This is a genomic window from Bacillus sp. XT-4 (assembly GCF_050864245.1).
GTDB lineage: Bacteria > Bacillota > Bacilli > Bacillales > Bacillaceae > Bacillus > Bacillus altitudinis.
In genome coordinates this window covers 341,334-398,122 of record NZ_JBPAFI010000001.1, presented here as the reverse complement: position 1 = coordinate 398,122, position 56,789 = coordinate 341,334, and the positions used below count along the sequence as shown (strand labels likewise).

The 56,789-nt window shown below is 41.7% G+C and carries 63 protein-coding genes and 1 other annotated feature (1 of these 64 only partly in view); of the genes, 47 read left to right on the top strand and 16 right to left on the bottom strand.

What is annotated here, in order from left to right; all coding sequences use genetic code 11:
- The 3 genes in view from ACRRMM_RS02080 to ACRRMM_RS02070 are tightly spaced (at most 16 nt apart) and all read left to right on the top strand, a layout consistent with a single transcriptional unit that may run on beyond the window.
- Positions 1 to 1,010: the 3' portion of an acyl-CoA carboxylase subunit beta gene (locus tag ACRRMM_RS02080; protein ID WP_113747203.1), read on the top strand. It extends 454 nt beyond the left edge of the window; the window shows 1,010 of its 1,464 coding nt (coding positions 455-1,464); its start codon lies off the left edge, out of view; it ends in the stop codon at positions 1,008 to 1,010.
- Positions 1,011 to 1,026: 16 nt separating this feature from the next.
- Positions 1,027 to 2,148, top strand: coding sequence for a tripeptidase T (locus ACRRMM_RS02075; RefSeq protein WP_035390776.1), 1,122 nt, complete (start codon positions 1,027 to 1,029; stop codon positions 2,146 to 2,148).
- A 14-nt stretch (positions 2,149 to 2,162) separates the two neighbouring features.
- Positions 2,163 to 2,627 (top strand): chemotaxis protein CheW, encoded by a 465-nt coding sequence (locus ACRRMM_RS02070; protein WP_008342245.1) that lies wholly within the window; start codon positions 2,163 to 2,165, stop codon positions 2,625 to 2,627.
- Between the two features lie 126 nt (positions 2,628 to 2,753).
- Here ACRRMM_RS02070 and ACRRMM_RS02065 read toward each other — a convergent pair whose 3' ends face one another.
- Positions 2,754 to 3,572, bottom strand: a complete 819-nt coding sequence (locus ACRRMM_RS02065) for a membrane protein insertase YidC (RefSeq protein WP_053069922.1) — start codon at positions 3,570 to 3,572, stop codon at positions 2,754 to 2,756.
- Between the two features lie 25 nt (positions 3,573 to 3,597).
- Entirely contained in the window at positions 3,598 to 3,879 is a 282-nt protein-coding gene (locus tag ACRRMM_RS02060) for a hypothetical protein (protein ID WP_008342247.1), read from the bottom strand.
- A 120-nt stretch (positions 3,880 to 3,999) separates the two neighbouring features.
- On the opposite strand from ACRRMM_RS02060, the gene ACRRMM_RS02055 reads away from it, so the two are divergent.
- From ACRRMM_RS02055 to ACRRMM_RS02040, 4 genes are all read left to right on the top strand, one after another.
- Positions 4,000 to 5,256 (top strand): DNA polymerase IV, encoded by a 1,257-nt coding sequence (locus ACRRMM_RS02055; protein WP_024718903.1) that lies wholly within the window; start codon positions 4,000 to 4,002, stop codon positions 5,254 to 5,256.
- Positions 5,257 to 5,354: 98 nt separating this feature from the next.
- The gene (gene gndA / locus ACRRMM_RS02050) at positions 5,355 to 6,764 is read left to right on the top strand and encodes an NADP-dependent phosphogluconate dehydrogenase (RefSeq protein WP_017357947.1); all 1,410 of its coding nucleotides are present in this window, start codon (positions 5,355 to 5,357) and stop codon (positions 6,762 to 6,764) included.
- Between the two features lie 256 nt (positions 6,765 to 7,020).
- Positions 7,021 to 7,866 carry a GRP family sugar transporter gene (locus tag ACRRMM_RS02045; protein ID WP_428828977.1) on the top strand — a complete coding sequence of 282 codons (846 nt, stop codon included), beginning with the start codon at positions 7,021 to 7,023 and terminating at the stop codon, positions 7,864 to 7,866.
- Between the two features lie 14 nt (positions 7,867 to 7,880).
- Positions 7,881 to 8,666 carry an SDR family oxidoreductase gene (locus ACRRMM_RS02040; RefSeq protein ID WP_428828437.1) on the top strand — a complete coding sequence of 262 codons (786 nt, stop codon included), beginning with the start codon at positions 7,881 to 7,883 and terminating at the stop codon, positions 8,664 to 8,666.
- A gap of 128 nt (positions 8,667 to 8,794) precedes the next feature.
- Here ACRRMM_RS02040 and ACRRMM_RS02035 read toward each other — a convergent pair whose 3' ends face one another.
- Positions 8,795 to 9,784: a hypothetical protein gene (locus tag ACRRMM_RS02035; RefSeq protein WP_428828436.1), complete on the bottom strand. Its 990-nt coding sequence runs from the start codon at positions 9,782 to 9,784 to the stop codon at positions 8,795 to 8,797.
- Between the two features lie 437 nt (positions 9,785 to 10,221).
- On the opposite strand from ACRRMM_RS02035, the gene ACRRMM_RS02030 reads away from it, so the two are divergent.
- The 5 genes from ACRRMM_RS02030 to ACRRMM_RS02010 all read left to right on the top strand — a co-directional run bounded on the left by ACRRMM_RS02030 (position 10,222) and on the right by ACRRMM_RS02010 (position 14,529).
- Positions 10,222 to 10,533, top strand: a complete 312-nt coding sequence (locus ACRRMM_RS02030; RefSeq protein ID WP_008342261.1) for a PTS sugar transporter subunit IIB — start codon at positions 10,222 to 10,224, stop codon at positions 10,531 to 10,533.
- 3 nt (positions 10,534 to 10,536) lie between these two features.
- Positions 10,537 to 10,869 carry a PTS lactose/cellobiose transporter subunit IIA gene (locus ACRRMM_RS02025; RefSeq protein ID WP_017357943.1) on the top strand — a complete coding sequence of 111 codons (333 nt, stop codon included), beginning with the start codon at positions 10,537 to 10,539 and terminating at the stop codon, positions 10,867 to 10,869.
- Positions 10,870 to 10,894: 25 nt separating this feature from the next.
- Positions 10,895 to 12,241, top strand: coding sequence for a PTS cellobiose transporter subunit IIC (gene celB, locus ACRRMM_RS02020; RefSeq protein ID WP_007501108.1), 1,347 nt, complete (start codon positions 10,895 to 10,897; stop codon positions 12,239 to 12,241).
- Complete coding sequence (locus ACRRMM_RS02015) at positions 12,225 to 13,631, top strand: glycoside hydrolase family 1 protein (protein WP_048001405.1); 1,407 nt, start codon at positions 12,225 to 12,227, stop codon at positions 13,629 to 13,631. The genes celB and ACRRMM_RS02015 overlap by 17 nt, the downstream gene beginning before the upstream one ends.
- 175 nt (positions 13,632 to 13,806) lie before the next feature.
- Complete coding sequence (locus ACRRMM_RS02010; RefSeq protein WP_017357941.1) at positions 13,807 to 14,529, top strand: GntR family transcriptional regulator; 723 nt, start codon at positions 13,807 to 13,809, stop codon at positions 14,527 to 14,529.
- A gap of 50 nt (positions 14,530 to 14,579) precedes the next feature.
- Here the strand turns inward: ACRRMM_RS02010 and zwf are convergent, their stop codons facing one another.
- A complete protein-coding gene (zwf, locus tag ACRRMM_RS02005) occupies positions 14,580 to 16,055 on the bottom strand; it encodes a glucose-6-phosphate dehydrogenase (protein WP_048001406.1) in 1,476 nt (491 codons plus the stop codon).
- 222 nt (positions 16,056 to 16,277) lie between these two features.
- Here zwf and rnz point away from each other — a divergent pair, with 222 nt between their 5' ends.
- Entirely contained in the window at positions 16,278 to 17,207 is a 930-nt protein-coding gene (gene rnz / locus ACRRMM_RS02000; protein ID WP_048001407.1) for a ribonuclease Z, read from the top strand.
- A 139-nt stretch (positions 17,208 to 17,346) separates the two neighbouring features.
- Entirely contained in the window at positions 17,347 to 18,654 is a 1,308-nt protein-coding gene (locus ACRRMM_RS01995) for an aminotransferase class I/II-fold pyridoxal phosphate-dependent enzyme (protein WP_079919572.1), read from the top strand.
- A 44-nt stretch (positions 18,655 to 18,698) separates the two neighbouring features.
- Here the strand turns inward: ACRRMM_RS01995 and ACRRMM_RS01990 are convergent, their stop codons facing one another.
- Both ACRRMM_RS01990 and namA read right to left on the bottom strand, forming a co-directional pair.
- Positions 18,699 to 19,463, bottom strand: coding sequence for an alpha/beta fold hydrolase (locus ACRRMM_RS01990; RefSeq protein ID WP_008342277.1), 765 nt, complete (start codon positions 19,461 to 19,463; stop codon positions 18,699 to 18,701).
- A gap of 119 nt (positions 19,464 to 19,582) precedes the next feature.
- Positions 19,583 to 20,599: an NADPH dehydrogenase NamA gene (gene namA, locus ACRRMM_RS01985; protein WP_024718910.1), complete on the bottom strand. Its 1,017-nt coding sequence runs from the start codon at positions 20,597 to 20,599 to the stop codon at positions 19,583 to 19,585.
- A 140-nt stretch (positions 20,600 to 20,739) separates the two neighbouring features.
- On the opposite strand from namA, the gene ACRRMM_RS01980 reads away from it, so the two are divergent.
- Positions 20,740 to 22,353: a M20/M25/M40 family metallo-hydrolase gene (locus tag ACRRMM_RS01980; RefSeq protein ID WP_428828435.1), complete on the top strand. Its 1,614-nt coding sequence runs from the start codon at positions 20,740 to 20,742 to the stop codon at positions 22,351 to 22,353.
- Positions 22,354 to 22,470: 117 nt separating this feature from the next.
- Complete coding sequence (locus ACRRMM_RS01975) at positions 22,471 to 22,962, top strand: DinB family protein (protein WP_008342284.1); 492 nt, start codon at positions 22,471 to 22,473, stop codon at positions 22,960 to 22,962.
- A gap of 35 nt (positions 22,963 to 22,997) precedes the next feature.
- Here ACRRMM_RS01975 and proC read toward each other — a convergent pair whose 3' ends face one another.
- Positions 22,998 to 23,825 (bottom strand): pyrroline-5-carboxylate reductase, encoded by an 828-nt coding sequence (gene proC / locus ACRRMM_RS01970; protein ID WP_048001410.1) that lies wholly within the window; start codon positions 23,823 to 23,825, stop codon positions 22,998 to 23,000.
- A gap of 41 nt (positions 23,826 to 23,866) precedes the next feature.
- Positions 23,867 to 24,078: a binding site (T-box leader), on the bottom strand.
- Positions 24,079 to 24,247: 169 nt separating this feature from the next.
- On the opposite strand from proC, the gene ACRRMM_RS01965 reads away from it, so the two are divergent.
- Positions 24,248 to 25,210, top strand: a complete 963-nt coding sequence (locus ACRRMM_RS01965; RefSeq protein ID WP_394157716.1) for an MBL fold metallo-hydrolase — start codon at positions 24,248 to 24,250, stop codon at positions 25,208 to 25,210.
- Positions 25,211 to 25,987 carry an SDR family NAD(P)-dependent oxidoreductase gene (locus ACRRMM_RS01960; protein ID WP_144665762.1) on the top strand — a complete coding sequence of 259 codons (777 nt, stop codon included), beginning with the start codon at positions 25,211 to 25,213 and terminating at the stop codon, positions 25,985 to 25,987.
- A gap of 16 nt (positions 25,988 to 26,003) precedes the next feature.
- On the opposite strand, the gene ACRRMM_RS01955 is transcribed toward ACRRMM_RS01960, so the two are convergent.
- Both ACRRMM_RS01955 and ACRRMM_RS01950 read right to left on the bottom strand, forming a co-directional pair.
- Complete coding sequence (locus ACRRMM_RS01955) at positions 26,004 to 26,417, bottom strand: VOC family protein (RefSeq protein ID WP_428828434.1); 414 nt, start codon at positions 26,415 to 26,417, stop codon at positions 26,004 to 26,006.
- Between the two features lie 17 nt (positions 26,418 to 26,434).
- Positions 26,435 to 27,763, bottom strand: a complete 1,329-nt coding sequence (locus ACRRMM_RS01950) for a CoA-disulfide reductase (protein WP_428828433.1) — start codon at positions 27,761 to 27,763, stop codon at positions 26,435 to 26,437.
- A gap of 188 nt (positions 27,764 to 27,951) precedes the next feature.
- On the opposite strand from ACRRMM_RS01950, the gene coaA reads away from it, so the two are divergent.
- On the top strand, positions 27,952 to 28,911 hold the full coding sequence (gene coaA, locus ACRRMM_RS01945) for a type I pantothenate kinase (RefSeq protein ID WP_008342294.1): 960 nt from the start codon (positions 27,952 to 27,954) through the stop codon (positions 28,909 to 28,911).
- A 30-nt stretch (positions 28,912 to 28,941) separates the two neighbouring features.
- On the opposite strand, the gene ACRRMM_RS01940 is transcribed toward coaA, so the two are convergent.
- The 4 genes from ACRRMM_RS01940 to ACRRMM_RS01925 form a co-directional block, all read right to left on the bottom strand.
- On the bottom strand, positions 28,942 to 30,177 hold the full coding sequence (locus ACRRMM_RS01940; RefSeq protein WP_008343828.1) for an MDR family MFS transporter: 1,236 nt from the start codon (positions 30,175 to 30,177) through the stop codon (positions 28,942 to 28,944).
- Between the two features lie 231 nt (positions 30,178 to 30,408).
- The gene (locus ACRRMM_RS01935; protein WP_017367544.1) at positions 30,409 to 30,753 is read right to left on the bottom strand and encodes a YolD-like family protein; all 345 of its coding nucleotides are present in this window, start codon (positions 30,751 to 30,753) and stop codon (positions 30,409 to 30,411) included.
- 15 nt (positions 30,754 to 30,768) lie between these two features.
- Positions 30,769 to 32,001 carry a DNA polymerase IV gene (locus ACRRMM_RS01930; protein WP_048001414.1) on the bottom strand — a complete coding sequence of 411 codons (1,233 nt, stop codon included), beginning with the start codon at positions 31,999 to 32,001 and terminating at the stop codon, positions 30,769 to 30,771.
- Between the two features lie 141 nt (positions 32,002 to 32,142).
- Complete coding sequence (locus ACRRMM_RS01925; RefSeq protein WP_024718948.1) at positions 32,143 to 32,592, bottom strand: YfmQ family protein; 450 nt, start codon at positions 32,590 to 32,592, stop codon at positions 32,143 to 32,145.
- Positions 32,593 to 32,874: 282 nt separating this feature from the next.
- Between ACRRMM_RS01925 and ACRRMM_RS01920 the strand changes: the two genes are divergently transcribed.
- Together ACRRMM_RS01920 and ACRRMM_RS01915 are read left to right on the top strand one after the other, a co-directional pair.
- Positions 32,875 to 33,354, top strand: coding sequence for a GNAT family N-acetyltransferase (locus ACRRMM_RS01920; RefSeq protein ID WP_007501073.1), 480 nt, complete (start codon positions 32,875 to 32,877; stop codon positions 33,352 to 33,354).
- Positions 33,351 to 34,325 carry a bifunctional GNAT family N-acetyltransferase/GrpB family protein gene (locus ACRRMM_RS01915; protein WP_046343913.1) on the top strand — a complete coding sequence of 325 codons (975 nt, stop codon included), beginning with the start codon at positions 33,351 to 33,353 and terminating at the stop codon, positions 34,323 to 34,325. Before ACRRMM_RS01920 ends, ACRRMM_RS01915 begins: the two co-directional genes overlap by 4 nt.
- A 17-nt stretch (positions 34,326 to 34,342) precedes the next feature.
- Here the strand turns inward: ACRRMM_RS01915 and ACRRMM_RS01910 are convergent, their stop codons facing one another.
- On the bottom strand, positions 34,343 to 35,050 hold the full coding sequence (locus ACRRMM_RS01910; RefSeq protein WP_048001415.1) for an expansin EXLX1 family cellulose-binding protein: 708 nt from the start codon (positions 35,048 to 35,050) through the stop codon (positions 34,343 to 34,345).
- Between the two features lie 212 nt (positions 35,051 to 35,262).
- Here ACRRMM_RS01910 and ACRRMM_RS01905 point away from each other — a divergent pair, with 212 nt between their 5' ends.
- The 3 genes from ACRRMM_RS01905 (at position 35,263) to ACRRMM_RS01895 (ending at position 37,404) form a co-directional block, all read left to right on the top strand.
- Positions 35,263 to 35,589 (top strand): iron-sulfur cluster biosynthesis family protein, encoded by a 327-nt coding sequence (locus ACRRMM_RS01905; protein WP_024718944.1) that lies wholly within the window; start codon positions 35,263 to 35,265, stop codon positions 35,587 to 35,589.
- A gap of 12 nt (positions 35,590 to 35,601) precedes the next feature.
- The gene (locus tag ACRRMM_RS01900; RefSeq protein WP_008343836.1) at positions 35,602 to 35,841 is read left to right on the top strand and encodes a YqkC family protein; all 240 of its coding nucleotides are present in this window, start codon (positions 35,602 to 35,604) and stop codon (positions 35,839 to 35,841) included.
- A gap of 300 nt (positions 35,842 to 36,141) precedes the next feature.
- Entirely contained in the window at positions 36,142 to 37,404 is a 1,263-nt protein-coding gene (locus ACRRMM_RS01895; RefSeq protein ID WP_024718943.1) for a tetratricopeptide repeat protein, read from the top strand.
- Between the two features lie 24 nt (positions 37,405 to 37,428).
- Here ACRRMM_RS01895 and ACRRMM_RS01890 read toward each other — a convergent pair whose 3' ends face one another.
- Positions 37,429 to 38,358 carry an alpha/beta hydrolase gene (locus tag ACRRMM_RS01890; protein WP_428828432.1) on the bottom strand — a complete coding sequence of 310 codons (930 nt, stop codon included), beginning with the start codon at positions 38,356 to 38,358 and terminating at the stop codon, positions 37,429 to 37,431.
- A gap of 119 nt (positions 38,359 to 38,477) precedes the next feature.
- On the opposite strand from ACRRMM_RS01890, the gene ACRRMM_RS01885 reads away from it, so the two are divergent.
- Complete coding sequence (locus ACRRMM_RS01885) at positions 38,478 to 38,702, top strand: YqkE family protein (RefSeq protein ID WP_008343840.1); 225 nt, start codon at positions 38,478 to 38,480, stop codon at positions 38,700 to 38,702.
- 178 nt (positions 38,703 to 38,880) lie between these two features.
- Here ACRRMM_RS01885 and ACRRMM_RS01880 read toward each other — a convergent pair whose 3' ends face one another.
- Positions 38,881 to 39,807, bottom strand: a complete 927-nt coding sequence (locus tag ACRRMM_RS01880) for an aldo/keto reductase (RefSeq protein ID WP_428828431.1) — start codon at positions 39,805 to 39,807, stop codon at positions 38,881 to 38,883.
- 168 nt (positions 39,808 to 39,975) lie between these two features.
- Here ACRRMM_RS01880 and ACRRMM_RS01875 point away from each other — a divergent pair, with 168 nt between their 5' ends.
- The 22 genes from ACRRMM_RS01875 to ACRRMM_RS01770 all read left to right on the top strand — a co-directional run bounded on the left by ACRRMM_RS01875 (position 39,976) and on the right by ACRRMM_RS01770 (position 56,695).
- On the top strand, positions 39,976 to 40,533 hold the full coding sequence (locus ACRRMM_RS01875) for an NUDIX hydrolase (protein WP_375830080.1): 558 nt from the start codon (positions 39,976 to 39,978) through the stop codon (positions 40,531 to 40,533).
- Complete coding sequence (locus ACRRMM_RS01870) at positions 40,530 to 41,711, top strand: TIGR00375 family protein (protein WP_056705193.1); 1,182 nt, start codon at positions 40,530 to 40,532, stop codon at positions 41,709 to 41,711. The genes ACRRMM_RS01875 and ACRRMM_RS01870 overlap by 4 nt, the downstream gene beginning before the upstream one ends.
- Entirely contained in the window at positions 41,698 to 42,150 is a 453-nt protein-coding gene (locus tag ACRRMM_RS01865) for a GNAT family N-acetyltransferase (RefSeq protein ID WP_008343848.1), read from the top strand. Before ACRRMM_RS01870 ends, ACRRMM_RS01865 begins: the two co-directional genes overlap by 14 nt.
- 267 nt (positions 42,151 to 42,417) lie before the next feature.
- On the top strand, positions 42,418 to 42,639 hold the full coding sequence (locus ACRRMM_RS01860; protein ID WP_008344413.1) for a hypothetical protein: 222 nt from the start codon (positions 42,418 to 42,420) through the stop codon (positions 42,637 to 42,639).
- Between the two features lie 111 nt (positions 42,640 to 42,750).
- Positions 42,751 to 43,881: a S8 family peptidase gene (locus ACRRMM_RS01855; protein ID WP_008344415.1), complete on the top strand. Its 1,131-nt coding sequence runs from the start codon at positions 42,751 to 42,753 to the stop codon at positions 43,879 to 43,881.
- A 115-nt stretch (positions 43,882 to 43,996) separates the two neighbouring features.
- Positions 43,997 to 44,641 carry a stage II sporulation protein M gene (gene spoIIM / locus ACRRMM_RS01850; RefSeq protein ID WP_217815909.1) on the top strand — a complete coding sequence of 215 codons (645 nt, stop codon included), beginning with the start codon at positions 43,997 to 43,999 and terminating at the stop codon, positions 44,639 to 44,641.
- Positions 44,642 to 44,762: 121 nt separating this feature from the next.
- A complete protein-coding gene (fur, locus tag ACRRMM_RS01845; RefSeq protein ID WP_003215577.1) occupies positions 44,763 to 45,215 on the top strand; it encodes a ferric iron uptake transcriptional regulator in 453 nt (150 codons plus the stop codon).
- Positions 45,216 to 45,332: 117 nt separating this feature from the next.
- Positions 45,333 to 45,560 carry a YqzK family protein gene (locus tag ACRRMM_RS01840; RefSeq protein WP_008344420.1) on the top strand — a complete coding sequence of 76 codons (228 nt, stop codon included), beginning with the start codon at positions 45,333 to 45,335 and terminating at the stop codon, positions 45,558 to 45,560.
- 6 nt (positions 45,561 to 45,566) lie between these two features.
- A complete protein-coding gene (xerD, locus tag ACRRMM_RS01835) occupies positions 45,567 to 46,457 on the top strand; it encodes a site-specific tyrosine recombinase XerD (protein ID WP_035702861.1) in 891 nt (296 codons plus the stop codon).
- A 153-nt stretch (positions 46,458 to 46,610) separates the two neighbouring features.
- Positions 46,611 to 47,795 (top strand): phosphopentomutase, encoded by a 1,185-nt coding sequence (deoB, locus tag ACRRMM_RS01830; RefSeq protein WP_366968204.1) that lies wholly within the window; start codon positions 46,611 to 46,613, stop codon positions 47,793 to 47,795.
- A gap of 11 nt (positions 47,796 to 47,806) precedes the next feature.
- Complete coding sequence (locus ACRRMM_RS01825; RefSeq protein WP_428828430.1) at positions 47,807 to 48,619, top strand: purine-nucleoside phosphorylase; 813 nt, start codon at positions 47,807 to 47,809, stop codon at positions 48,617 to 48,619.
- Between the two features lie 159 nt (positions 48,620 to 48,778).
- Positions 48,779 to 49,933, top strand: coding sequence for a D-alanyl-D-alanine carboxypeptidase family protein (locus ACRRMM_RS01820; protein ID WP_205625806.1), 1,155 nt, complete (start codon positions 48,779 to 48,781; stop codon positions 49,931 to 49,933).
- A gap of 157 nt (positions 49,934 to 50,090) precedes the next feature.
- A complete protein-coding gene (spoIIAA, locus tag ACRRMM_RS01815; protein ID WP_008344431.1) occupies positions 50,091 to 50,444 on the top strand; it encodes an anti-sigma F factor antagonist in 354 nt (117 codons plus the stop codon).
- Complete coding sequence (gene spoIIAB, locus ACRRMM_RS01810) at positions 50,441 to 50,881, top strand: anti-sigma F factor (protein ID WP_007501052.1); 441 nt, start codon at positions 50,441 to 50,443, stop codon at positions 50,879 to 50,881. Before spoIIAA ends, spoIIAB begins: the two co-directional genes overlap by 4 nt.
- Positions 50,882 to 50,893: 12 nt before the next feature.
- Positions 50,894 to 51,661, top strand: a complete 768-nt coding sequence (sigF, locus tag ACRRMM_RS01805; RefSeq protein ID WP_007501051.1) for an RNA polymerase sporulation sigma factor SigF — start codon at positions 50,894 to 50,896, stop codon at positions 51,659 to 51,661.
- A gap of 114 nt (positions 51,662 to 51,775) precedes the next feature.
- Positions 51,776 to 52,396, top strand: a complete 621-nt coding sequence (locus tag ACRRMM_RS01800; protein ID WP_008344433.1) for a stage V sporulation protein AA — start codon at positions 51,776 to 51,778, stop codon at positions 52,394 to 52,396.
- Positions 52,386 to 52,802 (top strand): stage V sporulation protein AB, encoded by a 417-nt coding sequence (locus ACRRMM_RS01795; RefSeq protein ID WP_007501049.1) that lies wholly within the window; start codon positions 52,386 to 52,388, stop codon positions 52,800 to 52,802. Before ACRRMM_RS01800 ends, ACRRMM_RS01795 begins: the two co-directional genes overlap by 11 nt.
- A gap of 20 nt (positions 52,803 to 52,822) precedes the next feature.
- Complete coding sequence (gene spoVAC / locus ACRRMM_RS01790) at positions 52,823 to 53,275, top strand: stage V sporulation protein AC (RefSeq protein ID WP_008344436.1); 453 nt, start codon at positions 52,823 to 52,825, stop codon at positions 53,273 to 53,275.
- 12 nt (positions 53,276 to 53,287) lie between these two features.
- A complete protein-coding gene (gene spoVAD / locus ACRRMM_RS01785) occupies positions 53,288 to 54,304 on the top strand; it encodes a stage V sporulation protein AD (protein ID WP_008344437.1) in 1,017 nt (338 codons plus the stop codon).
- Positions 54,304 to 54,654 (top strand): stage V sporulation protein AE, encoded by a 351-nt coding sequence (spoVAE, locus tag ACRRMM_RS01780; protein WP_007501045.1) that lies wholly within the window; start codon positions 54,304 to 54,306, stop codon positions 54,652 to 54,654. The genes spoVAD and spoVAE overlap by 1 nt, the downstream gene beginning before the upstream one ends.
- A gap of 6 nt (positions 54,655 to 54,660) precedes the next feature.
- Positions 54,661 to 55,269, top strand: a complete 609-nt coding sequence (locus tag ACRRMM_RS01775) for a stage V sporulation protein AE (RefSeq protein WP_007501044.1) — start codon at positions 54,661 to 54,663, stop codon at positions 55,267 to 55,269.
- A complete protein-coding gene (locus ACRRMM_RS01770) occupies positions 55,223 to 56,695 on the top strand; it encodes a spore germination protein (protein ID WP_007501043.1) in 1,473 nt (490 codons plus the stop codon). The genes ACRRMM_RS01775 and ACRRMM_RS01770 overlap by 47 nt, the downstream gene beginning before the upstream one ends.
- The last annotated feature ends 94 nt before the right edge of the window (positions 56,696 to 56,789 follow it).

Sequence of the window (56,789 nt, the reverse complement as noted above, 5' to 3'; positions counted from 1 at the left end):
AAATATCCGTTATTTTAGGCTCCTGTGCGGGAGGTGCAGTATATTCACCTGCATTGACGGATTTTGTATTCATGACGGAGCAAACAGCTCATATGTTTTTAACTGGTCCGAAAGTGATAGAAAAAGCAACAGGAGAGACGGTCTGTCCTGACCGGCTTGGAGGTGCAGCAGTTCAGCATCAAACAAGCGGGAATGTGCACTATACAGGGAAAGATGAGAGAGACGTGTTAAAAGCAGTTCGAACGCTTTTAACGTACATACCAACGAAACGACGGCCTGTCATTCATCGTAAGGTGCAAAAGCATGATGCAAGCGATCTTGGGAACATCTTGCCAAAGGAGCCATCACGCACTTATGATGTCAAACAAGTGGTGACAGCGATCACCGACCACGGCTCTTTTTTTGAAACGCAGCGTTGTTTCTCCAAAAATATCGTCACAGGTTTTGCCAGATTACAAGGGTCTTCCATTGGTCTTGTAGCCAATCAGCCTAAGGTGCTGGCAGGAAGCCTTGACCTCGATGCTGCTGATAAAGCGGCTCGGTTTATTCGATTTTGCGATGCATTTCATATTCCCATTTTAACCCTTGTGGACGTTCCTGGATTTTTGCCAGGGGAGAAAGCTGAGCATGCAGGCATTATCCGCCACGGCGCAAAGCTTCTGTATGCGTACGCTGAGGCGACCGTTCCAAAGATCACTCTGATTTTGAGAAAGGCATTTGGCGGTGCATACGTTGCGATGAATAGTAAGGGCTTAGGTGCTGACTTTGTATATGCATGGCCAGAGGCAGAAATTGATGTCATGGGAAAATCGTTTGCAGACGAAATTGTTCATCCTGCTTTGCGTGAGGTGGACAATGAACCTAGTGTCATGAAGGCAGCACAATTAGGATTAATCGACGATATTTTAATGCCAGATGAAACGAGAGAGCGACTCATTCGCTCATTTGACCTGCTTCGCAGTAAGGAAGAAGATAGACCGTTAAAAAAGCATGGAAACATGCCGCTATAAGAGGAGGAACATCATCATGATCAATGAGAAACGCTTATTAGACGAATTTTTAGAACTTGTTCAAATCGATTCAGAAACGAAACATGAAGAAAAAATTGTTGAAGTCCTAAAAGAGAAATTTACTGGTTTAGGGCTTAATGTAGTTGAAGATGATTCAAAAGAGACAACCGGCCACGGAGCAGGCAATCTTATTTGCACACTTGAAGGGAATCAAGAGGCAGATACGATTTATTTTACTTCTCATATGGATACAGTTGTACCAGGTAATGGTGTTAAGCCAGTCATTGAAGACGGCTATGTCAAGACAGATGGCACAACCATTCTTGGTGCTGACGATAAAACAGGGCTTGCCGCGATGTTTGAAGCGATCCGTGTCCTAAAAGAGAAAAATGTACCGCATGGCAAGATTGAATTTGTCATTACAGCTGGTGAAGAATCAGGACTTGTAGGAGCAAAAGCGTTAGATCCAAAACTGATGACAGCAAAATATGGTTATGCGCTTGATTCAGATGGCAAGGTCGGTACCATCATCGTGGCTGCGCCAACACAGGCGAAAGTACGTGCAACCATTTACGGAAAAACAGCTCACGCAGGTGTGGCACCTGAAAAAGGCGTCTCTGCGATTACGATTGCATCAAAAGCGATCGCCAGCATGCCGCTTGGCCGTATTGATGAAGAAACAACGGCGAATATCGGCCGCTTTGAAGGCGGAACACAAACGAATATTGTCTGTGATCAAGTGGATATTTTGGCAGAGGCACGTTCTTTAGAACCGGCAAAAATGGAAGCGCAAGTAGCGAAAATGAAAGAAGCCTTTGAAAAAACCGCTAAAGAAATGGGCGGAAGTGCCGATGTACAAATTGACATCATGTATCCAGGCTTTAAATTCTCACACGGCGATCAAGTCGTTGAAGTGGCGAAAAAAGCGGCTGCGAAAATTGGCCGTCCTTCAGAACTACAGACAAGCGGGGGAGGCAGTGATGCAAACGTCATTGCTGGAAACGGCATCCCGACCGTCAACCTAGCTGTTGGATATGAAGATATTCATACGAAAAATGAGAAAATGCCGATTGAAGAATTAGTCAAGACAGCTGAAATGGTTCTCGCCATTATCGAAGAAACGACAAATCCATCGTAAAGGCAGGAGACTCTGTGAGCACGCAAAAGATCATTATTTTCCAAGTGGGACAAGAGGATTTTGGTATCAGCGTAGAACATATACGCTCAATTGAGAAGGTCCCTTATTTACAAGAAGTATCGAACCTTCCAAAAGAGATTAAAGGACTCATGTCGTTAAGAGGAGAGGTCATTCCAGTCAGTGACACAGGTGTCATGCTGCACGGAAAACCTCTGGATGTAACCGAACAGTCTAAGGTTCTACTATTTGAATTAAACGATCAAATGATTGGCTGCCTTGTTTCTGATGCAAAAGATATCATTGATATCGAGTTAAGTGAGATCAAGCCATTTCATATGAACACAAAAGCATCTGAATATTTCTTCGGCGTCGTTGAGAGAGAGAACAAGATGATTTTACAAGTGGACCCTAATAAGTTTCTAGGGAAAATTGAGGATCTTGATCAATTGCCTGAGCGATTGAAAGAGGAATTGGCATAAACAAAGGCCCCTTATCCATGGATAAGGGGTCATTTTGCGTGCCGGAGCTCACGCATCTTTTATTTGTTGCGCTCTACAGAAGACAAATAAAGCCCCCTTATCATGTTCCGGTAAGGGGGCTATAATTTATTCAGCTGCTGGGTTAATTGAATCGTTTGCCGCAGCTTTTGTTTTTGATTTTTGGTACATCACATTTAAAATAATCGTTTGAATGGTGAGTAAAAGTCCACTTGTCATCCAATATAAAGGAAGAGCAGCGGGAGCATTAATTGATAGAAACAGCATCATGACTGGGAAAATCATGCCCATGATTTTTGCTTGTTTCAGTGCAGCTTCTGTTTGGGTGCCTGATTGTTTTGCGAATTTTTGTGTGACATAAAATTGCAAGAAATACATGGCCCCTGCAAAGATCGCCACCAAAAGATCAGTTTGTCCTAAGTTAAACCATAAGAACGAATGTGTTGCGATCTCAGGTGTTGAGCGGATTGCTGAGTAAAAGCCAAGAACAATTGGGATTTGAATCAGCATCGGCAGACAGCCCATTGCCAGCGGGTTCACATTGTTGTCTTTATATACTTTCATCATTTCCATTTGCAGTTCTTTTTGTTTTTCAGGTTCTTTCGTTTTTTTCAATTTGCTTTGTATTTGGTCAATCTGAGGTTTAACGAGTGCCATTTTCTCTTGCATCACTCTTTGCTTTTTAAATTGGTTTGCAAAAAGCGGGAAAATAAGCAGCCGGACAATCAATGTCACGAACATAATAGATAAACCGTAGTCATCATGGAAAAAGTTCGCAAGCCAGATAATCAACTCAGAAAAAGGCTGAACAAAATAATGATGGAAAAACCCATCAGAGCTTGTATTTGTTTGCGCACTGGCAGCAAATGCCGGTGACGCTACCATCATAAAAAATAAAGTCGCACAAATAGTCAATAAACGTTTCAATTCGTTTCCTCCTCAATAATAAAGTCTAATAAGAGAGAGGAAGCGAATGGTCTTCATCATCATTTGATGATCTTTTCATTCGAATGACTTTACTAATCCAAGTTGTAATGCGATCATATATGATAAACAGAAAGTCTGTTCGATTCAAACAAGATGCATCCAACTCTTCTAAACGATGTCCTCCGAGGTGCTCGTTCATTCGGCAGTCTTTTAATAAGAAAGCAATACCGATGGCGGTCAGCGCTGGAAGAATAATCGTAAAGAATTCAACAAGGAAAAAGACTTCATTGAATGTATCAATAATCATGATTATCACATCCATTTCATTACTCACAGTGTACTATACACCATATGAAATGTCTAATGGAACAAACAGGTGAAATCACGGTGAAGTGAAGGAAAGTAGATCACCTAAGGAGGCAAGCAAATGGCTGATTCTCAAAAGAAGGGGCGAATCATTTTTCATATTGATATGAATAGTTTTTATGCATCGGTAGAAATGGCGTATGATCCTTCTTTGAGAGGGAAACCTTTAGCCATTAGCGGAAATGCAAAAGAGCGCAAAGGGATAGTTGTGACCTGCAGCTACGAGGCAAGAGCACTCGGGGTGAAGCCGCCGATGCCACTCTGGGAAGCGAAGCGGCTATGTCCGGGACTAATTGTGCGTACACCCAACTTCGACCGGTACCGCAGCTCCTCACAAGAAATGTTTACCATACTAAGAGAATATAGTGACTTAGTTGAACCCGTTTCAATTGATGAAGGCTATATTGATTTAACCGATACACCTTATGCTGAGCATGCCGTGAAAACCGCTCATGATATTCAAACGAGGCTTGTAGAAGAGCTCATGCTGCCATCGAGTATTGGCATTGCACCGAATAAATTTCTAGCGAAGATGGCGTCTAATTGGAAAAAGCCAATGGGCATTACCATTTTGCGTAAACGAGATGTCCCGACAATGCTCTGGCCGCTCCCTGCAGGTGACATGCATGGGGTTGGACAGAAAACGGCAGATAAGCTGAAAACCATCGGAATTCATACAATTGAAGATTTAGCAAAAGCGAATGAATATGCGCTAAAAGAGTTATTAGGCATCAATGGACCGAGGTTAAAGCAAAAGGCAAACGGAGAGCATGACGGCATTGTCGATCCAGAAAGAATATACGAATTTAAATCTGTCGGCAATTCTTCCACTCTTCCTCACGATTCTGATGATACAGATGAACTCGTCTCATTAATAGAGAAACTGTCGCAATCGGTGAGTGCCAGATTACGAAGAAAAGAAGTGATGGCGAACCGGCTGCTCATTATGATTCGGTATGCAAGCTGGAAAAATATCACACGGAGCGTCACACTCACGAATCCAACTGATGGAAAGGAAGATCTATTTGAGGCGGCAAAGCAGCTATTCCTAAAGCATTGGAATGACCAGCCAGTAAGACTTTTAGGTGTGACGGGGACCGATCTTGTGGAACGAAAATCAGCCGTCAAGCAGCTTGATTTATTCTCTTATACAGAAGATGCAAAAGACGAACCGCTCCAATCTCTTTTAGACGGACTGAAAGAAAAATACGGTAAACCACTCATTCAAAGGGGAGTGACCATTAAGGAAAAAGAGAGCAAAACAAGTGGTACAAGTTTTAATAAAGACTTTTTTCAGGACGAAAGAGGAAATGACTAGCCTGAAAACTTGATAAAAGAGGTGATGTTGTGGTAATTTCAAAGGGTACATCATTTCAGCAGTAATCAATATAGTGTGTTAGAAGGGACGTCAGAATTATGTCAAAACAACAAATCGGTGTCGTTGGACTAGCCGTTATGGGGAAAAATCTTGCCCTAAATATTGAAAGCCGCGGTTTCTCCGTGTCCGTTTATAACAGATCTAGCAGCAAAACAGAAGAGTTTCTTCAAGAATCACAAGGGAAAAACGTTGTAGGCACATACAGCATTGAAGAATTTGTTCAATCGCTTGAAACGCCGCGTAAAATTCTTTTAATGGTAAAAGCGGGTGCAGCAACAGATGCAACCATTCAATCATTACTGCCTCACCTAGAGAAAGGTGACATTTTAATTGATGGTGGAAATACATATTACAAGGATACACAAAGACGTAACCAAGAGCTTGCGGAAAGTGGTATTCACTTCATTGGTACAGGTGTTTCTGGCGGTGAAGAAGGCGCACTTAAAGGTCCTTCTATCATGCCTGGCGGTCAAAAAGAAGCGCACGAGCTAGTGAAACCAATTTTAGAAGCCATCTCTGCGAAAGTAGATGGTGAGCCTTGTACAACGTATATCGGTCCAGATGGAGCAGGACATTATGTCAAAATGGTTCATAACGGTATCGAGTACGGAGACATGCAATTGATCTCTGAATCATACTTTATCTTGAAGCATGTGGCAGGATTGTCAGCAGAGGAGCTTCATGAAGTATTCTCAGAGTGGAATAAAGGCGAGCTTGACAGCTATTTAATTGAAATTACAGCTGACATTTTCACAAAAGTGGATGAAGAAACAAATCAGCCGCTTGTGGATGTGATCTTAGATAAAGCTGGACAAAAAGGAACTGGGAAATGGACGAGCCAAAGCTCTCTTGATCTAGGTGTTCCGCTTCCAATCATTACTGAATCTGTTTTCGCGCGTTACATTTCAGCAATGAAAGATGAGCGTGTTGAAGCAAGTCAATTAATTGAAGGTCCTAAGCCAGCGCAATCAGCAGAGAATAAACAAGAGCTGATCGAAGCGGTTAGAAAAGCCCTATTCATGAGTAAAATCTGCTCATATGCACAAGGTTTTGCGCAAATGAAAGCAGCGTCTGATGAGTATAACTGGGATTTGAAATACGGTGAAATTGCCATGATCTTCCGTGGTGGATGTATCATTCGTGCAGCCTTCCTGCAGCAAATCAAAGAAGCATATGACCGTAACCCTGAATTGAAAAACCTATTGCTTGATCCTTACTTCAAGGATATCGTAGAAAGCTATCAATCATCACTTCGTAAAGTGATTTCACTTGCAGTAGAACAAGGTGTTCCTGTTCCTTCATTCTCAAGTGCACTAGCTTACTTTGATAGCTATCGTACAGCTGTCCTTCCAGCTAACTTAATTCAAGCACAGCGTGACTACTTCGGCGCACATACGTATGAGCGCACAGATAAAGAAGGCGTCTTCCATACTGAATGGATGAAATAAGTATAAAACTTCAAAAGACCTTACCTTTGGTAAGGTCTTAGATTGTTGACAAAGGGCTAAAATGAACTTGATTTTAGCCCTTTGTCTTCTTTTTAGCGTGATAGAAAACCTTTGCAGGACTGACACCGAATGCGAGGGTTTGTCTACACGCTGTGACCTTACCTTTGGTAAGGTCTTTTTTGTGTTTACATCTATTCGGCTAAAAATCCGAAAAAGAGGGATGCTAAGTAAAAAAGAACAGAAAGTAGGGATAGAAGTGGGCATTTTATATGCACTTCTCCCAGCGATATTTTGGGGAAGTATTGTTCTCATCAGTGTCAAACTTGGCGGGAATGCCTATCAGCAAACACTCGGCATTACCCTCGGCGCTTTTTTGTTTTCAATCGGCGCCTATTTGATCAAAATGCCGGAACTGACACCGCTTATTTTTGCGGTTTCCGTTATCTCGGGGATCTTTTGGAGTATTGGGCAAATGAATCAGCTTTCAAGTGTCGCCTTTCTAGGGGTGTCAAAGGCTGTTCCTTTATCAACGGGTATGCAGCTTGTGAGCACGACATTATTTGGTGTCATCGTCTTCAAAGAATGGCAAACCATGACGGTCATACTTATTGGTTCTTTTGCCATTTTATTTATTATTGCTGGCGTTGTCATGACATCCCTCGGTCAAAAAAAGAGTGGCGGAAACGAGGGCGGCAATTTTAAAAAGGGAATCATCATTTTGCTCATCTCAACCGTAGGCTACGTCGGATATGTCGTCATTTTAAGATGGTTTCATATAGATGGTTGGTCTGCGCTCGTTCCGCAATCTGTCGGCATGCTGCTTTCATCGTTAGCGATTAGTCTAAAGCAAGACCCGTTTAGCAAATATACGTTCAGAAATATCATTGCTGGTCTTGTGTGGTCGACAGGAAATCTAGGGCTTCTTTTGGCGATTCCACTCATTGGCGTAGCAGTAAGTTTTTCCATGTCTCAAACAGGAATTGTCATTTCGACTTTAGGCGGTATTTATTTATTAAAAGAGAAAGCATCTAAAACAAGCTTTGTCATTGCAGGCTGCTTGATGATTATCGCAGGTGGTGTGCTACTAGGTTTTACAAAATAGGAGGTTTTAAGCGAATGTATCCAGATTTGGAAGGAAAAACAGTTCTCATCACAGGAGCAGGTACAGGGATAGGTCAGGCGATGGCGCGCCGGTTTGGACAAGAAAAAGCCAATGTAGTGATCAATTATTTCTCAGATAAAGAAAACCCGGACGACACGATTGCTGAGATTCAAAAAAGTGGCGGACAGGCTGTCAAAATTCAAGGGGATGTATCAAAAGAAGAGGATATGAAGGCGATGATTGATCAAGCTGTAAATACATATGGCAGTCTTGATGTCATGATTAATAATGCAGGAATTGAAAATGAAGTTCCTTCAACAGAAATGACGCTAGATAATTGGAACAAAGTGATGTCTACCAATTTAACAGGTATGTTTTTAGGCTGCCGTGATGCATTAAAGTATATGACAGAACATGGGATCGAGGGGTCGATTATTAATATGTCGTCGGTCCACCAGCAAATTCCGTGGCCTCATTTTGTCCATTATGCAGCAAGTAAAGGAGGCGCCAAGCTTTTGACAGAAACGCTGGCACTAGAATATGCCACTAAAAAAATTCGCGTAAACAGTATTGCACCAGGTGCAATTGATACCCCGATCAATGCCGAAAAATTTGATGATCCAGCATTGAAAAAGGGCGTCATTGAGCTGATACCGATTGGTTATATCGGAAAACCGGAAGAAGTGGCAGCATGTGCTGTCTGGCTTGCATCAAAAGAGGCGAGCTATGTGACAGGGTTGACGTTATATGTAGACGGCGGTATGACCAAGTACCCTGGATTCCAAGCAGGAAAAGGATAATCGTGCATATGTTGATCACGGGCTGGGCTCAGAGGATAACACAACATCAAATTATGATCTAGTATGTTGTCATGCTAGTGAAAAGCGTGAGCATAAACATTGCACACGCTTTTATCCATTTAATCGGCTTATTCAAATATGGCTTCTTTGTTCTTCACGATGATGCCTACTTTCGTTTTGACACGAGGAACGCCATCTTTTTGAAGATAATCATATAAAATGGGTTCTATTTCATTGATATCTGTATGAAGTATTTTAGGTGATAACTCCTCGATAAATGGATCGTTTTTAACTGCTAGACAGTTCGCCATTGTATCGAGTGCAATTAAACTGAAAGGTCTTCCTTTGTTTAGCCAAGATTTCATTCTGAGCCATGTTGGAAAGCATGCTGATGCCAACCTGCCCCAACTGTCGTTAAAAGAGGAGCAATGAGACTCCATCCAATCAAGTATGTGATGTGAACGGAAACGATATAGGCTGGAGAGAGCCGTCATTGGCAATTCCTTTTCACTTACACATTTCAATTGATCAAAAATACGTCTCATTCCTTCCTCGGCTGGTAAACTACTGGCTGCTGCCCAAGAAAGCGGATGAAAAAATTTATCGGCATCATTCTCCCAAAGCTCTCTTACCCAATCCGAAGCTGCAGTACCTAAAACATCAGCTGCGATCTCCAGCATTCTTGATTTGACTTCATGATTTTCCGTTCCATAAAATCTAGATCTTACAGACATCAACATTTTTTGTGTATCGTGTTTTTTCAGGGCATTGATGACATCGTTGTGAAGAAACCACCTTGTGATTGAGAAATCTAATAAAGACTCCAAATCGTGTTGAACCGCTTGTAATGTGGGTATTTTCACTTCTGCTGTGACCAATACATCTTCGTCTGGCTGACAAGCCTCTCCGTCTTCTTCATAAAAATCATCGTGCAATAAAAATTTCTTTGGAGAGTGGATGATCGCTAAGTGATACCATTCAATTGGACGTAAAGAATAGGTTAAGAGCCGCCTGTGACAATCATTGCATAATCGATAAGGCTGAGCTGATTCATCAGAAATTTTTACAACATCAATCTCGTTTCTTTTACAGGCTTCACACAAATGAGTGACTGCCATGATATCCACTCCTTTTGATTGCAAAGATATGAATAGATTCGAAAAGTAGCAGCAAAAGACGTTTACCTATCCATCAAATTGAGTGGGAATAGAATCTGTTTCCATCTCTGGGCAGTTACTTCTCATGATTTATGGGATGAAAAATTGAGTTTTTGAATGAGCTAAGTCATTCGCACTTATTTTAACAAAGTTCTCAAAGACTGTCTTCTGAAGAAGAAGCTACTTTATGGTTCATTCGGAGAGTATTTTTTAAAAGAAAAGGGGTCTCGTTCATATCTGGATGAGATCTTTTTTGTTCTGAAAGCTTGTTGTGAGTATTGGTACGGTCATTTTTAAAATAAAATACAGACATATATAATTAAATGTCTAGACATTTAAAAATAAAAATATATAATATTAACTGGAAGCGCTTTTATTACAACAATGGGGTGAGAGAAATGAAACGTATTTTATTAGCATGCAGTTCAGGTATGTCTACGAGTTTACTAGTCACAAAGATGAAGGCACATGCTGAGTCTATAGGGGAAGAAGCAGAGATTTGGGCAGTCGGACAAGACCAAGCGAGAAAAGAAATGGCACATGCCGATGTTGTATTAATTGGACCGCAAATGAGCTTTTTAAAAGGGGATCTTCAAAAAGAAGCTCAAAAATATGGGATTGAAGTAGAGGTCATTGATATGCAGGCGTATGGGCTAGCAGATGGACAAAAAGCGTATGAACAAGCGGTTTCATTGATGGGGGAATCTTAAAGGATGGAAAAGAAAACACTCGAAGGACTCACGGAAGAACAAATCAGTTTTCAATTGATCTTACACAGCGGAAATGCACGAAGCAAATTGCTTCAATCTCTTAAACAATTTAGAGAAGGTCATGAAACAGTAGCATCTGACCTTCTCAAAGAAGCGGAAGATGATTTGCGGAATGCACATGATATCCATTTTCAAATGGTACAGCAAGAGGCAAGCGGAGAAACGATTTCATTCTCCTTGCTGCTCATGCATGCCGAAGATCATTTCATGTCAACGATGACGATAAAAGAGCTTGTGGGAGAGCTCTTACCGATATTGCAATCACTGAAACAATAAAGGGTGTAAACAAGGGGGGAAACCAATGTTTGATAAAATAAGTGCGATTTTGGTTCCGATTGCTGGGAGATTGAACAACAATCGCTATCTAGGGGTATTAAGGGATGCCTTTATGCTTGCGTTCCCATTAACGATTTTTGGTTCCATCATGGTCGTATTAATGAATCTGCCATTTTTAGATAAGATCATGAGTCAAACAGCACTGGAAGGTGTTCAGTCTGCACTGAATATTGCACCTAGTGCGACCATCAGCATTATGAGTGTGTTTGTTGTATTTGGGATTGGCTACTATTTATCGAAAAGCTATGATGTGGAAGCTGTCTTTGGCGGTGTGATCGCTTTAGCCTCTTTTCTGCTCCTTACGCCATTTTTACTAGAACAAGAGGGCGGTGCATCCATTGCAGGCGTCATCCCAGTCGATCGTTTGGGCGCAAAGGGAATGTTCCTTGGAATGATCACAGGCTTTTTGTCTGCTGAAATTTATCGCTATTTTGTCCAAAAGAAATTTGTCATCAATATGCCGCAAGGGGTTCCGCCAGCTGTTTCTAAGTCTTTTGCTGCACTCATCCCGGCTACTTTGACACTCACAACCTTTTTACTGATCAATATCATCATTACACAAGGGTTCAAAACCAACATGCATGACTTGATTTACAATGCGATTCAGGCGCCGCTTGTCGGACTTGGAAGCGGTATCATTCCGACCTTGATCGCTATTTTCTTTATACAAATTCTTTGGTTCTTTGGGCTCCACGGCCAAATTATTATCAACTCTGTCATGGACCCGATTTGGAATACATTGTCCATTCAAAATCTAGAAAGCTACACAAAAACAGGTGAGGTTCCGAACATCATCAGCAAGCAGTTTATCGAAATCTATACAGTGGGTATGGGTGGAACCGGTATGACGCTAGCTGTTGTGTTTACGATTTTAATTTTTCTTAAAAGTAAGCAATTGAAACAAGTAGCAAAGCTCGGCTTAGGACCAGGTTTATTTAACGTCAATGAACCCATTATCTTCGGTTTACCGATTGTGATGAACCCGCTTATTCTCATTCCATGGATTTTGGCACCAATGGTGATTACTTGTATTTCTTATTTTGCGATGGCCGCAGGTATTGTGCCGCCTCCGACAGGCGTGAATATTCCATGGACAGTACCGATCTTTATTAGCGGAGTCATGGCAACAAATTCATTAGCGGGCGGTCTGCTTCAGCTGTTTAATTTAATGATTGTGTTTGTCATTTGGTTCCCGTTCCTAAAATTTATTGATCGTATGAATGTGAAAAATGAAAAAATAGTCACGACAGAAAAAACGAAACAAACAAACATCAAAGGTGAAGGAGACTCAATACATGTCGATGGAAACTAACAGTCAATCATATACATTTCCAGAAGGTTTCTGGTGGGGATCTTCTGCCTCTGCTACGCAAACAGAAGGCAGTTATCCAGGAGATGGAAAGGGACCGAACATTTGGGATCACTGGTTTGAAAAAGAGCCGAATCGTTTTTTTCAGGGCGTCGGTCCAGGTGTGACCTCGCAATTTTATCGTAAATACAAAGAGGATATCCGACTCATGAAGGAGATTGGGCACAACTCGTTTCGTCTATCTATTTCATGGTCACGCCTTTTACCTGAGGGAAAAGGGGCTGTTAATGAAGACGCTGTGGCTTTTTACAATGATGTGATCAATGAACTGATAGCGAGTGACATTGAACCGTTTGTGAACTTGTATCATTTTGATATGCCAATGGCGCTTCAGGAGACGGGAGGATGGGTAAACAGGCAGGTCGTAGACGATTATGTCAGCTATGCGACATTGTGTTTTCAGCTTTTTGGCGACCGGGTGAAAAAATGGTTTACCCATAACGAGCCGATTGTTCCTGTAGAGGGTGGATATATGTATAGCTTCCATTATCCAAACGAAGTTGATTTCCAAAAGGCAGTGCAAGTTGGATTTCATGAGATTTTATCAAATGCTAAGGCCATTGCGGCTTATAAAGAGATGAAGCAGGATGGGAAAATAGGCATTATCCTCAACCTTACTCCTTCGTATCCGCGAAGCCAGAATCCGCGGGATGTCGAAGCAGCTGAGATGGCTGACGCCTTCTTTAACCGGTCCTTCCTAGATCCAGCTGTGAAAGGACATTTCCCTGAAAAGCTAGTGGACGTGTTAAAGAAAGAAGGATTGATGCCGGCTATGGAGGAAGGAGACCTTGAACTCATTCAAGAGAACACGATCGACCTTCTCGGCATCAACTATTATCAGCCAAGAAGAGTGAAAGCAAAGGAACATATGCCTCACCCTGATGCACCATTTATGCCAGACCATTATTTCGATTCTTTTGAAATGCCGGGCAGAAAAATGAATGTGTACCGCGGCTGGGAAATCTATGAAAAGGGTATTTACGATATATTGAAAAAAGTCCAGACAGACTATGGGAATATTGAATGCTTTATTTCTGAAAATGGAATGGGTGTCGAAGGAGAAGAGCGGTTTCAGGATGAAGAAGGAATGATTCACGACGATTATCGCATTGATTTTATTTCTGAGCATCTTAAATGGGTGCATCAAGCCATTCAAGAAGGAAGTCATGTAAAAGGCTATCACCTGTGGACGTTTATGGATAATTGGTCATGGTCGAATGCCTATAAAAATCGCTATGGATTTGTCTCAGTGGACCTTGAGAAAGACGGGAAACGTACCATCAAAAAAAGTGGCTACTGGTTTCAATCGGTTTCAGAGAATAATGGTTTCTAATCAAGATACTTGCTCTTTCCTTGAAAAGGGCAAGTATTTTTCTTATGTAAAGATGAAAGGGTTGAAATGAAAGTGGCTCGAACCTTTTAAGCGCACTAGGCTTAGTGTAGAATGAGAGGAAGGCTAGAAAGCGCTATAATAGGATATGAAAAAACAAGTCAGTTGGTGGTGTGAGATGACAAAGTACGAACTCATTTCAGAAGAAATTAGAAAAAGAATAGGAACAGCATATTATCCAGAAGATCAACCCATTCCAGATGAAAACTCGCTTGCCGCTGAATTTAAATGCAGCAGAATGACGATGAAGCGTGCGCTCGATCTTTTAGTGGCGGAAGGTCTGCTCTTTAGAAAAAGAGGTCATGGCACATTTATTGTGAAGGCAGCACTAAATCAAGGTGCGATCAACGTATCAGGTCATGAAAATAAAGGGTTCACGAAAGTGATGGCAGATAAAAACGTGACGAGCCAAATCATTCGCTTTGATGTGCATTTTCCAAGTGAAGAGGTGGCAGCACATTTATCCATTGACTCAAGCACACCCGTCTATGACATTATTCGGCTCCGTTTGGTGGAAGAAGAGCCATATGTATTAGAAAAAACCTTTATGCCTGTCAATGTCATTAAGGGAATAGATGAAGAGGTTTTATTGGGGTCTATCTATAGCTACATTACAAACACACTTCATTTAAAAGTGGCAGGAGCGCACAAAAAAATTAGAGCGGCTAAATCAGATCAGCTTGATCAGCAATATTTAGGCTGTGACCCTACGGATCCGGTGCTAGAAGTGGAGCAGGTGGCTTATTTAAACACAGGCCGGCCGTTTGAATATTCCTTTAGCCATCATCGCTATGATAAATTTGATTTTTCAACGGTTGAAATTACGAAAACACGACTTTAAAAAAAGAGCAGAACCCCCTCAATCGGGAGACTGCTCTTTTTTTGTTGATTTTATATATTCCACCAGTGATATCCATCTTTTTCAAGAAGCTGATCTGCTTCTTTTGGTCCCATAGAACCAGCAGGATAATTTGGTTTTAACGTTTTGGTTTCATCCCATTTTTCTGAAATTGGATCAACAAAGTTCCAAGACAGTGCCACTTCATCCCAGTGGGCAAAGTTTGTTGCGTCACCTAGCAAACAGTCATGAATCAGCTTTTCATACGCTTCTGGTGTATTCATGATGTCGTTGTAATTTGTTTGATAGTCCAGCTTAATTGGTTTAGCATACGTTCCGCCATCAAGCTTGCGAGCATTCAGGTGAAGGGTAATGCCTTCGTCTGGCTGAATGTGAATCACAAGTAAGTTTGGATGCATGGAATTCCCATTTCCATAGTACAGGTTCATCGGAATGTCTTTAAATTGCACCACGATTTGAGTGGATTTCTTTTCTAGACGTTTTCCTGTACGAATGTAAAATGGTACCCCGGCCCACCTGAAGTTATCGATGAGAAGTTTCCCTGCAACGAATGTTTCTGTGTTGGAGTTTGGGTCCACATTTTGCTCTTCAAGATAGGAAGGAACCATATTGCCATCAATCGTTCCTGCATCATACTGTCCGCGGACAAAGAATTGATCCACTTCATCTTTCGAGAAAGGACGAAGCGCACGCAATGCTTTCCGTTTTTCGCTACGGATTTCCTCTGTATTGAGCTTAATCGGTGGCTCCATGGCTAAAAGTGCAACCATTTGAAGCATATGGTTTTGTACCATATCTCTCAGTGCACCAGAACTCTCGTAATATCTCGCCCGGTCTTCGACACCTAATGATTCACTCGATGTGATTTGAATGTTTGAAATATAGCGGTTTGTCCAAAGCGGTTCAAAGATCGCATTCGCAAAACGAATCACCTCAATGTTTTGCACCATCTGTTTACCGAGGTAGTGGTCAATACGATAAATTTGATCCTCTGTAAATGCATCTCTGATCTCTTCATTTAATGTTTTGGCACTAGGCAGGTCATGACCAAACGGCTTTTCAATGACAAGTCGAGACCATCCAGTCGTTTCTGATACGCCTTCGCTTTTTAAAAACTTCGCAATGGTTCCGAAGAATTCCGGTGCCATCGCTAAATAGAACATCCGGTTATTCGGGATACTGTATGTATCTTCAAGACCAGAAAGAAGTGTGTTCAGTGCTTGATAGGAAGCAGGGCTTGAGACATCAAAATCATGGTAATAGAAATGAGAAATAAATTCCTCTGCTTTTGCTTCTGCATCATCAGAAGAGACCGATTCTTTTACCACAGCTCTTAGGTCTTCATGAGACCAAGGACGACGTCCAACACCTACAACGGCGAATTGATCTCCAAGCTTTCCGCTATGATAAAGTCTATGTATAGAAGGGTAGAGCTTGCGTTTTGCAAGGTCTCCTGTTGCGCCAAAGATGACAATGACTGCTTTTGGATAGTTAGTTTCTGTATTCACGAAAAGTACCTCACTTTATTCGTAGCATTGTTGTAAAAACCGAGAATGTATGTACATTTTCTTTATTTTAAAGGTTCATTGTTCGTAAAGCAAACATTTGATTCGACTTTTTCTGCCCAAGTTTGACTTTTTTCAAAAATTCCGCTGAATTCACATTTATCCTGTCTTCATGTATTCTATATGAATGAAGAGATTGTATACCGGCTGTAGGAGGAAATCGTAATGGAACTGCTCTTTTTAGGAACAGGTGCAGGCATTCCTGCAAAAACAAGAAACGTCACTTGCACTGCGCTGAAGCTTTTAGAAGAGAGAAAAGCCGTGTGGCTTTTTGATTGCGGAGAAGCGACGCAGCATCAAATATTACATACAACGATTAAACCAAGAAAAATTGAGAAGATCTTTATCACGCATATGCACGGTGATCATGTATATGGTCTCCCGGGTCTGCTTGGCAGCAGGTCCTTTCAAGGCGGAGAGGATGAATTGACGATATATGGTCCAAGCGGCATTAAAGCTTTTGTAAACGCGACACTTTCAGCGACACAAACGCATTTGACTTATCCGCTGCATATCATAGAAATAGAGGAAGGGATCGTTTTTGAAGATGAGACCTTTCAAGTAGAAGCAAGACGAGTGTCTCATGGGATCCCAGCTTACGGTTATCGGGTCGTGGAAAAAGATGTACCCGGCTCACTAAAAGCCGAAGACCTAAAAAAAATCGGTGTAAAACCTGGACCTTTGTATCAAAAGTTGAAAAATGGGGAAACCGTTACACTCGAAGATGGAAGAATGATTGATGGAACCGATTATTTGGAACCCCCTAAAAAAGGGAGAATCGTTGCATTTTCAGGAGATACCCGTTTGTGCGAGAATATAACAAGGCTTGCCAAGAATGCGGATGTGTTAGTCCATGAAGCAACATTTGGGAAAGAAGATGCAGAACTAGCCTATAATTATTATCACAGTACGACAGAACAGGCAGCAAAAACAGCGCAGGAAGCAGGCGCAAAAAGACTGATTTTGACCCATATTAGTGCACGATACCAAGGGGAAGAGTCACTGAAACAATTACTCAAAGAAGCCCGCGATATATTCCCGCTGACTGAAGCTGCACATGATTTCTCTTCTTTTCCTATTGACCGTACCCTGTAAAAATTGGATGAATCGTCAAAAATAGTTGTGTGATTTTTTTGATATTTATGATGACGCTCTTTTTCAGGTAGTGGTAAAATGGTGAAGAAAAAACAAATGACGAATTACATTATGAAGAATACGGGAGGCACAATCAAAGATGAGCGGTTTTACAGCGTTAAGTGAAGCAGAATTAAATGACCTATATGCAGCACGACAAAAAGAGTATGAAACGTACAAAAGTAAAAACTTACACTTAGACATGTCTAGAGGGAAACCTTCACCAAAACAGCTCGATTTATCTATGGGCATGCTCGATGTCGTGACATCAAAGGATGCAATGACAGCTGAGGATGGTACAGATGTGCGAAACTATGGCGGCTTGACAGGCCTTCCTGAAACAAAGAAATTTTTTGCAAGTGTGCTCAACCTGAAGCCAGAACAAATCATCATTGGCGGTAATTCTAGTCTGAATATGATGCACGACGCGATTGCACGTGCCATGACTCACGGCGTATATGGCAGCAAAACACCTTGGGGAGAGCTTCCAAAGGTAAAATTCCTTGCACCAAGCCCAGGATATGATCGTCATTTTGCCATTTGTGAGCATTTTAACATAGAGATGATTACGGTAGATATGAAGTCGGATGGACCTGACATGGATCAGGTAGAAAAATTGGTTGCAGAAGATGAAGCCATCAAAGGGATTTGGTGTGTACCGAAATATAGTAACCCTGACGGCATTACGTATTCAGATGAGGTTGTTGACCGTCTTGCTTCCATGCAGACAAAAGCAGACGACTTCCGTATTTTTTGGGATGATGCCTATGCAGTCCACCATCTAACAGATACGCCTGATACGTTAAAAGATATTTTTCAAGCAGTAGACAAAGCAGGACATGCAAACCGTGTGTTTATGTTCGCCTCTACTTCTAAAATTACGTTCCCAGGCTCGGGTGTTGCACTGATGGCATCTAGTCAGGACAACATCAGCTTTATTCAAAAACAGCTATCAGTTCAAACCATTGGGCCAGATAAAATCAATCAATTAAGACACCTTCGTTTCTTCAAGAATCCAGAAGGATTGAAGGAACATATGAAAAAGCATGCAGCGATTATTAAGCCGAAATTTGACCTCGTTCTTTCGATCCTTGATGAAAAGCTTGGTGGAACAGGCATCGCTGAGTGGCACAAACCAAATGGCGGATATTTTATTAGCTTAAATACACTCGATCATTGTGCAAAAGCTGTTGTGCAAAAAGCGAAAGAAGCCGGTGTGACACTAACAGGTGCAGGGGCGACATATCCTTATGGTAACGACCCGCTTGATCGCAATATCCGTATTGCGCCAACGTTCCCAACGCTTGAAGAACTAGAGCAGGCGATTGACATCTTTACGTTATGCGTTCAGCTTGTCAGCATTGAAAAGCTGCTGTCTGAGAAAAGTCAATCAGCACCAACGGTATAACGAAAAAACTCCTTGACTGATGTCCGGTCAAGGAGTTTTTGTTTTTAGTTGGCTGTTTGATAATAAGTGGCAGGCTGTTTTGCTGCACACCATACATCATAAATGGCAAGCTGCACAATATGTGGTTCATCGTGATGAATATAGTGCGAGCTGTTCTGCGCCTGAATCCATCCGCTTTGGGATGACAATGTGAGCATTCGTTTATGAAGCCTGAGCCAAGCTTCATGTGCTGGATGAAACAAGCGGCTTTTGCCTGATGAAATGACAAGAAGGGGCATCATCCCATAATGCGTTTGCTCCTCTTTGATCGTACGCAGCATTTGCTCAAAGTCCTCATGTGTACATTCTGCTGTGAACTGCGCCATATATGAAGTGCGTTCTTCCTTTGATAAGAGCGGCAGAATGACCTGCTCTTGCTCCTCACTTGCTGGGTCTAGAAGGACCATACCGATAACATCTTCTTTTCTGCGGCTTGCCCATAAGCGGCTGACAAGAGAGCCAAATGAGTGCGCCACAATGAGAAATGGCGGCTGAATATTGGCTTGATGTAAGAGTGTATCTAAATCATCCGCAAGATCATGCAAAGTTCTTCCTTCTTTGCTTTCGCTGCTTTTTCCATTACCTAAACGGTCATATAAGAAAACACCAAGCTCTGGGTCAATATCACGAGCGATATTCGCCCACGTATCGCCTGAAATTCCATATCCTGCTTCAAAAATAATGGTGGCTTGCTTTTTTCCTTGACGATGCCTTGTATAAAAGTGATGTCCATCTATATGATACGTTCTTTCAATCAATGCCGAGTTCATTCTTCCATCTCCTCTAAGTGGTTCTTTAGCTAAAAGACGGCACAAAAGGCAAAGATGTTTCTCTTAAAAACAAAAAAGATGCCTATTTCAAAAAATAGACACCTTTTTGCTTAAAGATGTTACCAAGCGCGATCGTATTGGCGCGGGCTTTCGATGGATGTACGAAGCTCTTTAGCGGCTGTTTTTGGGAAATACGGATCCCGTAAAAATTCTCTGCCGATAAAGATCAAGTCAGCACGCTGATTTTGTAAAATTTCTTCGGCCTGTACACCAGATGTGATCATACCAACAGCGGCTGTTTGGATGCCGGCACCTTCTCTTATTTTCTCAGCAAAGGTGACTTGGTAGCCGGGGAATGTTTTAATACTGGCTTGCACCACAGCGCCTGAGCTCACATCAATTAGATCGACTCCTTGCTCTTTCAGCCATGCGGCAATGCCAATATAATCTGCAATATCTAGTCCTTTTGTTGTGTAATCAGAAGCGGATACACGGACAAATAATGGTCCATCCCACACTTCATTGACTGCATCAACAACTTCTCTCAAGAAGCGATAACGATTTTCTGGTGAACCGCCATATTCATCTGTCCGGTGATTGGCAAGCGGTGAGAGAAATTCGTTAATCAAATAGCCATGCGCACCATGAATCTCAATGATGTCAAATCCAGCTTTCTTGGCGCGGACAGCGGCATCTTGAAACGCCTGAACTGTGTCTTTTATTTGATCGATAGACATCTCAAGAGGTGTTTTAGATTGCTCGTCAAATGGAATGCTGGATGGAGCAAGAATGTCACCATCTAGCTCAGCCTTGCGTCCTGCATGGGCTAGCTGGATGGCCGTTTTTGTTCCGTACGCTTTGATTTGTTCGTTTAATGAGGCAAATCCTTCAATGTGCTCATCACTCCAAATTCCGAGGTCCTGATCACTAATTCTTCCCTCAGGTGAAACAGCACTTGCCTCGACCATAATTAATCCGGCCTGACCTTGCGCACGGGAAATATAATGTGCAAAGTGGAAAGGCTGTAATTTTCCATCACGGTCATAGGATGAATACATACACATCGGGGACATGACGATGCGGTTTTTGAGTGTGACACCTTTTAATGTCCAAGGTGAAAAAAGCTTTGTTTCCAATTACCTTCGCCTCCTCATAGAATGGTATAGCCGATTATAACAGCCATTCAAACATTCGTCATAAAAGGTGCTCAAACCATATAGCTTTTGTACATGATTTTGTATAATGAAAGATATGGACATCAAAGGGGGATAAACGGATGAAATGGCAAACGGAAAGTGAACTAAAGGAGCTACTCACAGCTCTTATGCAGTATGAAAGCATATCTGGTACAACGGGAGAAGTCGCATTAGCGGAATATTTATATTACTTGCTGAGGGAGCGGCCGTATTTTGAACAGCATCCTGATCACTTGGCTTTGCATCCAATGAAAGATGGCCGGTATTTTTTAACGGCACTTGTCAAACGAAGTACGTTGCCACGTACTGTTTTACTCCTCAGCCATTTTGATGTCGTGGATACAGAGGATTACGGAGAATTTCAAAATATGGCGTGTAAGCCCGAAGAGTTAATGGCGTCCTTTTCTCAAAAAAGTGCACTTCTTCCAAAAAGGGCAAGAGAGGATTTAGCTTCAGGTGACTGGCTGTTTGGACGAGGGTCCATGGATATGAAAGCAGGCCTGACTGTCCAGCTTTCCATGCTAGAAAGAGCCATGGCGGGGAGGTTTGAAGGAAATATTCTGCTCGTCACAGTGCCAGATGAAGAAGTGAATTCACAGGGGATGCTGGAGGCTGTTCCGAAACTAAAGGAGCTCAAGCAGAAGTATGACCTTGATTATACCGCGTGTTTAAACAGTGAGCCGATGTTTGAAAAGTATCCCGGGGATGCGCACCAATACATCTATACAGGTAGTATAGGGAAGGTACTTGCGGGATTTTTCTGCAAAGGAATTGAAACACATGTAGGTGAGCCCTTCTCAGGATTAAATGCAAATTTTATGGTATCTGAATTAAACAGGCTGTTAGAACTGAATAGTGATTATTGTGAGGAAGTAGATGGTGAAGTGACACCACCTCCGACCAATTTGATGCAAAAGGATTTGAAAGAAGCTTACTCTGTTCAAACGCCTCACACGGCTGTTTCTTTATTTAATGTGCTGATGATGAACCGCTCTAGTGAAGAGCTTCACGGGCTCCTCTATGAAACTGCGAAACAAGCAGCAGCCCAAATCGAAGCCAATCTCAAACAGAAAACCGCTGCATTTCAACGCTTTAAACATTTTACACCCATCGATACAAACATCACGGTGTTAACGTATCATGAGCTGTACGAAAAAGCTGCTGAACGATCCGGCAAGCAGGAGGTCGAGCGAATTGTCAACTACGCCTTTGCCAACCGGGGTGAGCTAGGGGATCGTGATTTTTCAACCAAAATTGTATCAGAACTGACGACCCTTTGTAAGGAAGATGGAGCACTGATTGTGTTGTTTTATAGTCCGCCATTTTACCCATCTGTTTCTTCAACAGATGATCTGCATATTCAAACGACCTTAAAGAAGATTCAAAGAGAAGCAAAAGAGATCTATGGAATCGAAGTAGAAGAAGTCAAATATTTTCCTGGTTTATCTGATTTAAGCTACTTACAGCTTGAAAATCAAGATATAGAGGATTATACAGCCAACATGCCGCTATACCAAAAAGGTTACTCGTTACCACAAGGAGAAAAAGAAGCTCTTAACGTTCCTGTCATCAACGTTGGTCCATTAGGAAAGGATGCGCACAAATGGACAGAACGGCTGCATGTCCCATTCTCTTTTGGCGTTTTGCCGTCGCTCTTAGAATCAACAATTCATGCTTTATTAGAAAAGAATTAAGTGAAAGCTCTATCGTCATGATAGGGCTTTTCTTTTTGATATCAATCACCTTCTGTCTAAAGAAATAGAGTATGATATAGAATGATACTTACATATATTTGAAGGGGGATTGTGAGAGTGAAAACAGGAGTACTAACAAAAACAGAGATCATGACATCACTTCATGAGAGTTTGCGTAAGCTTGAGGAGTTAGTATGGACATGTGATGAGGCTACATTAGATGAATCTTTTGGGGAAGGCAAGTGGTCGATTAAACAAATTGTTGGACATTTGTATGATACAGAAGAAGTCTGGTCAGAGCGGATAGAGCAGGCAATATCAAATGAGCACACGCTTTTCGCATCATATGATCCAGAGATATATGTGAAGGGAAGAGCTTATGAAACGTATACCGCACAAGAGGTCAGTGCATTGATTGAGCGCTTAAAAGAGAGCAGAAACAAAACACTACAACGATTAGAAAAGGATACATGGGATTTTTCAGGTCTCCATCCTGAAGAAGGGATGATGACAGTCCAAATATTAGCTGAAACCATTGCTTTACATGAAATTCATCACCTCGATCAAATCAAAGCCATTATGTCCATGAGAGCATCGAGTGATAGATGAAAAGCACCTGTCATCAAGGCAGGTGCTTTGCTTTCTTACTTATACATACTCGCTGAAAACATATCGTTTAATTCTGCTGCGCGTTTTGTCGCTGTTTTCACACAATCGACAATTGCTTCTTCAAATTGATAGGAAGCAAGGGTATTAAGTCCTGCTTCTGTCGTTCCACCTTCGCTCGTAATTTCTTTGCGCAATTCAGCAGGTTCCTTACCGCTATCCTGAAGCATATTTGCAGCGCCTGCAATCATTTGACAAATGAGCAATTTCGCTGTCTCTTGGTCCATCCCAAGTTCCGATGCACCTCGCTCCATTCCTTCAATCAAATGATAAATAAAGGCAGGACCGCTGCCTGCAATCGCTGTGACCGCATTCAGCTGTGATTCATCTAAAACCGTCACATGACCGATCGTTTCAAACAGTTGAACTGCTTTTTCCTTTTGCGCCTCTGTGACTTCATCACTGACAGCAATGCCGGTAGCTGATTGTTGTATGGCTGCTGATGTATTTGGCATCGCACGAACCACCGCCGTTTTTGCGCCAGCATAATGCTGAATGGTTTCAATAGAAATGCCGGCTAAAATAGAAATAATCAGCTGTCCATTTAAATGGGGCCTTACTTCAGAAATGCCACTTTCCGCATCTTTTGGTTTTAAAGCAAACACCAGCATATCGGCTTCTTCATAAATAAAGGAACGCGCGAAATCTGTTTTGACTCCATAACGTGCATGTAATTCTTCTAATCGTTTTTCATTTGTTTTATTTGTGACAATGATATCTTCATTTGACATAATGCCGCTCTTTAAAAGACCTTTAATCATAGACTCGGCCATTGAGCCTGCACCAATAAATCCAATTTTACTCATAAGCTGCTCCTCCTTGTAGAAAATAAAAAAACCTCTCGTCTGCAAAGGACGAAAGGTTTTTCGCGGTACCACCCTCAATTAGTATGCAATCATACATACTCAGCTCTAGTCCCTTAACGCGGGAAACGTTTAGGTTTGCCTAACAGCTCAAAGGGCAGGTTCAGCAAATAAGAGGATGGTGAAGTCTTACAGCCGGCGGACCTCACTCTCTTGCATCATTATTTTGCTTACTAATCCTTGTCATCGCGCATCTTATATTTGTTGTTCATTATGCAACGATGGACAAGTTTGTGTCAATAGGGAGAGATAAAAAAATTGACCATCTAAACCGCATGACAGTCTGCCCTTTGCAAGATACAATGAATAAAGAAGAGTGAGTTCAGATGATCTATGAGACAAAAATCAGGAGATGACGTATAAAAGTGAAAGAAGAAATGATTCAATTATCCATCCCTACACCGTTTGCGGTGGGGGATGTCCATGCATATGTATTAAAAGGCGATGCCGTGACCTTAGTCGATTGCGGACCGATGACACAAGAGGCGCAGCATGCCTTTGTCACGCAATTAAAGGAACATCATTTATCAATAGATGATATTGATCAAGTGGTTTTGACACATCATCATGCAGATCATGTCGGTCTTTTAGATCTGATGAAACCTCATGTCCGTGTCATCGGACACGAGTTGAATGAGCACTATATTAGTCAGGATGCAGCGTTTAAACAGCGTCAAATCCATTTTATGAATGATTTTTTTCAGCAGTTAGGTGTCCCGCTTCGTCAAGGTGAGTGTGAAAGAATGGTGAGGCAGTCCTATACATATTCTTGTACGGCACATGTCGATGACGTCATAAAAGAAGGCGATCGTTTGAAGGGACATGAGCATTTCCAAGTGCTGGAGACCCCGGGACATGCACAATCTCATCTCTCTTTTTTAGATGAAACAACAGGGAATTTCATCGGCGGTGATCTGCTGCTTACAACCATTTCTTCCAATCCGTTAATGGAAGCGCCAATGAAAGGAACAGAACGTCAAAAATCGCTGCTTCAATATAAAGCATCACTCGAGCGTTTATTGCATTTGCCCATTCAGGCGATTTATCCAGGGCATGGCCAGCTCATTACCTCTCATCACGAATTGATCGAAGAAAGATTTAAAAAACAGGAAAAACGGGCAAATACGATGTATCAGCTGCTTCAACGAAAGGAAATGACCGCCTTTCATCTTTGCCGCACCTTATTTCCGGGCCTGTATGAAGAAGCATTATTTCTGACAATGTCTGAGACAGTCGGCCAGCTTGATGTGCTTTTAGCGGCTGGACAAATTGAAGAAGTGCAAAAAGACGGAACCCTCTACTATCGAGCAACTGAAGGAGTGAAATAAATGGGGCGACTAACAGGAAAGAGAATATGGATTACAGGTGCTTCAGGCGGTATTGGTGAAAAGATGGCGTACTTGGCAGCAGCCGAAGGAGCAGAAATCATTGTGTCGGCAAGACGAATTGAAAAGCTCGCAGGTGTACAAGAAAAGATTATAAGTGCTGGCGGCGTATGTCACATCGTTCAGCTTGATGTCAGTCAGCTTGAGGACATTGATCAAGCCTATCAACAAGTGGGTGCTGTTGATATTTTGGTGAACAATGCCGGCTTTGGTGTGTTCGATCTCGTCGAAGACGCATCCATTGAGGAAATGGTGTCGATGTTTGAGGTCAATGTCTTTGGTTTAATTGCCTGCACAAAAAAGGTCCTTCCTGAGATGAAACAAAGAGGGAAGGGGCATATTATCAATATTGCGTCACAGGCAGGCAAAATTGCCACCCCTAAATCCGCCATCTATTCCGCATCAAAACATGCGGTTCTCGGATTTTCAAACAGCCTCAGAATGGAGCTGGCAGACAGCGGAATTCATGTCACAACCGTCAATCCAGGACCGATTGCCACAGACTTCTTTACCATTGCAGACCGCAGTGGTGAATATGTGAAAAATGTTGATTTTATGATGCTCAGTGCTGACAAGGTAGCAGGGAAGGTCGTATCCGCCATGATGACGAAAAAAAGAGAGATTAATTTACCAGGATGGATGAATGCTGGCAGTAAATTGTATCAATTATTCCCGTTTTTATTTGAAAAAGCAGCACGTAAAGCGATGATGAAAAAATAACAAAAAAAGAAACCGGTCACAGGCTGGTTTCTTTTTTTGTTTGATGGGGCTTAATATTGGTGACGCCAAAGACATTGCCATCAACATCTTCGAAGCTAAAACCGCCTAAGTCTGGGTCAGCTAATATTTGAATATCCGATACAGTCACTTCATGCTCGCTTAAATACTGGTGAAAGTTTTTTAAATCCTTCACAAAATAATTGATCATACTATGCCGAACTCCTGTAAAAGAGTTCATAAAGTAGATTCGTTTCTCGTGTTTTGTTTTGACGAGATAAAAAGAAGGTCCCTCGCCATGAGTAAAAGTGAGCATGGCGGCTTCTTCTGATTGATGTAGAACGATCATTTCTAAAATCTGTTCATACCAAGAGACAGCCCGGGGGATATCAGTCACAGGAATTTCAATAGTAGCAATTTGTTGAATGGTCAATGGCTTAACTCCTTTTTCTATATCCGCCTTGCCGCTTGCTGAAGTGGGTCCCATACACTGTTAAAAGGGGGGGCATAGCTAATATCTAAATCTTCAAGGTCTGTCACAGTCAGCCCTTGATAAAGAGCAGTTGCCATGACATCGATTCGTTTATCAACACCTTCTTTACCGATGATTTGTGCACCAAGCAAGGTGTGATCATCGCTTCTGTAAATCAATTTCACTTTCATTTTCTCTGCATCTGGGTAATATCCAGCGTGGTCAGTGCTGTCGATGGTGATGGTAGAGAAAGAAAGGCCCGCGTCTTGTGCTTCTTTCTCTGATAAACCCGTTCGCCCTGCTGTCACGTCCATAAATTTCATCACCGCTGTGCCGGTGACGCCTTGAAACGCGCGGTTTGTTCCTGTCATATGAAAGCCTGCGATTCTTCCTTGTTTATTTGCTGTCGTACCGAGCGGAATATAGTCCAGTTCCTTTTTGATACGGTGGTAGGTTGCTGCGCAGTCACCCGCCGCATAGATATCTTGTACATTGGTCTGCATGTATTCATTCACAACAATTGCACCATTTTGAAGTCGCTGAATTCCTGTGCTGTCTAAAAAGGATGTTTGCGGAGTGACGCCAACGGCAATGATGACCATATCTGTTTCAATGGTCTGCTTGTCTGTTTGAACAGCTGTTACATGTGTCTTGCCCTTTAACTTTTGCACTGTTTCACCAAGTACCACGTGAATGCTTTGATTGTCCGCTTCTTCTTTCAGATATTTTGCCATATCGGGATCAAAGCCTGGGCCAAGTGTTGCACCCCGCTGAATGATATGAACGTCTTTGCCTAGCCCTTTTAAATTTTCTGCCATTTCTAAACCGATATATCCTCCGCCGATAATCGTGATATGTGTGACGTCTTTTTTTAGATTGTCTAAAATAGACAGCGCATGCGGGATTGTTTTTAATACGTGGACACCTTCTAATGAATGGCTGTCTAGATCAAGTGTGACGGGGCTTGCTCCTGTCGCAATTAACAGGCGGTCATACGTTTCTGTAAAGGGTTCTTTTGTTTTAGAATGAATACCCGATACTGTTTTTTGCTCCGGGTCAATTGAGATCACTTCGTGTAAGCATCTGGCATCAATTCCGTATTTGTCACGAAAAGTTTCAGCGCTGCGTGCGATGAGTTTTCTGTGATGATCAATGAGACCGCCGATCAAGTAGGGGAGTCCGCACTGTCCATATGAGAAAATCTCTCCTTTTTCAAAAGCTACAATTTGCGCGTCTGGATCCTCTCTATATATTTGCATAGCGCAGCTCATTCCTGCTGCATCTCCGCCAATCATCACATATTTCATTTGGTGTGCTCCCTTCTATCTATCAAACTGAATACTCTTATTTACCCTCATTTTCCTTTATTTAATGCTTTTTTTTCGCAAAAGAAGCAAACTTTCGTTGAAAAATAAAGACAGCGCCTTCATTTTAAGCTACAATCGGATTATCGTCTTTTTGGTTATGAGTTTAGTTTAGATTGGTGGGAAAGACTTTGGGTGACGAACGACTAGATTTTAATACATTATATACACGCCATACGAGAGAGGCATGGGCCGCTCTTGGAGAATATATGCCGGTATCTGTTTCAGAAGAAGAAGTGAGAGCACTTCAAGGATTAAACGACTACTTATCGCTAGAAGAAGTTCGAGATATTTACATACCGCTTATTCGGTTTCTGACATTACATGTCTTTGCAGAAAAACAAAAAAATCAGCATGTCAATGCTTTTTTAAACTACCCGCATCATGCGAAAATCCCCTTTTTAATCGGGATTGCAGGAAGTGTGGCCGTCGGAAAAAGCACGACAGCACGTATTATTGAAACGCTTTTATCTAGGCTTGGAGATGGGCTGAAGGTGAGTCTCGTAACAACGGACGGCTTTTTGTATCCTCAAAAAGAGTTAAAAGATCGGGGGCTGATGGAAAAGAAAGGCTTCCCGGAAAGCTATGATGTTAAAGCGCTACTTTCGTTTTTAAATGAATTAAAATCAGGGAAACAAACTGTGCATGCACCTGTATATTCACATCTGACCTATGACCGTCTTGAAGGGGTGTATGAAACAGTAGAAGATGCAGATATTGTCATCATTGAAGGGATCAATGTGTTGCAATCACCGGCACTGGATGATCTGAAGGATGAGCCGCGCGTGTTTGTATCAGATTACTTCGATTTTTCGATTTATGTAGATGCCGCTGAGACGCAAATTCAATGCTGGTATAAAGAACGGTTCCGTTTGCTGCGGGAAACAGCCTTCCAAGACCCTGAATCCTTCTTTCATCAATACAAAGATTTGACGGATGAAGAAGCAGATCAGATGGCAAGCACGATTTGGAATACAGTGAACCGGCCAAATTTATATGAAAATATTTTGCCGACAAAATATAGAGCCGATTTGATTTTAAAAAAAGGCGATCAGCATAAGGTGGAAGAGATCGCCATCCGCAGGGTATAAAGAAAACCGCTCAAATTGAGAGCGGTTTTTTTAATGACCTCCACTTACTTTCACAGCCACGGCAGCCGCCGTTCGTTTTTTTAGGCGGTAGTATCCGATGAGTAAAAACGGAACGCCTGCAGCGGTGACAATCGCCAAGACTGAAAAAATAGAAAGGGGATGGGCTGCGCCAAATAAGTCAATACACAATCCTCCGACAAACGGTCCGACGACGCTGCCGAGCTGAGAAAACCCCATTGCGCCGAAGTATGATCCTTTCACTTCAGGTTTTGCAATATTGTCTACAAACAGATCCATCATCGCAAAGAGCAGCACTTCACCAATCGTAAACACGACAATGATGAAAGCAAGCGTACCGAGACTTTGTGAAAAAGCAATGGCAAACAAACTGCCTGCTAGAAGCACGTTCCCAGTCGTTAACGACAAAATCGTTGAATAGCGCTTAGCGATCATAATCAGCGGGTACTGAACGACAATGACAACCACTGCGTTTAAGGATAAAAGATACCCAAACAGTTTAGGGCCATCCTCAATCATAGGGGATGCCGATAAATATTGAGGCAGTGTTGAGCTTAGGTGTGAATAGCCAAATGAACATAAAGTAACGCCAATGAGGATGATGCTAAAGACCGTATCTTTCTGAATAATGGAAAGAGCTTTTTTGACGCCGATTTGTTTGGTGCTTTCTGGAGCAGCCACTGGATGCTTTTGAAATTGCCATGCCAGCGTTAATCCGTACAACAAGTAAATGAGGGCAGCGACGAGAAATGGAAAAGTCGTTTTTGATGACCCGAGATATAAGCCAAGCAGCGGGCCGAAAATGACACCAATGTTAATGGCCGTATACCGTAAGTTAAAGACAAACAACCGAATGCTCGATGGGGTGACATCGGATAAGAGTGCTTTAGACGTTGGTTCAAACAGCGCCCGGCACAGTCCATTTAAAGCATTCATAAAAAAGAAGACCCAAATGGCATCTGCAAACGCGAAGCCAACAAAAACAAGTGTCCAGCCAAAGATGGATAAAAGCATGACCTTTTTTCTGCCGATTCGGTCGGAAACATAGCCGCCGTAAAAACTCGCAACAATCCCAATAAGAGAGCTGACGGCAATGATCAATCCAGCTGAAGAGGCTGAGGCGCCTTTGACTTGTGTCAAATAAACGGCTAAAAAGGGAATGCTCATGGATGTCGCCATTCGGCCAAATATCGTGCCGATGATGATCGTCCAACTAAGTGGATGTAAAGTGCGTAAGTTATTTTTCATGCTGTGTCTCCCCTGAGTTTGTAAGATGTTCCAATCATACATGAAAAATTGTGCAAATTAAATACACAATTTGATGGAGAAGTCATCCGTCAAATGACAGAGAAGCTTGAACCGTTCCGTTCATTCGAAGAGCATATGCCTCGTTTTCAAGGTTTTAAGCCTTGATGGGTCATGATTTTTTCAAAAAAACGAAGCGGGTTTTTCAATGATCATTTTTTCGTTTTGCGAAAATCAATTGAGATCGATGGCAATAATTTGATGTAAGGAAAGGTTTAGAACATCTTCGTCGTTCACGATTTTCATTTGGCGTGTTTCATAATGAATGGCTTTCACCCAGCCCCAAAATTGTGCTTTCATGCCGGATGAGACATATGTCACGCAAATCGCTTGATCCTCGGTAATCGACTGTGTGATCAAAACATTCATTTCCTCTAGCTGATCGGAGCTGAGCGGTAGAGGTGTATATTCTTTTTTCTTTCGTTTTTGAGCAAGAAGCTGCTCCCGGTGCTCTGGTAGCATCATTCGGCTTGATTCCCACATGATGTTGTATCCAGGTGTTAATTTATTGGGATTCATGCTTGTTCGCCTCCGTTATTTGTAATGCCCGCCAATTTTTTCGGCGCGGTGATATGCCTGCCCTGCGCTTGTCAGTGACGAAGCATGCAATAATGCCGCAGGTCCATATTTCAGATGGATTTCATCAAATACTTTGCTGAGTTGATCTTTCTTCAAATGATGATCAAATAAAGTCAGCTGATAGTGGCTGTCAGGCTGCAGCTGTGAGAGGGTAATGCCTACACTGCGAATGGGCTGGCCATCCCAGTGCTGCTGGCATAGCTGAATCGCTGCCTCTGCAATATCTGAGCCATACTGTGTCGGTGAATGAAGCTTCATTTGTCGATGAAAGCCTGTTGGATGTGAAAAATCAGCCCCTCTTACACCAACAGACACCGTTTGACCGAGATAATGCTTAAAACGTGCCCGCCGAGCGACTTCCTCACTCAATTCAAGAAGAGCAACTTTGATCTCCTCAAAAGATGCGTAATCACGGGGAAGGGTCATATGATGCCCAACGGCTTTTTGCTGATCATGTGTGTGAATAGTGACTGGAGAGGGATCGTGTCCTAAAGCTGTTCGCTGCAGAAGCTCCCCATTAATTCCCCAGCGTTTTTTTAATCGGTCTAACGGATAAGTAGCAAGTGTGCCAATGGTACTGATGCCCATTCGTTTCAAATGATGCTCCATTCGTTTGCCGACGCCAAATAATTTTCCAATGGGAAGCGGCCATAAATCAGCAGCAACCCGGTCGGCACTCAGTTCATAGATGCCGGTTCTGTTTTTTTTGGCAAAATGGTCACAGGCCATTTTAGCGAGCACTTTATTAGGGCCTATGCCCACACGTGCGTAAATGCCAGTCTGGTTCATAATCGTTGTTTGTATATGTTGAGCGATCTCATGTGGAGAGCCGAATAGTGTAAGACTGCCTGTAATATCAAGAAACTGTTCATCAATGGAATATGGCTCGACAAGGTCTGTGTATTGTTCAAGCAGTTCTGTAATCATGACAGAGATATCGAGATAGCGCTGCATACGTGGACGTACGACCACTGCTTCAGGACATTTCTCCTGTGCTTCCCATAACCTTGATGCATTTTGTACGCCACGTTTCTTCGCGAGAGGGCAGGCTGCCAGGACGACTCCGCTTCTTCGTTCTGGATCTCCAGAGACAATGAGCGGCACATTCTCCAAATGAGGCGCCTCTACCTTCTCAACTGATGCATAAAATGACTGCATATCCACAAGCAGAATGGCTCGTTCATTCATTGTACTTCACCTCTTAGAACGTATGTTCTGTATCTATTGTAAACAACATGAGGTGAAATTCATACTGGTAAATCATTCAAAAGCTGTCCATACAAAAAAGACGAAGTGGTGAACACTTCGTCTAGTCTGCTGCAACGATTGTTAGGCATGTGCCATGTTGTGGAATGTTTGGAGCGGTTCAGAACGCAGACGATAAGCCATCAGCTTTTTCTTTGGCTTATGTGTAAACTGCCGAACCACATCCACATGGTCATCATAATGGAACAGATAAAGGGTGACATCATGTTTCCCATGCTTTGTTTGCATAGTAAGCGGCGCTGGCCCTTCATTCGGATGAAGAAAGCGTTCTTCATCACCTGGGTAAATATAATAGCGTTCAATAAAGATCGCATCATTAAAATGTTGAATGATTTCAGATGCTCGCTGCTCATCAAGCGAACGCCCTTGAAAAGTAATATTTGTTTGCTCACTTGTTACTTTAGCATGTACGGCGTAGCGGCTAAAAAGGCGCTCAACAACACCAGAAGGCAAAGAGGTGACAAGCAGCTTTAAAAGACTAAATACAACAAGTGAAATAACAACCCAAACCAATCTCATCATCTCCAATAAACATTTGTACCATTTCCTATATGAACCATCTTAACATAACAAATGAATGAAACTTTCGCACAAAAAGTGAACTTTTTGAAATAAGTGTGAAGATTTAAAAGGAGATGACGGCTGAAAGACGAAGAACCAACAAGTGAACATGAAAAAAGACTGGCATACTGTCTTTACAACCATTTGATCAGACAGTAGACTATTGAAACAATCGCATTTTTGAGAAAAAACGAATCAAAGGAAAGCCAAAAAGGAAAAAGGGGCGAGGCCATCATGATACGTCAAGTGAAACCGTCAGATTTTTACGCAGTCACATCCGTCATTCAAAGCTGGTGGGGAGGCAGAGATTTGCGTGCAAAATTGCCAAAGCTCTTTTTTGAACATTTCCAGCAAACAAGTTTTGTTGTTGTTGAAAAGGGAGAGCTGATCGGCTTTTTGGTTGGTTTTTTATCACAATCTCATTCGGATGAAGCCTATATTCACTTTGTTGGCGTCCACCCAGATCACCGTAAATTAAAGATAGGTAAAATTCTCTATCAAGCTTTTTATGAAGCGGCTGAAAAGGAAGGAAGAACAACAATTAAAGCTGTCACAGCTCCTATCAATAAAGTCTCCATTGCTTATCATACAAAACTCGGGTTTCAGATAGAAAAGGGAGATAAAACAGTAGATGGCATCTCAGTCTTTTCAGATTACGATGGCATTCATGAAGACCGTGTGTTATTTGTGAAGAAGCTGGAGGCGATGAAATGATTGTTCATTTAGATCACACAATAAGTGATGTAGCAAAGCAGATCTTACATATTCAACTAGCTGCATACCAACAAGAAGCTGAACAAATTGGTTATGCTGATCTTCCGCCATTAAAAGAGACCATTCAAGATGTCATGAAAGCAAAAGAGCAATTTATTGGTTTTCAGCAACATGATCTCTTATTAGGTGTAGCCTCTTATGAAGAGCTGAAAGATTGTTTGATCATTAGTCGATTGGCTGTGCATCCAAAAGCGCTAAAGCAGGGTATTGGAACAAGACTTATGTCGACAATTATGGAGAAGAATGTCCCGATAGAACTGACCACAGGGCAAGAAAACACCCCTGCAAAAAGGCTATATGAAAAATTGGGGTTTTTTGAAACAAATGTGATTCATGTGGCAAAAGAGCTCACCCTATCAAAAATGAAATGGACACCGCGACGCAAGGTTGAGGTTGTCGAATTCAAAAAAGAATGGCATGAAGAATTCCGTCAAGAAAAGCAGCGACTCAAGCAAATCATTCAAAAGAGCTGGATAGAAGGATACCATATTGGCAGCACTTCAGTTACAGGACTTGTTGCCAAACCAATTATAGATATATTAATAGAAGTAAGCGATATAGAAGAGATTGATAGGAAAAAAGAGAGATTTGAACACCTTGGATACGAAGTGCTCGGTGAAAATGGTATAAAAGGGAGACGTTTTTTTCAAAAGGGTGGCTTGAATCGTACGCATCATGTCCATGTTTATGAAAGAAATCATCCTGATGTGAAAAGACATTTATTGTTTCGAGATTACTTAAGAGTCCACCCAGAACGAGCTGTAGCGTATGCGTCTGTCAAGGAACAATTAGCAAATCAGTATCCGGAAGATATACAAAGCTATATGGCAGGAAAGAATGAAATCATAAAAGAAATAGAAAATGAGGCATATCGCTGGGATAGAGAAGGAAGAGAGGAAGCTCTTAAATAAGCTGCCTCTTCTCCTCGTTAATTAGGAAGCTGAACATTGCCTTTTACAATATAGGCCTGTGAAGCAGCAGTAGACGGAAGAGCGGGTAATTGATCCTTTACTATGACCCCGCGGATATCTGTGATTCGAACAGGAAGAGATGTAGACCCCATATGAAAGCCAAGGAAATGGTTGTAGTCTGTCTTTTCCATGTTCACCCATTTTCCATCTTTGTAATATTCCATTTTCATAACCGGATATTTATGATTGCGCACTTGAATCGCAGCCCACCACTCACTGCTACCTTCTTTTATTCTGTAAGCTACATTTCCGCTAATCGGTGCTTTTATAATTTTCCAACTAATCGGGATTTTCCCATCTTCCATATTGCCAATTTTGGTAAAGGCATTAGGAGAAAGATCAAGAGCTCCTTTTGCTCCTTCTGGATATTTATCGGTTACATACACAACGGTTTTTCCTTTTGGCCCCGTTACTTCAAGGTAAGCCCCTGCAAGTGCCGCATTTACCCCTTTATAGTTATAGTCATGGGGATTTAAAGCTGTAATTTTCATGTCAGAGGGAATAGGATCTAATAAAGCGGCGCCCCCTGAGTAACCAGATCCCGTATAAGTCGCATAGCTTTCTCGTACTTCATCAAGGATAGATGCCGCTTTCATGTTTGGCATAGTGAAACTCAACATCAATATAAGCGCCCCGATAAAGCAGAGAGATAATCTTTTTTTCACGATCTAAAACCTCCTGTTTCTTCTTTTAAAATGGATAGCGTCATCAGTATAATTCTAAAAAACAGGATGCAGAAAGAGCCAATAGATAGATATAATCCTAGTGAGAAGAGCGTGTATTTCAAAGAGTATGACTTTCGGATTTAGTCGTGTGTCATGTTTTATGGTGTTTTATGTGTTACAATGTAAGCATCAATTTAAAAAGGATGTTCGCCATGTATATTCACATCACAGAACTGGCTAAAACATATATAGAAAAACAGCAAACAGGAAACGAGACGAAGGAGTTACTGCTTCGCTACGATTCAGAAGGTTGTGGCTGTGCAGTGAGTGGCGTACCAATGCTTTGGTTAACAAGTGAAAGAACAGGTGAATGGGAACCACTTAAAAATAGCCAACATTTAAAACTATATATACACACAGCACAAAAGGTGTTTTTTGACGAGGAAATGACGATTGATTTTAATGAAAAAGCCAATACACTTATGTTGAAAAGTCCTCAACAAATACTCAGCCCGAGAATGGGTATACTTGTAAAGTAAGGTGGAAACGTAGTGGATCAAAAGCTGAAAGTGATACAAAATACGGCACAAAATAAAACGTGGGTGTCGTTTTTAAATAATAATCATCCATATAGCCTTTTGCACTGGTCAATCGGTGGAATGGATTCAGTAAAAAAGGACGTCTGGCTTCTCCAAGATGAAGTCACATTTGAAACGGAAGAATTTCCAACGCTTGAATTAGCAGTCAGTTGGATAAAAGAGAATATGGAACACGTAACAGATGTGTTATAAGCCCTTTGCTGAAGAGGGCTTTTTTTGTGCCATCATCATCTCATCAAACAGAAGAACTGTCTAATTTGAAAAATGAGATTTTTCAACGATAAAAAGTCATTTTTAACAAACATTTAGACAAAATGAGAAGAATAGAAAGAGAAAAATAGAGACTGTAAATGCCGAAAAATCGGCAATGGAAGCGGTTATTGCGGGATACCGAAAACTTTACGAAAAACGACATTTCATATTTCTTCCATTCGAGGAAATATGATAGAATACAACATGTATCGTACATGAGGAGGGAGGTGCTAAGGTGAATTGAAGCTCAAGCTGTCATCGCCTCAGGTTGGAATCAAAATAAACGAATGGTATAGGCAGATTTGCGGATTTCATGTCATGAAAGCAGAGAAGCTAAAGGCCGAGATCGAGCAGGAAATCCTTGAGATGGAGCAAGATCAGAACTTGCTGCTTTTTTACCAGCTGATGGATTTTCGACATAAGGTCATGCTTGAATATTTTGAACCGGCAAAAAAAGCCTCGAATGATGAGGAGATTAAGAAGCTTCTAGAAACAATTGAACATTCGCAGACCAAATTAACAGATATGCTTGAATACTATGTTCATTTTTTTACAGGAATGTTTGAATTTGAACAGAGAAACTATTTGAGCGCCATTGCTTATTACCGTTCCGCAGAAAAAAAGCTCAATCTCATATCAGATGATATAGAAAGAGCAGAATTTTATTTTAAATTAGCAGAAATATACTACCACATGAAACAAACCCACTTTTCGATGCACTATGCTTTGCAAGCGTTAGATACGTACTCTGCCTACAGAACGTACACGCTGAGAATCATCCACTGTGAATTTGTCATCGGTGCAAACTATGATGATTTGAAATGCTATGAACATGCATTGCCCTACTTTAAAAATGCTCTAAAGCGAGCACGCTCAATTGGAAACCCTCGAGTCATAGGTTCGGCCCTTTTCAACTTAGGTAACTGCTATTACCAAATGAACGATCTTGCTACAGCAAGTCGCTATCTCAAAGACTCTCTTGAAGTGTTTGAAAAGGAGAATTTAACCCATCTGAATCGCTCTCTAGACCCACTATTTATGCTGACCCAAATCCTGTTTAAACAAAAACAAATAGAAGAGTCGTTAACCCTCTATCAACAAGGTATTATGAAAGCCTGTGAATTAGAAGATGAAATTTACATCTGCAAATTTCAGTTTTTAAAAGCATTATACGTTGATGCAGAAATAAAAATCATAGACGATACATTAGATTTGTTGGAGGACAAGCGCTTATACCCAGATATTGAGGAACTGGCACTTGATGCGGCTCATTATTATAATGAGCTTGGATTATTTGAAGTTTCTACCCGGTATTACGAAAGGAAAATTCAAGCCATATCAAAAATTCAAAATGGAGGTCATTTATATGAAAATGAGTTTGATAGTTCTTTTATTGGCAGCAACTGCAGGGTTATCGGTCATGAGTCAGCAGCAATCGGAAGAGAGCCATATGGAGCTGGCGGGCAGACACCATACAACAGTGGTGACTATCGTATAAGTTAGCAAAAAGAGGAGACGAACGGCTGTTCATTCTCCTCTTTCATTTTGATTAAATTGAAATGCTTCCAGAAATGCTTCGACCTCTTGTTCATAGACTTCCTTATTGTCACTATAAGACATCGCATGCGCACCATGTGGCGCAATAAATAGCCGTTTATCACCCTTTTTGCGTGCGTATAACTGCTCGCTTTGCTCACAAGGGATATAGTCATCATGGAGACTATGAATAAAAAGAATAGGTTCTTTCACCTGATCGATTACATCAAGTGGAGAAACTTGCCGAATGCTGTATCCGTCCCGCCATTTCAACACTTGATCACTTAGTGGAAGAATCCACTGTCCTGAAAGACGAAAATCCGTTTTTAATCGATACAGAAGCTGATCCTCAAAAGAAGCAAAAGGACAATCAGCGATGTAAAAATTGGCGCTTGCATCCGGTTTTGCAGCATATAATAAAGTTGTGACTGCGCCCATCGATTCTCCGTGTATCCCAATGATTGCTTTTTCCCCAAGTCTTTTTCTCAGCCACTTGACGACTTGAGCCAAATCTTCTTTTTCATAATATCCATAGCTCGTTGTTTTTCCGCCGCTCATCCCATGTCTTCTATGATCATAAAGCAGCACATTCCATCCAAGCTTTTGGAATAATTTCATATACTTCACGGAATTGATCAAACTGACGGTAACCCCGTGACAAAGAACGATGGTGCGTGTTGTATGAGGGAGCGGTACAAAATAGCCATGAAGATCGTAACCAAATGCTGAAGGAATACAAACTTTCTCTTTTTGCAGCTGTTGAAACTCCTCGTGATGATAGTGCCCTTCATCTGATTCTCGTTTGATGAGCTCTTCATCCGTTAATTTTCGTATATACATCATTTTATTGGTAAAAAAAATGCCGATTGCAGCGAGTGGAAATAATATCAAGGCGAGTATAGCGAGCCATTTCTTCTTCAAGCTGATTCTTCCTTTCCGAAGGGTTTCTATGAAGATCATACCACATGTTGGGAGTTTGGCGTGACTCTTGCTGAGCAAATAAAACGGATGATACACTAAAGCAAAAGGAGAGAGGCAAAGTGAAAAAGACCAATCAAGATCAAGCAAAGCTAAAGGACGGCATAAAGGATGATGTGAAACAGCAGCTCCTTCAAATGAAGCAGAACCTGGCCGCTGAGACAGAAAAAAGAGAAGAACAAAAACGACAAGACCTCCTTCGGCAACAGAAAGAAAAAGAAAAAAATAAAAGCTTCTCAGAGCTGCTAGATGAAAGTCATTTAGACTGGAGAAAGTATAAAAGTTAAAAAAGGGAGCTACGATGCTCCCTTTTTTATGTTATATTATTGAGATGAATACATACTACATGAGCCTGAGAGAAAACACGTCTAACTCCCTCGTATCACTTCATTTCAGAATCGCACCATCAATAGGGTTGTACATTAAAACAAAACATAAGTGGCAAGCTGTTCTTCCATTTGTCTTCTATTGATTCAAACGATGCGTCTCATACACAGACTGTTTTGTGAAATATGACAAAGCTTTTACTTCTTGGTCGCTTAATGAACGTGCATTTGCCGCTGCCACATTTTCTTTTAACTGTTTCACCGAGCTTGCGCCAAAAACAACAGAGCTGACTGCAGAATGCTTGAGCAAGTATTGAATGGACAGCTCTGTCAGTGATAGGTCATAAGCGACTTTCTTTAACGAAGGAATGACCTGCTGGAGCTCTTCAAATGAATAGTCAAGATACCCGTTCTTTTGAATCGCCGCACTTGCTTGCGAAAGGGGTTTTTCTGTTAATAATCCTTTTGCTAAAGGACCTCTTGCCACGACACTAATGCTTTGTTCTTCAAGAAGAGAAAACCATTCTTCTGGGCGGCGGTCGAGTAAACTATATTGCATCATCACACTCACGATGTTTGATTTTTTGGCGTATTCTTTAATGACATTTGGACGGATCGACGATATGCCGTAATAGCGAATGACACCTTCTCCAACCAATTCTTCAAGTGCCTCGATGGTTTCGTCAATTGGATCGTCAATTGTGCCGCCATGCAATTGATATAAATCAATATAATCTGTTTGAAGTCGTTTCAGGCTTTGTTTCACTGCCTCTTTTATATATGCTTTTGAAGGATCCCATTCCCAGCCAGGTTTGCCTTTTTCAAAGCGGTTGCCACCTTTTGTGGCCAAAATCAGATCTTGGCGTCTGTTCTTAATGGCTTCCCCGACGATTTCCTCATTTGTTCCAAAATCATATAAATCAGCTGTATCCAAATAGTTAATCCCAAGATCAATGGCTTCATCTAATAAAGAGAGCGCTTTTTCTTTTTCAGTCCCAAGGGACATACATCCTAGTGCCGCCTCACTAACCAAGAGATCAGAGGTGCCAATTCGTCTTTTTTTCAATTCAATCACACTCCTATCCTTTCACATTAAGTGAAACAATTCTGGAATTCAAGCTAGGTGATTTCAAAAGGCGCATTGAAGCAGGCATCCGCATTTTGGCTTCTCCTAAAACATCTATGTTAAAATGAATGAAGTAAAAAGTGAAAGTAGAACGAGGAGCTGACAAAAATGAAGGACTTTGAAGAAAAAACATTATCGTCAAAAACATTATATAACGGAAAAATCATTGACTTGGTTCTTGAAGATGTAGAATTGCCGAACGGAAAACCAGGCAAACGCGAAATCATTAAACATCCAGGTGCAGTAGCAGTCATTGCACGTACAGACAAAAATAAAATCATTTTGGTCAAGCAATACCGTAAAGCACTGGAGAGATCCATCGTTGAGATTCCGGCTGGAAAATTAGAAAAAGGAGAAGAGCCGGCACATACAGCACTGAGAGAATTAGAAGAAGAAACAGGTTATACAACTCAGGCGCTCCAAAAGCTGACCGCCTTTTATACATCACCAGGGTTTGCGGATGAAATTGTTCATATCTACCTTGCTGATCAGCTGGTCCCGCTTGAAGAAAAACGAGAGCTGGATGAGGATGAATTTGTCGAAGTGATGGAAGTTTCACTAGAAGAAGCGCTGCAACTCATTGAGAAACAACATATTTATGATGCGAAAACAGCCTATGCCATTCAATACTTACAATTGCAAGAGGTACTTAAGTCTACAAAATGAGGGAATTCTTTGCAGATATCCATATTCATATTGGTCGAACAAGAACAGGTAGGGCTGTCAAAATTACAGGTGCAAGGTCACTGACCATTGACCAAATTCTCATTGAAGCGTCTCAAAGTAAAGGGATGGGGATGATTGGTGTGATTGATGCACAATCTCCTGAAGTCCTAGAAGAATTGATAGAAGGTGTAGAGGAAGGAACGTACACTGAACTAAGCGATGGCGGGTTATCATTTGGAAAGACCGTTTTGCTTTTAGGCAGTGAGCTAGAAATCAATGATGACCAATCAAAAGGTCCGATTCATGTGCTTGCCTTTATGCCCACGCTTCGTAAAATGTCTGAGTTTTCCGCATGGCTTTCTCTTCATATGAAAAATGTGCATTTGAGTTCACAGCGTTTATATGTGGATGGAAGAACGCTTCAGCATAAGGTGAAGGAACTAGGGGGATTATTTATTCCTGCCCATATTTTTACGCCGCATAAAAGTTTATACGGCAAAGGGGTCAATACGTCTTTAACCGAAGTATTCGATCCAGAACTCATCGATGCTGTTGAGCTTGGCCTTAGCTGTGATACATCTATGGCCTCCCAGCTAAGTGAGCTAAACCGCTATCCTTTTTTAACAAATTCAGATGCCCATTCTTTAGGGAAAATTGCGCGGGAATATACGAAGATCCGAATGGATCATGCCTCCTTTGCTGAATTCGAGCTAGCGCTTCAAGGAAAAGATGGCAGAAACATCACTGGGAATTATGGGCTCGCTCCGCGGCTCGGAAAGTATTATCATACGACCTGTGAGAAATGCGGGGTAAGACCTGACAGTCAGGATCAAGAAAAGTGCCAAGCATGCGGCCATACCCGAATGACAAAAGGGGTGAGTGAGCGGTTAAAGGAGCTTGCTGACCAAGAAAGTGACAAAGGAATAAGGCCTCCTTATGTTCACCAGCTTCCCCTTCATTTTATTCCGGGTGTTGGAGCCAAAACATTAGAAAAGTTAAAAGTTGTCTTTCATACAGAGATGAATATTCTTCATCAAGCAACAGAACAAGAATTAAAAGCGGTCCTGCCTGAGAAAACAGCCGATTACATCATCAAAGCAAGAAGAGGTGAAGTTGGACTGATCGCTGGCGGAGGCGGGGTCTACGGTAAGGTGGATATCAATCATGAATCAACTTAAATGGACATGTCACACATTTGAACAACTGTCTAAAGAGGACCTTTACCTGATTTTAATGGAAAGAGTGAATGTGTTTGTTGTAGAACAAACATGTCCTTATCCTGAAATTGATCATCGTGATCAAGAGGCGCTGCATGTCATCGCTAAAGAGAACGGCACGATTGTCGCTTATTGCCGCATTTTCCAAAGCGGGATCATGTACAAAGAGGCATCCATTGGCCGTGTCCTTGTGACGAAGACCGGCCGGAAAAAAGGTTACGGGAAGATCCTGCTCGATCAGGCGATAAAAAAGCTCAGTGAATTAGGCGAAACAAAGATTAAAATCCAAGCACAGGCTTATTTGAAATCGTTCTACGAATCGTTTGGCTTCGAAGCTGTCTCAGATTGTTATGATGAGGATGGAATTCCGCATCTTGATATGGTGAGAAAAGAAAGATAGGCGTGTATACGTCTATCTCAGCGTGTAGACAAACCCTCGCATTCTTTGTCAGTCCTGCGCTCCGGTGCTCACGAATGTCAAATTCGCTCTGCTCCGGTGCTCGTCCTTCCTAGACTGCAAAGGTTTTCTATCACGCTGAAAAGAAGACAAAAGGCTAAAATCAAGTACATTTTAGCCTTTTGTCAACAATTTGAGATAGACGTGTATACGTCTATCTTTTTTAGGTGCTTTCATGTATCATAACGACAACGAAAGGGGTTTTGCGAAATGGGAAAAAGCAAAGCAAAGAAAAAGAGAGAACACCTTCAAAGGCAGCACAGTCGAAATCCAGAACAATCGAGAGGAAATATGCCGCATTTTAGTACACACGAAAGAAAGACAAAAACAAAACAAGAAGCCTTGCAGCATATGATGAAAAAACATAAAGGTAGGAATGCTTATGATCGCTATGAACAGGATCATAAGCATTTTTATTTTGCTTTTTTGTGACAAGTAGATCAAATAATTGGAAAAATTTTAAAAAATAGGACAAACGGTCGTTTCTTTTTGTCTAAAAATGTAGTTAAATGACAAAAAGAAATGAAAGGGAGAGTGGGTATCGTGAAGGTCAAATCATTTGGAGCAGGGCTTTGTATGGCAAGTATGCTGCTGGCATCGATGACATTCGGCGCATCAGATGTATCTGCAAAGGATCAAGCAAAAAAAGAGTATATGATCGGTTTTTCTTCTTCCGTTCAAGACAAAACACAAAAACAGCTTGTTGAAAAAGCTGGCGGTCATGTGAAAGAATCAATAGAGAAAATAGATATGATGAAAGTTTCGTTGAACGAAGCATCAAAAGAAAAACTACATCAAGCAAAAGAAGTTACTTTTATTGAGGAAGACCAAAAAGCAAAAACAAGCGGTCAAAGCGTTCCTTATGGCATCAAAAGCATCAAAGCACAAAAGGTACATAAACGAGGATATGCCGGACAGAATGTTAAAGTAGCTGTTCTTGACAGTGGAATCGACGGCAAGCATGAAGATTTACATGTAACTGGTGGTGTCAGCTTTGTTCCAACAGAGTCCGATCCGCTCGTTGACCCGCATGAACACGGAACTCACGTTGCAGGCACGATCGCAGCATTAGATAATAAGGTAGGCGTCGTTGGTGTGGCTCCAAAAGCTTCGATCTATGCGGTGAAAGTGGCAGATGAAAATGGTGACGGCTACTATAGCTGGATCATTAAAGGCATTGAATGGGCGATTGAGAATGAGATGGATGTCATCAATATTAGTATGGGGGGAGCAAGTGAATCGGAGGCGCTGAAAGAAGCTGTAGATCGAGCATATGACAACGGGATTCTCATTGTCGCATCTGCAGGAAATGCTGGGAGCTACGGGTCACTTAATACGATAGATTACCCGGCCAAATACAGCTCTGTCATGGCAGTCGCATCTGTGGATCAACGAAAGCAAAGAGCCTTTGATTCCTCTGTTGGGGAAGAAGTGGAAGTATCAGCACCAGGTGTTTCAACATTAAGTACCATTCCTCATAACGAATATGGATATAAGAGTGGAACGTCTATGGCATCACCTCATGTAGCTGGTGCTGCGGCAGTCATTCTATCAAAACATCCGAATCTGACAAATGATGAATTGCGTGAAAGGCTGACAAAAACGGCAACAAAACTTGGCGAACCTTTTTATTATGGAGCTGGGCTTGTGAACGTACAAAAAGCTGCACGATAAAGGAAACGAGAAAGCAGTGTACAGTTGCTTTCTCGTTTTTCTTTTCATAAAACTGTCATGTTTCGTCTGCTCTCTCATAGAATCTAGTAACCTTTACTATTTGGGAGGAAGGCGCATGCGGAAAAAGTCTTGGAAAGAACATCTTCTTCAGCACGTGAAAGATCATTTATCAATTTATTTGTTTGTTTCTGTACTATTTTTAATGGGCGTCATTTTTGGAGCCATTATCGTCAATAGTATGACAATAAGTCAGAAAGAGGATTTATTCTACTATTTAAATCAATTTTTTGGTCAACTGACGAATGAGAAAGCAGCAGAATCAAAAGATATGTTTTTACAAAGCTTTTTGCATCATATGAAATATTTGGGCCTCATGTGGATACTCGGAATTTCCATCATTGGCCTGCCGCTTATTTTTCTGATGATCTTTTTAAAAGGGATTGTAGTTGGGTTTACTGTTGGTTTTTTGGTCAATCAAATGGGGCTTAGCGGTTTTTTTCTATCTTTTGTCTCGGTGCTTCCTCAAAATATCTTGCTCATTCCAGCGTATTTAGTGATCGGAACTTGTGCGATTGCGTTCTCCATTCGTTTAATTGGTCAGCTTTTTATGAAAAAAACCATCAGTCAAGCGCCAATCCATTGGTTTGGCCGGTATGCTTCTGTTCTACTGATGATTTTAACCCTCGCTGCTCTTTCGTCCTTTTTTGAATCATACTTATCATTCATGCTGATGAAAAAGCTGGCAGGTGTTCTGTTTTGATGATTTTATAATTGTTATTAAATAATAATCAATTTATTTATCAATTTAAAATGATTATAGTTGGCTCTCTGCACATCATTTGATATAATGATCAAGTAATGTGGCGTAGGAGGGAAAGTCAATGGAAAATCGGATTGATCGAATTAAGAAACAGCTTCATTCTTCCAGCTATAAGCTCACGCCACAGCGTGAAGCAACAGTAAGAGTACTGCTTGAGAATGAAGAAGACCATTTAAGTGCAGAAGATGTATACCTCCTCGTAAAAGAGAAGTCTCCTGAAATTGGTCTTGCTACTGTTTATCGGACGTTAGAATTGCTTACTGAACTGAAAGTTGTTGATAAAATTAACTTTGGAGACGGCGTTTCGCGATATGATCTTCGCAAAGAAGGAGCCGCTCACTTCCATCACCATCTTGTCTGTATGGAATGCGGAACAGTCGATGAGATAGAAGATGATTTATTAGAAGATGTTGAAGAGATTATTGAACGCGACTGGAAATTTAAAATTAAGGATCATAGATTGACATTCCATGGTATTTGCCACCGGTGTCATGATGATGAATCCGGCAAATAATCCGAATTGGAACCTTTTCATTCAAAATGAAAAGGTTTTTTGCATGTTCGCTGTATATTCCTTGTCCCACCTGGCATATGCTGAAGTAATGAGAACACGAGAAAGGACATGAAGAACATGCGAAAATGGCTCAAAACAACAGGGGAAGTAATGAAAGTATTTATCTTGTTCACTGGTTTTACCGTCCTGTTCTATTATGCTATGATATGGATAAATTCAGAATATGAAAGCTATCATCGTTATGATAAACCAGAAGGTGCAGCGATAAAAGTGATGGAAATGGATCAGCCGAAACAAGACAGCTGGCAGGATCGATTGATTTATTTTTATCAAAACGGGGAGTAGAAACCATTGAAGGATCAATTATCCGACTTTATTCATTTTATGACAGTAGAGAGAGGACTCTCTGAAAATACCATTGTCTCTTATAAAAGAGATTTACAGAGCTATTTGTCTTTTTTAATGACGCATGAACAATTGACAGATGTAAAAGACGTCACTCGCCTTCATATTATTCATTATTTAAAACAGTTAAAAGACGAAGGGAAATCGAGTAAAACGTCCGTCCGTCATCTATCATCGATACGCTCCTTTCATCAATTTTTGCTCCGTGAAAAAGTGACAACAGATGACCCGTCATGGAACATTGAATCACAAAAAACAGAGCGGAAATTACCGAAAGTTCTATCATTAGATGAGGTAGAAAAGCTGCTCGATACACCTAAGCAGCAAACACCATTTGACTACCGTGACAAAGCCATGCTCGAACTTTTATATGCAACAGGTATTCGCGTAAGTGAAATGCTTGATCTGACTCTTGCAGATGTGCATCTGACCATGGGGTTTATCCGCTGTTTTGGAAAAGGAAGAAAAGAGCGGATCGTGCCTATTGGTGAAGCTGCTGCAAGTGCGATTGAAGTGTATATAGAAAAAGGCAGAAACAAGCTGCTCAAAAAACAGCCGGCCGATGCTTTGTTTCTGAATCATCACGGAAAAAAAATGTCGCGGCAGGGCTTTTGGAAGAACTTAAAGAAACGAGCCATAGAAGCAGGTATTCAAAAAGAATTGACGCCTCATACGCTCAGACATTCATTTGCGACACATTTGCTTGAAAACGGTGCGGATCTTAGAGCAGTACAGGAAATGCTCGGACATGCCGATATTTCTACTACTCAAATTTACACACATGTCACAAAAACAAGATTAAAAGACGTGTATCACAAATTCCATCCAAGGGCATAAGTAAAGCATGGCACGGTGAACGTGTATCATGCTTTTTTATGTTTGGACCGTTTATGGTTGTCAATTGACTTGAAAACGGTTTATACTTGAGATGTCTGACCTCTCCAGTTGTGAAAGGTGAAAGGACAAGAATATTGAAGGAGGCGCTTTTTTATGCCTGATTATCAGTATAAACGTATTTTCCTCATTGTGATGGATTCAGTAGGAATCGGGGAAGCACCTGATGCTGCTGATTTTAATGATGTAGGTGCAGATACACTTGGACATATTGCTGAAAAAATGAACGGGCTTCATATGCCGAATATGGCGAAGCTTGGGCTAAGTCATATTAAAGAAATTAAAGGAATTCCAGCGGACGAAACACCGCTTGCGTATTATGGGAAAATGCAAGAAGCATCCAATGGGAAAGACACAATGACAGGACATTGGGAAATCATGGGTCTTTACATCGACACACCATTTAAAGTCTTTCCAGACGGCTTTCCAGATGAACTGTTAAATGAATTAAAAGAAAAAACAGGGCGCGGCATCATTGGAAATAAACCAGCGTCTGGTACAGAAATTCTGGATGAGCTTGGCGAAGAGCACATGAAAACAGGCGATTTAATCGTTTATACTTCAGCAGATTCTGTGCTGCAAATTGCTGCACACGAAGAAGTTGTGCCATTAGACGAACTTTACCGCATTTGCGAAATCGCACGTGAACTGACTTTAGATGAAAAATATATGGTAGGGCGCATCATCGCTCGTCCATTTGTCGGAGAGCCGGGGGCATTTGTTAGAACACCAAATCGTCATGACTATGCATTAAAACCATTCGACCGTACCGTCATGAATGAATTGAAAGATGATGGACTTGATGTCATTGCGATCGGAAAAATCTCTGATATTTATGATGGTGAAGGAATCACCTCTTCACTCAGAACGAAATCCAACATGGATGGAATGGACAAGCTAGTGGAGACGCTGAAGACAGACTTTACTGGGCTGAGCTTCTTAAATCTGGTCGACTTTGATGCGCTTTATGGACATAGAAGAGATCCAGAAGGCTACGGTAAGGCACTAGAGGAATTTGACGCACGTCTACCTGAAGTGTTTGATCTATTAAAAGAGGATGATCTGCTTGTGATCACAGCAGATCACGGAAATGACCCGGTTCATCACGGAACAGATCATACAAGAGAATACGTTCCGCTTATTGCTTACAGCAAAAAGCATCAAGAAGCGAATGAGCTGCCAACAGCGAAAACATTTGCTGATCTTGGGGCAACGGTAGCAGATAATTTTAAATCAACGCTGCCAAAATACGGAACAAGCTTTTTATCTCAACTCAAATAGGGGGAAATCACGTGGGAGCACAGTTTTCAGAAGCGGCGGCATACATTAAACAAGCATCGACATATGTACCAACAGTTGGATTGATTTTAGGTTCAGGTCTTGGCATTTTAGCCGATGAGATTGAAAATCCAATCAAATTGAAATATGAAGATATTCCTGGATTCCCTGTTTCAACAGTAGAAGGGCATGCAGGGCAGCTCGTCATTGGAACGCTGAAAGGCACGGTCGTTTGTGCCATGCAAGGACGTTTCCATTACTATGAAGGGTATGATATGAAGCAGGTGACATTTCCTGTCCGTGTGATGAAAGAAATCGGCATTGAAACATGTATTGTGACAAATGCAGCGGGCGGTGTGAATACGTCCTTCCATCCTGGCGATCTTATGCTGATTACAGATCATATCAATATGATGGGGACCAATCCGTTAATTGGACCAAACGACAGTCAAGGGGTTCGTTTCCCTGATATGTCTGCACCGTATGATAAAGATTTGTTGGCACTTGCAGAGAAAACGGCTAAACATTTAGGCATATCTGTACAGCAAGGGGTTTATGCAGGAATGACAGGCCCTTCATATGAAACGCCGGCAGAGGTTCGTTTCCTCAGAACGCTTGGCGCTGATGCAGTCGGTATGTCGACTGTGCCAGAAGTGATTGTGGCACGTCATGCAGGCATAAGAGTACTTGGTATTTCATGCATCTCTAATGCGGCTTCAGGTATTTTAGATCAGCCGCTTTCTCATGATGAAGTGATCGAAGTGACGGAAAAAGTGAAAGCAAGTTTCCTTGATTTAGTGAAAGATGTTGTCAAACAACTCTCATAGATCGTGTGAAAAAGCCTTCTGTTCATGAAACAGAGGGCTTTTTTTTATGGCAATCAAACGATCTCTGAATAAAACAGCCTTTATGAGGAAAAAATAGAAAGGATTACGATAATGGAGGTCTGCCACTTGAAACGTCATATATGTGCATTGTTTACTTTAATGATCCTTATCTCAATGGTTTCACCATCAGCGATGGCAAAAGAAAAGATTGAAAAGCCAGGAGAAAAACAAACATCAGAATTGGCGCATGAAGCCAAATCAGCGATTTTAATGGAACGTGACACGGGAAAAGTGCTTTACAACAAAAACAGTGATGAAAAGCTTGCCCCTGCAAGTATGACCAAAATCATGACGATGCTTCTCATCATGGAAGCGATGGATCAAGGAAAATTAAAAATGACTGATAAAGTAAGAACGAGCGATCATGCAGCATCTATGGGAGGCTCACAAATTTTCCTTGAACCGGGAGAAGAAATGACGGTTAAAGACATGCTAAAAGGCATTGCGATTGCGTCAGGAAACGATGCTTCAGTTGCCATGGCAGAACATATTGCTGGATCTGAAGAACAGTTTGTTGAGCAAATGAACAAAAAGGCAAAAGAGCTTGGGCTCACCTCAACGGTCTTTCAAAATCCAACAGGACTTCCTGAAAAAGATCATTACAGCACGGCTCATGATATGGCAAAAATGGCGAAAGAGCTGTTGAAATATGAAGAAATCACCAAGTTCACAGGTGTATACGAAGACTATCTTCGTCAGAACACGGATAAAAAATTCTGGCTTGTGAATACAAACCGTCTCATTAAATTTTATCCAGGTGTGGATGGGGTGAAAACAGGGTTTACAGGCGAGGCAAAATACTGTCTAACGGCATCCGCTAAAAAAGGGAACATGCGCGTCATTGCTGTTGTATTCGGCGCAAGTACACCAAAAGACAGAAATGCCCAAGTCGTCAAAATGCTGGATTACGCCTTTAGTCAGTATACAACGCATCCTCTGTACAAGCGTGGTCAAGACGTAGCAGAGATCAAAGTGAGCAAAGGGAAAAAGAAAAAAATTCAGCTTGTCACGTCAGAACCGATCTCTCTTCTAACGAAAAAAGGTGAAAATGTCGATCAGATCAAAAAAGAAATTAAATTATCTCAAGATGTCACAGCCCCATTTTCAAAAGGAACGAAACTTGGCACCATCATCTTGAAAAAAGATGGAAAAGTGCTTCATGAAAGTCCTGTTGAAGCGAAAGAAGATATGGAAAAAGCCGGTGTTTGGACGTTCTTCAAACGGGCGATGGCCGAATTTGTTAAATGGAATTAAAAGGTGAAAGACTGCTGCAACTGGCAGTCTTTTTTGCTATGAACGAAAAGAACATCTAAATGTGACGAATGATCACTAGTTTTGTCATGGTGAAGGATTTGCATGTGAAGAAAGAGAAACATTCTTTATCCGAAAATAGAGCAAGGAGGAAGAAAAGATGAGCCTTGGTATTGATTTTCAAATAAAAGAGAGCGTACTTTGCATTCGGTTGACAGGGGAGCTTGATCATCACTCCGCAGAGACATTGAGACAAAAGGTGACGAATTATTTGGAAACAGAGGACATTCGCCACATCGTGCTGAATTTAGCTGATTTATCGTTTATGGACAGCTCTGGCCTCGGAGTGATTTTAGGAAGATACAAAGAAATTAAACAGCTTGGCGGTGAAATGGTCGTCTGTGCGATCTCGCCGGCGGTGAACCGTTTATTTGATATGTCCGGCTTGTTTAAAATTATTCGTATGGAGCCTTCAGAGCAAACTGCGCTACAAACATTGGGGGTGGCATCATGACAAATGAAATGAATTTGACTTTTTCTGCTTTAAGTCAAAACGAATCTTTTGCAAGAGTAACGGTGGCAGCATTCATCGCTCAGCTCGATCCAACATTAGATGAGCTAACAGAAATCAAAACAGTCGTATCAGAGGCGGTCACGAACTCGATCATTCACGGGTATGACGGGAATCCAGACGGCAAGGTGCACATTAGCGTCACACTGGATGACCATATTGTGTATCTGACGATTCGAGACGAAGGCATGGGCATTTCAGATCTTGAGGAAGCAAGGCAGCCGCTTTTTACGACGAAACCAGATTTAGAGCGTTCCGGGATGGGTTTTACGATCATGGAGAACTTTATGGATGATGTCATGGTGGACTCATCTCCAGAAATGGGCACAACGATCCGCTTAACAAAGCATCTATCAAAAAGCAAAGCGCTTTGTAATTAAGGAGCTGCTCATATGGATGTGGAGGTAAAAAAGCAAGCAAAAAAAGCACAGCTGTCTAATGATGAAGTGAAACAGCTCATCAAAAAAAGCCAAGACGGAGATCAACAAGCAAGAGACCTCCTCGTAGAAAAAAACATGCGTCTTGTTTGGTCCGTTGTTCAGCGCTTTTTAAATAGAGGATATGAACCAGATGATCTGTTCCAAATAGGCTGTATTGGCCTGCTGAAATCTGTTGATAAATTTGATTTGTCTTATGATGTGAAGTTTTCGACCTATGCCGTTCCAATGATCATTGGTGAAATTCAGCGTTTCATTCGTGATGATGGAACCGTCAAAGTCAGCAGGTCCTTAAAGGAACTTGGAAATAAAATTAGGCGGGCAAGGGACGAATTGTCTAAATCTCATGGACGAATGCCGACTGTTCAGGAAATCGCTGAATATCTGGACATCACACCTGAGGATGTTGTCCTCGCTCAAGAAGCGGTCCGCTCACCATCATCTATTCATGAAACCGTGTATGAAAATGACGGCGATCCGATTACGTTGCTCGATCAAATTGCCGATCATTCAGAAGAAAGATGGTTTGATAAAATTGCGCTGAAAGAGGCGATTAAAGAATTAGAAGAGCGCGAGAAACTGATTGTCTATTTAAGGTATTATAAAGACCAAACACAATCAGAAGTAGCAGAAAGACTCGGAATTTCCCAAGTGCAAGTCTCACGGCTTGAAAAGAAGATTTTAAAACAAATCCAAATGCAAATGGATCAAAAAGACAGCTAGCCAATTCGGCTGGCTTTTTTTGTGTGGTAATTACCGGTAAATCAAGTTCTTTCAGTATGAGAACCATTTTTCACCACATACTATTTTTAACCCATCGTATAGGAAGTGACTTGGATGGACGGACAAATCTTTATTCGGCTGCGCCATCGGATTAAGACTGGTAATGATCAGCTTATTTATTTAGAGGATATTGCCCAAATCACTGGAGATGACAGTGCTGTGCAAAAGTTGAGCAAAATGCCGATATACCATGTCAGCAAAAAGGATCGTCACATCGTTGTGTTAGATATCATGCATGTGGTCAAAACGATCAAAAAAGCGTGGCCTGACATCGACATTCAAACGGTCGGAGGCTCAGAAGCCATTGTTGAAATAGACACAGGCAAACGCCAGCTGTCCCCCGTATTATTCGTGTTTGTATGGCTCCTCTTATTTGTCGGAGCGGCCCTTGCCATCATGAATTTCCATGAGGATGTTAGTATGCGGCTTGTTCATATCCGCCTTTACGAGATGATTACTGGAAACACGGTTGAGCATCCTTATTTATTACAAATTCCATATAGCTTTGGACTCGGTTTTGGCATGATTTTATTTTTCAATCATGTGTTTAAAAAGCGTTTAAACGAAGAGCCAAGTCCGCTTGAAGTGGAAATGTTTAAATATCAGCTCGATCTTGATCATTATGTCGCACTCAATGAAAACAAAGAAACATTGAAAGATATTCATGATCGGTAAATGGCTTTTTGTGGTGCTTGTTGGGCTCGGCGGCGGTTTAACGGTAGGGGCAGGATTTGTGGCGTTTCTCACAGTGCTTGGTATTATCCCTCGATTAATGCAATTAACGAAAACGCAGCGTTTCATTCAAGGATATGAGGCTGCCGTGATAAGTGGAGCGGTCGTTGGCGGCTGGGCTACTTTAAGTCAAGTCCATTTGCATTTATCCAAATGGCTGGCGCTTCCGATCGGTCTTTTATCTGGCATTTTTGTCGGCATGCTTGCAGCCGCACTCACTGAAGTGTTAAATGTACTTCCTATCTTAACGAAAAGAATTGGAATGGACGGGAAAATTGTGCTGCTGCTCATGGCCATCGTCTTAGGGAAGGTGTTTGGCTCGTTATTTCATTGGCTTATTTATATTTAAAAATGTGGAGGGAACAACAAGTGTCAAGTTTAAAAGAGAACTATCCATCTAAAGTGAAAACGTATCAGCCGAAACCTCCTTATGTACTAAACTGCATCAAGGCTTTTCTTGTCGGCGGTTTGATTTGTGCGATAGGCGAGGGATTGCAAAATTTCTATATTACCTTTTTCGATTTTAATGAAAAGACAGCAGGGAATCCAACGGTGGCAACCCTTATTTTAATTTCTTCTATTTTAACTGGTATTGGTATTTACGATAGAATCGGCCAGTTTGCTGGAGCGGGATCAGCTGTACCGGTGACAGGATTTGCAAACAGTATGACAAGTGCGGCTCTTGAGCATAAAAGTGAAGGGCTTGTGTTAGGTGTAGCGACCAACATGTTTAAACTGGCTGGGAACGTCATTGTGTTTGGTGTCGTCTCGGCATATGTCGTAGGGATTATTCGATACGTCTTGGAAAAGATGTTTTCGTAGGAGGAATAAAACGTGAAACTAACAGGTAAGCAATCTTGGGTATTTGAACACAAGCTTTATGTGAATGCGGAAGGAACAGCTGCAGGACCGAAAGAAAAAGAAGGCCCAATCGGTCATCTCATTGATAAAACTTATGATGAAATGCACTGTTATCAAAAGAACTGGGAAATGGCTGAAAGGCAGCTCATGGATGATGCCATATCAATGGCCTTATCAAAAGCGAATTTGCAAAAAAGTGATATTGACCTTTTGCTGGCAGGAGATTTACTGAACCAAAACGTGACAGCCAACTATGTGGCAAGAGAACTCAAAATCCCGTTTCTTTGTTTATTTGGTGCCTGCTCCACATCTATGGAATCAGTCGCCATTGCCTCAGCGCTAGTAGATGGTGGCTTTGCCAATAGAGCGCTTGCTGCCACAAGCAGTCACAACGCGACAGCAGAGCGGCAATTTCGTAATCCAACAGAATATGGCGGGCAAAAACCCGATACAGCAACAAGTACAGTGACAGGGAGCGGTGCTGTCGTCATCAGCCAAGAACCTTCCCAAATTCAAATTACAAGTGCCACCGTCGGACGGGTGATGGATCTTGGGATTACAGATCCATTCGATATGGGTTCGGCTATGGCGCCTGCAGCGGCAGACACAATCAAACAACATTTAGAAGACTTAGGAAGAACAGTAGATGATTATGATCTCATCTTAACAGGAGATCTATCTGGAATTGGATCGCCTATTTTAAAGGATCTTCTCAAAGAAGATGGCATTCAGCTTGGACGGAAGCATGATGATTGCGGATTAATCATATACACACCTGATCAAAATGTATTCGCTGGAGGCAGCGGCTGTGCCTGCTCAGCTGTCGTGACATTCAGTCACATCTTTCAAGAAATGAAAGCAGGGAATTTGCAAAGAGTATTGGTTGTGGCAACCGGGGCGCTTCTCAGCCCAATGATGGTTCAGCAAAAAGAGACCATTCCAACCATTGCGCATGGAGTTGTATTTGAGCGTGCAGGAGGAGAAAGCTAATGGATTATTTGATTGCTTTTGTTGCAGGCGGACTGATTTGCGTGATCGGCCAGCTTTTACTTGATGTACTGAAACTCACACCGGCACATGTCATGACCACCTTTGTTGTGGCGGGGACGATTTTAGACGGGTTTGGTATTTATGATAAATTTATTGAATTTGCAGGAGCGGGTGCTACCGTCCCTATCGTAAGCTTTGGTCATAGCTTGCTTCATGGGGCGATGCATCAGGCTGATGTCCACGGATTTATTGGAATCGGAATTGGGATTTTTGAGTTAACCTCTGCTGGAATATCAGCTGCGATTTTATTTTCATTTATCATTGCACTTATCTTTAAACCGAAAGGATAACCTAATATGGGGCAAAGACGCAAAGTCATTTTAGTGACAGACGGAGATATATATGCTGCCAAAACGATTGAGCTTGTCGCAAAGAAAGTCGGCGGAAGATGTATTTCCAGCTCAAAAGGGAATCCGAGCAAACGAACAGGACCAGAACTGGTCCAGATGATTTTGAAAACGCCGTATGACCCAGTGTTTGTCATGTTTGATGATTCTGGCTTAACAGGTGAAGGAACAGGGGAGACGGCGATGAAGCACGTAGCACGTCACCCTGAAATTGAAGTGATTGGCGCCATTGCAGTGGCATCTAAAACCCATCAAGCGGAATGGACAAAGGTACATGTCTCCATTGACCGGGAAGGTGAACTGACAGAATACGGCGTTGACAAACATGGACTTCCAGAAATGGAACCACACAAAATGAGTGGAGATACAGTGTATTGTCTCGATTCACTACAGCTTCCGATTGTTGTCGGCATTGGAGATATTGGCAAGATGGGACGGAAAGATGATCTAAGCAAAGGGTCCCCCATCACAATGAAGGCAGTCGAATTAATTTTAGAAAGGAGCGGTTTCCATGAAGAAAGACAAGGTGCACGTGTACCGAGATCCGAAGAAAAATGAAGATTTTTTCAAAGACAATGTCGGGATGGGTCTTAGCTTTGACCTTGGCGTTCGGAAAATTTATGTCCATGATCAGGAAATCCAGCTTTACTATGTAAATGGATTATGTGATACACAATATGTGATCTATTTATTAAAAGAACTGATTGAAATCAATGACAACGAACCTGAATCAGATGATCTTGCACGTGTGGTAGAAAACCGTCTTGTCAATCAGCAAGTCTCAAAAGTTGAAACGCTTGATGAGGCAGTGGATCAAGTGCTGTCTGGACTTGTGGCAGTCGTTGTCGAAGGTGAAAATTACGCATTTATTATTGATGTCAGGAGCTACCCTGGCAGAATGCCGGAGGAACCGGATACAGAAAAGGTTGTCAGAGGTGCAAGAGACGGCTTTGTTGAAAACATCATTGTGAACACAGCACTCATTCGCAGAAGAGTGCGGGATGAAAAACTGCGATACAAAATGCTTAAAGTAGGCGAGCGCTCTAAAGCAGACGTCTGTGTTTGTTATATTGAAGACATTGCTGACCCTGATCTTGTTGATATTATCGAAAAAGAAGTGTCTGGGATCAAAGTTGACGGACTGACGATGTCTGATAAAACAATAGAAGAATTTATCATTAAGCAAGGATATAATCCCTTCCCGCTTGTGCGATACACCGAGCGCCCAGATGTAGCCGCTAACCATATATTAGAAGGGCATGTCATCATCATTACGGATACATCCCCTAGTGTCATCATTACACCAACCACTATTTTTCATCACGTTCAACATGCTGAAGAATACCGCCAGGCGCCAGCGGTTGGGACTTTTTTAAGATGGGTGCGTTTTTTAGGCATCTTATGTTCTACTTTTCTTTTGCCGATCTGGTTTCTTTTTATTCTAGAACCGAATCTTCTGCCAGACAATCTAAGCTATATTGGATTTAACAAACCCTCCCATATCCCTGTCATTCTCCAAGTATTCCTTGCTGATTTTGGGGTGGAATTTTTACGAATGGCGGCCATCCATACGCCGACCGCCTTGTCGACTGCCATGGGCTTGATTGCAGCCGTTTTAATTGGACAAATTGCAATTGATGTCGGTTTATTTACACCAGAGGTCATATTATACGTCTCGCTAGCAGCCATCGGCACATTCACCACTCCAAGTTATGAACTGAGTGTCGCTAATAAAATCATCCGACTGATCATATTAGCACTAGTAGCGATCTTTAAGCTGAATGGACTGATCATCGGGTTTACGCTGTTACTTATTTATTTAACATCCATTCGTTCCTTACAGACCCCTTATATGTGGCCGTTTATTCCTTTTAATGGAAAAGCTTTATGGCAAGTGCTCATTCGGACGTCTGTTCCTGGCTCAAAAGTAAGGCCAAGCATCGTTCACCCTCAGAACAGATCAAAAATTCCGCCAAATTCTTAACGCTCGTTGAAAGTGGCTGAAGATTGTGATATTGTATTTTTAACTTTGAGAAACGGCAAAAGGCAGCTTGTGCAGCTGTCTTTTTTCAGCCGAG

Excerpts from the sequence above, each read along its gene's own strand:
- ACRRMM_RS02075 (WP_035390776.1), top strand. The coding sequence starts at position 1,027 with ATGATCAATGAGAAACGCTTATTAGACGAATTTTTAGAACTTGTTCAA.
- ACRRMM_RS02060 (WP_008342247.1), bottom strand. The coding sequence starts at position 3,879 with ATGATTATTGATACATTCAATGAAGTCTTTTTCCTTGTTGAATTCTTT.
- ACRRMM_RS02055 (WP_024718903.1), top strand. The coding sequence starts at position 4,000 with ATGGCTGATTCTCAAAAGAAGGGGCGAATCATTTTTCATATTGATATG.
- gndA (WP_017357947.1), top strand. The coding sequence starts at position 5,355 with ATGTCAAAACAACAAATCGGTGTCGTTGGACTAGCCGTTATGGGGAAA.
- ACRRMM_RS02040 (WP_428828437.1), top strand. The coding sequence starts at position 7,881 with ATGTATCCAGATTTGGAAGGAAAAACAGTTCTCATCACAGGAGCAGGT.
- ACRRMM_RS02035 (WP_428828436.1), bottom strand. The coding sequence starts at position 9,784 with ATGGCAGTCACTCATTTGTGTGAAGCCTGTAAAAGAAACGAGATTGAT.
- ACRRMM_RS02030 (WP_008342261.1), top strand. The coding sequence starts at position 10,222 with ATGAAACGTATTTTATTAGCATGCAGTTCAGGTATGTCTACGAGTTTA.
- ACRRMM_RS02025 (WP_017357943.1), top strand. The coding sequence starts at position 10,537 with ATGGAAAAGAAAACACTCGAAGGACTCACGGAAGAACAAATCAGTTTT.
- celB (WP_007501108.1), top strand. The coding sequence starts at position 10,895 with ATGTTTGATAAAATAAGTGCGATTTTGGTTCCGATTGCTGGGAGATTG.
- ACRRMM_RS02015 (WP_048001405.1), top strand. The coding sequence starts at position 12,225 with ATGTCGATGGAAACTAACAGTCAATCATATACATTTCCAGAAGGTTTC.
- ACRRMM_RS02010 (WP_017357941.1), top strand. The coding sequence starts at position 13,807 with ATGACAAAGTACGAACTCATTTCAGAAGAAATTAGAAAAAGAATAGGA.
- rnz (WP_048001407.1), top strand. The coding sequence starts at position 16,278 with ATGGAACTGCTCTTTTTAGGAACAGGTGCAGGCATTCCTGCAAAAACA.
- ACRRMM_RS01995 (WP_079919572.1), top strand. The coding sequence starts at position 17,347 with ATGAGCGGTTTTACAGCGTTAAGTGAAGCAGAATTAAATGACCTATAT.
- ACRRMM_RS01990 (WP_008342277.1), bottom strand. The coding sequence starts at position 19,463 with ATGAACTCGGCATTGATTGAAAGAACGTATCATATAGATGGACATCAC.
- ACRRMM_RS01980 (WP_428828435.1), top strand. The coding sequence starts at position 20,740 with ATGAAATGGCAAACGGAAAGTGAACTAAAGGAGCTACTCACAGCTCTT.
- proC (WP_048001410.1), bottom strand. The coding sequence starts at position 23,825 with ATGAGTAAAATTGGATTTATTGGTGCAGGCTCAATGGCCGAGTCTATG.
- ACRRMM_RS01960 (WP_144665762.1), top strand. The coding sequence starts at position 25,211 with ATGGGGCGACTAACAGGAAAGAGAATATGGATTACAGGTGCTTCAGGC.
- ACRRMM_RS01950 (WP_428828433.1), bottom strand. The coding sequence starts at position 27,763 with ATGAAATATGTGATGATTGGCGGAGATGCAGCAGGAATGAGCTGCGCT.
- ACRRMM_RS01940 (WP_008343828.1), bottom strand. The coding sequence starts at position 30,177 with ATGAAAAATAACTTACGCACTTTACATCCACTTAGTTGGACGATCATC.
- ACRRMM_RS01935 (WP_017367544.1), bottom strand. The coding sequence starts at position 30,753 with ATGAATCCCAATAAATTAACACCTGGATACAACATCATGTGGGAATCA.
- ACRRMM_RS01930 (WP_048001414.1), bottom strand. The coding sequence starts at position 32,001 with ATGAATGAACGAGCCATTCTGCTTGTGGATATGCAGTCATTTTATGCA.
- ACRRMM_RS01920 (WP_007501073.1), top strand. The coding sequence starts at position 32,875 with ATGATACGTCAAGTGAAACCGTCAGATTTTTACGCAGTCACATCCGTC.
- ACRRMM_RS01915 (WP_046343913.1), top strand. The coding sequence starts at position 33,351 with ATGATTGTTCATTTAGATCACACAATAAGTGATGTAGCAAAGCAGATC.
- ACRRMM_RS01905 (WP_024718944.1), top strand. The coding sequence starts at position 35,263 with ATGTATATTCACATCACAGAACTGGCTAAAACATATATAGAAAAACAG.
- ACRRMM_RS01875 (WP_375830080.1), top strand. The coding sequence starts at position 39,976 with ATGAAGGACTTTGAAGAAAAAACATTATCGTCAAAAACATTATATAAC.
- ACRRMM_RS01870 (WP_056705193.1), top strand. The coding sequence starts at position 40,530 with ATGAGGGAATTCTTTGCAGATATCCATATTCATATTGGTCGAACAAGA.
- ACRRMM_RS01865 (WP_008343848.1), top strand. The coding sequence starts at position 41,698 with ATGAATCAACTTAAATGGACATGTCACACATTTGAACAACTGTCTAAA.
- ACRRMM_RS01860 (WP_008344413.1), top strand. The coding sequence starts at position 42,418 with ATGGGAAAAAGCAAAGCAAAGAAAAAGAGAGAACACCTTCAAAGGCAG.
- spoIIM (WP_217815909.1), top strand. The coding sequence starts at position 43,997 with ATGCGGAAAAAGTCTTGGAAAGAACATCTTCTTCAGCACGTGAAAGAT.
- fur (WP_003215577.1), top strand. The coding sequence starts at position 44,763 with ATGGAAAATCGGATTGATCGAATTAAGAAACAGCTTCATTCTTCCAGC.
- ACRRMM_RS01840 (WP_008344420.1), top strand. The coding sequence starts at position 45,333 with ATGCGAAAATGGCTCAAAACAACAGGGGAAGTAATGAAAGTATTTATC.
- deoB (WP_366968204.1), top strand. The coding sequence starts at position 46,611 with ATGCCTGATTATCAGTATAAACGTATTTTCCTCATTGTGATGGATTCA.
- ACRRMM_RS01820 (WP_205625806.1), top strand. The coding sequence starts at position 48,779 with ATGATCCTTATCTCAATGGTTTCACCATCAGCGATGGCAAAAGAAAAG.
- spoIIAA (WP_008344431.1), top strand. The coding sequence starts at position 50,091 with ATGAGCCTTGGTATTGATTTTCAAATAAAAGAGAGCGTACTTTGCATT.
- spoIIAB (WP_007501052.1), top strand. The coding sequence starts at position 50,441 with ATGACAAATGAAATGAATTTGACTTTTTCTGCTTTAAGTCAAAACGAA.
- sigF (WP_007501051.1), top strand. The coding sequence starts at position 50,894 with ATGGATGTGGAGGTAAAAAAGCAAGCAAAAAAAGCACAGCTGTCTAAT.
- ACRRMM_RS01800 (WP_008344433.1), top strand. The coding sequence starts at position 51,776 with ATGGACGGACAAATCTTTATTCGGCTGCGCCATCGGATTAAGACTGGT.
- ACRRMM_RS01795 (WP_007501049.1), top strand. The coding sequence starts at position 52,386 with ATGATCGGTAAATGGCTTTTTGTGGTGCTTGTTGGGCTCGGCGGCGGT.
- spoVAE (WP_007501045.1), top strand. The coding sequence starts at position 54,304 with ATGGATTATTTGATTGCTTTTGTTGCAGGCGGACTGATTTGCGTGATC.
- ACRRMM_RS01775 (WP_007501044.1), top strand. The coding sequence starts at position 54,661 with ATGGGGCAAAGACGCAAAGTCATTTTAGTGACAGACGGAGATATATAT.
- ACRRMM_RS01770 (WP_007501043.1), top strand. The coding sequence starts at position 55,223 with ATGAAGAAAGACAAGGTGCACGTGTACCGAGATCCGAAGAAAAATGAA.